At 41.9% G+C, this 57,671-nt stretch carries 55 protein-coding genes, 3 tRNA genes and 1 pseudogene (2 of these 59 only partly in view); 6 read left to right on the forward strand and 53 right to left on the reverse strand.

The features are described from left to right. The 43 genes and pseudogenes from IGI73_RS11845 to rpoN form a co-directional block, all read right to left on the reverse strand. Nucleotides 1–611, reverse strand: partial view of a DUF5696 domain-containing protein gene (locus IGI73_RS11845; RefSeq protein ID WP_428206586.1) — the 5' portion only. Its footprint begins 1,645 nt before the window's first position; the window shows 611 of its 2,256 coding nt (coding positions 1–611); its start codon is at nt 609–611; the stop codon falls past the left edge of the window. Further along, nucleotides 608–2,623: a hypothetical protein gene (locus tag IGI73_RS11850; RefSeq protein WP_438759229.1), complete on the reverse strand. Its 2,016-nt coding sequence runs from the start codon at nt 2,621–2,623 to the stop codon at nt 608–610. The genes IGI73_RS11845 and IGI73_RS11850 overlap by 4 nt, the downstream gene beginning before the upstream one ends. Nucleotide 2,624: 1 nt before the next feature. Further along, nucleotides 2,625–3,494: a carbohydrate ABC transporter permease gene (locus IGI73_RS11855; RefSeq protein ID WP_270289869.1), complete on the reverse strand. Its 870-nt coding sequence runs from the start codon at nt 3,492–3,494 to the stop codon at nt 2,625–2,627. Nucleotides 3,495–3,521: 27 nt separating this feature from the next. Continuing rightward, complete coding sequence (locus IGI73_RS11860) at nt 3,522–4,457, reverse strand: carbohydrate ABC transporter permease (protein WP_087627829.1); 936 nt, start codon at nt 4,455–4,457, stop codon at nt 3,522–3,524. Next, the gene (locus tag IGI73_RS11865) at nt 4,441–7,455 is read right to left on the reverse strand and encodes an extracellular solute-binding protein (protein WP_428206588.1); all 3,015 of its coding nucleotides are present in this window, start codon (nt 7,453–7,455) and stop codon (nt 4,441–4,443) included. Before IGI73_RS11865 ends, IGI73_RS11860 begins: the two co-directional genes overlap by 17 nt. A gap of 89 nt (nt 7,456–7,544) precedes the next feature. Next, nucleotides 7,545–9,071, reverse strand: a complete 1,527-nt coding sequence (locus IGI73_RS11870) for a carbohydrate ABC transporter substrate-binding protein (protein WP_428206589.1) — start codon at nt 9,069–9,071, stop codon at nt 7,545–7,547. Between the two features lie 719 nt (nt 9,072–9,790). Further along, entirely contained in the window at nt 9,791–9,958 is a 168-nt protein-coding gene (locus IGI73_RS11875) for a hypothetical protein (protein WP_005228760.1), read from the reverse strand. Between the two features lie 153 nt (nt 9,959–10,111). Beyond that, nucleotides 10,112–10,183: transfer RNA gene (locus IGI73_RS11880), tRNA-Gln, on the reverse strand. A 4-nt stretch (nt 10,184–10,187) separates the two neighbouring features. Continuing rightward, nucleotides 10,188–10,271, reverse strand: a tRNA-Tyr gene (locus IGI73_RS11885). 85 nt (nt 10,272–10,356) lie between these two features. Continuing rightward, on the reverse strand, nt 10,357–10,590 hold the full coding sequence (locus tag IGI73_RS11890; protein ID WP_005228752.1) for a DUF2969 domain-containing protein: 234 nt from the start codon (nt 10,588–10,590) through the stop codon (nt 10,357–10,359). A gap of 126 nt (nt 10,591–10,716) precedes the next feature. Then, complete coding sequence (locus IGI73_RS11895; RefSeq protein ID WP_010749788.1) at nt 10,717–11,364, reverse strand: CBS and ACT domain-containing protein; 648 nt, start codon at nt 11,362–11,364, stop codon at nt 10,717–10,719. Between the two features lie 3 nt (nt 11,365–11,367). Next, the gene (locus IGI73_RS11900; protein WP_015510178.1) at nt 11,368–12,069 is read right to left on the reverse strand and encodes an ABC transporter ATP-binding protein; all 702 of its coding nucleotides are present in this window, start codon (nt 12,067–12,069) and stop codon (nt 11,368–11,370) included. Beyond that, nucleotides 12,069–12,845, reverse strand: coding sequence for an ABC transporter ATP-binding protein (locus IGI73_RS11905; protein WP_015510179.1), 777 nt, complete (start codon nt 12,843–12,845; stop codon nt 12,069–12,071). The genes IGI73_RS11900 and IGI73_RS11905 overlap by 1 nt, the downstream gene beginning before the upstream one ends. After that, nucleotides 12,826–13,803: a branched-chain amino acid ABC transporter permease gene (locus tag IGI73_RS11910; RefSeq protein WP_005228744.1), complete on the reverse strand. Its 978-nt coding sequence runs from the start codon at nt 13,801–13,803 to the stop codon at nt 12,826–12,828. The genes IGI73_RS11905 and IGI73_RS11910 overlap by 20 nt, the downstream gene beginning before the upstream one ends. A gap of 9 nt (nt 13,804–13,812) precedes the next feature. Continuing rightward, nucleotides 13,813–14,691, reverse strand: coding sequence for a branched-chain amino acid ABC transporter permease (locus IGI73_RS11915; RefSeq protein WP_005228742.1), 879 nt, complete (start codon nt 14,689–14,691; stop codon nt 13,813–13,815). A 108-nt stretch (nt 14,692–14,799) separates the two neighbouring features. Beyond that, nucleotides 14,800–15,987 (reverse strand): ABC transporter substrate-binding protein, encoded by a 1,188-nt coding sequence (locus tag IGI73_RS11920; protein WP_010749790.1) that lies wholly within the window; start codon nt 15,985–15,987, stop codon nt 14,800–14,802. Between the two features lie 284 nt (nt 15,988–16,271). Continuing rightward, nucleotides 16,272–17,153 carry an ROK family protein gene (locus IGI73_RS11925; RefSeq protein ID WP_005228730.1) on the reverse strand — a complete coding sequence of 294 codons (882 nt, stop codon included), beginning with the start codon at nt 17,151–17,153 and terminating at the stop codon, nt 16,272–16,274. 124 nt (nt 17,154–17,277) lie between these two features. After that, complete coding sequence (locus IGI73_RS11930; protein ID WP_428206591.1) at nt 17,278–17,736, reverse strand: GNAT family N-acetyltransferase; 459 nt, start codon at nt 17,734–17,736, stop codon at nt 17,278–17,280. Nucleotides 17,737–17,775: 39 nt separating this feature from the next. Further along, nucleotides 17,776–18,051: a membrane protein insertion efficiency factor YidD gene (yidD, locus tag IGI73_RS11935; RefSeq protein ID WP_016608771.1), complete on the reverse strand. Its 276-nt coding sequence runs from the start codon at nt 18,049–18,051 to the stop codon at nt 17,776–17,778. A 91-nt stretch (nt 18,052–18,142) separates the two neighbouring features. Further along, nucleotides 18,143–18,319 carry a DNA-directed RNA polymerase subunit beta gene (locus IGI73_RS11940; RefSeq protein WP_005228723.1) on the reverse strand — a complete coding sequence of 59 codons (177 nt, stop codon included), beginning with the start codon at nt 18,317–18,319 and terminating at the stop codon, nt 18,143–18,145. Nucleotides 18,320–18,340: 21 nt separating this feature from the next. Beyond that, the gene (gene murA, locus IGI73_RS11945) at nt 18,341–19,633 is read right to left on the reverse strand and encodes a UDP-N-acetylglucosamine 1-carboxyvinyltransferase (RefSeq protein WP_005228721.1); all 1,293 of its coding nucleotides are present in this window, start codon (nt 19,631–19,633) and stop codon (nt 18,341–18,343) included. A gap of 90 nt (nt 19,634–19,723) precedes the next feature. Then, the gene (locus tag IGI73_RS11950; RefSeq protein ID WP_008380880.1) at nt 19,724–19,957 is read right to left on the reverse strand and encodes a DUF1146 family protein; all 234 of its coding nucleotides are present in this window, start codon (nt 19,955–19,957) and stop codon (nt 19,724–19,726) included. A 160-nt stretch (nt 19,958–20,117) separates the two neighbouring features. Further along, entirely contained in the window at nt 20,118–20,540 is a 423-nt protein-coding gene (locus IGI73_RS11955) for a F0F1 ATP synthase subunit epsilon (protein ID WP_005228716.1), read from the reverse strand. Between the two features lie 31 nt (nt 20,541–20,571). Continuing rightward, nucleotides 20,572–21,978 carry a F0F1 ATP synthase subunit beta gene (atpD, locus tag IGI73_RS11960; protein WP_005231864.1) on the reverse strand — a complete coding sequence of 469 codons (1,407 nt, stop codon included), beginning with the start codon at nt 21,976–21,978 and terminating at the stop codon, nt 20,572–20,574. Nucleotides 21,979–22,004: 26 nt separating this feature from the next. Continuing rightward, nucleotides 22,005–22,907 (reverse strand): F0F1 ATP synthase subunit gamma, encoded by a 903-nt coding sequence (locus IGI73_RS11965; RefSeq protein ID WP_005228710.1) that lies wholly within the window; start codon nt 22,905–22,907, stop codon nt 22,005–22,007. Nucleotides 22,908–22,922: 15 nt separating this feature from the next. Further along, nucleotides 22,923–24,479 carry a F0F1 ATP synthase subunit alpha gene (gene atpA, locus IGI73_RS11970; protein WP_005228708.1) on the reverse strand — a complete coding sequence of 519 codons (1,557 nt, stop codon included), beginning with the start codon at nt 24,477–24,479 and terminating at the stop codon, nt 22,923–22,925. A gap of 23 nt (nt 24,480–24,502) precedes the next feature. Then, nucleotides 24,503–25,045, reverse strand: a complete 543-nt coding sequence (locus IGI73_RS11975; protein ID WP_428206592.1) for a F0F1 ATP synthase subunit delta — start codon at nt 25,043–25,045, stop codon at nt 24,503–24,505. Then, on the reverse strand, nt 25,032–25,556 hold the full coding sequence (gene atpF, locus IGI73_RS11980; RefSeq protein WP_005228706.1) for a F0F1 ATP synthase subunit B: 525 nt from the start codon (nt 25,554–25,556) through the stop codon (nt 25,032–25,034). The genes IGI73_RS11975 and atpF overlap by 14 nt, the downstream gene beginning before the upstream one ends. Nucleotides 25,557–25,644: 88 nt before the next feature. After that, nucleotides 25,645–25,857: an ATP synthase F0 subunit C gene (gene atpE / locus IGI73_RS11985; RefSeq protein ID WP_005228705.1), complete on the reverse strand. Its 213-nt coding sequence runs from the start codon at nt 25,855–25,857 to the stop codon at nt 25,645–25,647. Nucleotides 25,858–25,889: 32 nt separating this feature from the next. Further along, nucleotides 25,890–26,609 carry a F0F1 ATP synthase subunit A gene (atpB, locus tag IGI73_RS11990; RefSeq protein ID WP_008380872.1) on the reverse strand — a complete coding sequence of 240 codons (720 nt, stop codon included), beginning with the start codon at nt 26,607–26,609 and terminating at the stop codon, nt 25,890–25,892. Between the two features lie 293 nt (nt 26,610–26,902). Further along, a complete protein-coding gene (gene smpB / locus IGI73_RS11995; RefSeq protein ID WP_008380870.1) occupies nt 26,903–27,361 on the reverse strand; it encodes an SsrA-binding protein SmpB in 459 nt (152 codons plus the stop codon). A 15-nt stretch (nt 27,362–27,376) separates the two neighbouring features. Continuing rightward, complete coding sequence (gene rnr / locus IGI73_RS12000; protein ID WP_270287786.1) at nt 27,377–29,737, reverse strand: ribonuclease R; 2,361 nt, start codon at nt 29,735–29,737, stop codon at nt 27,377–27,379. Between the two features lie 3 nt (nt 29,738–29,740). After that, complete coding sequence (locus IGI73_RS12005) at nt 29,741–30,493, reverse strand: alpha/beta hydrolase (protein WP_074536100.1); 753 nt, start codon at nt 30,491–30,493, stop codon at nt 29,741–29,743. Nucleotides 30,494–30,616: 123 nt separating this feature from the next. Further along, nucleotides 30,617–30,853 (reverse strand): preprotein translocase subunit SecG, encoded by a 237-nt coding sequence (secG, locus tag IGI73_RS12010; protein ID WP_005228700.1) that lies wholly within the window; start codon nt 30,851–30,853, stop codon nt 30,617–30,619. Between the two features lie 155 nt (nt 30,854–31,008). Then, nucleotides 31,009–31,302 (reverse strand): GNAT family N-acetyltransferase, encoded by a 294-nt coding sequence (locus IGI73_RS12015; protein WP_428206813.1) that lies wholly within the window; start codon nt 31,300–31,302, stop codon nt 31,009–31,011. Then, nucleotides 31,299–32,255, reverse strand: coding sequence for an alpha/beta hydrolase (locus tag IGI73_RS12020; protein ID WP_438759231.1), 957 nt, complete (start codon nt 32,253–32,255; stop codon nt 31,299–31,301). The genes IGI73_RS12015 and IGI73_RS12020 overlap by 4 nt, the downstream gene beginning before the upstream one ends. Nucleotides 32,256–32,393: 138 nt before the next feature. Continuing rightward, nucleotides 32,394–35,951 (reverse strand): annotated as a pseudogene (locus IGI73_RS12025) (Cna B-type domain-containing protein). Nucleotides 35,952–36,479: 528 nt separating this feature from the next. After that, on the reverse strand, nt 36,480–37,781 hold the full coding sequence (gene eno / locus IGI73_RS12030; RefSeq protein ID WP_005228686.1) for a surface-displayed alpha-enolase: 1,302 nt from the start codon (nt 37,779–37,781) through the stop codon (nt 36,480–36,482). A gap of 112 nt (nt 37,782–37,893) precedes the next feature. After that, nucleotides 37,894–38,649: a triose-phosphate isomerase gene (gene tpiA / locus IGI73_RS12035; protein ID WP_010749804.1), complete on the reverse strand. Its 756-nt coding sequence runs from the start codon at nt 38,647–38,649 to the stop codon at nt 37,894–37,896. Between the two features lie 63 nt (nt 38,650–38,712). Continuing rightward, nucleotides 38,713–39,903 carry a phosphoglycerate kinase gene (locus IGI73_RS12040; protein WP_005234355.1) on the reverse strand — a complete coding sequence of 397 codons (1,191 nt, stop codon included), beginning with the start codon at nt 39,901–39,903 and terminating at the stop codon, nt 38,713–38,715. Between the two features lie 99 nt (nt 39,904–40,002). Then, entirely contained in the window at nt 40,003–41,004 is a 1,002-nt protein-coding gene (gene gap, locus IGI73_RS12045) for a type I glyceraldehyde-3-phosphate dehydrogenase (RefSeq protein WP_005228677.1), read from the reverse strand. Between the two features lie 40 nt (nt 41,005–41,044). Beyond that, nucleotides 41,045–42,082: a sugar-binding transcriptional regulator gene (locus IGI73_RS12050; RefSeq protein ID WP_005228675.1), complete on the reverse strand. Its 1,038-nt coding sequence runs from the start codon at nt 42,080–42,082 to the stop codon at nt 41,045–41,047. Nucleotides 42,083–42,325: 243 nt separating this feature from the next. Then, on the reverse strand, nt 42,326–43,645 hold the full coding sequence (rpoN, locus tag IGI73_RS12055; protein WP_176323943.1) for an RNA polymerase factor sigma-54: 1,320 nt from the start codon (nt 43,643–43,645) through the stop codon (nt 42,326–42,328). A gap of 51 nt (nt 43,646–43,696) precedes the next feature. On the opposite strand from rpoN, the gene IGI73_RS12060 reads away from it, so the two are divergent. Beyond that, a tRNA-Arg gene (locus IGI73_RS12060) sits at nt 43,697–43,768 on the forward strand. 164 nt (nt 43,769–43,932) lie between these two features. Here IGI73_RS12060 and rpoE read toward each other — a convergent pair. Together rpoE and IGI73_RS12070 are read right to left on the reverse strand one after the other, a co-directional pair. Continuing rightward, nucleotides 43,933–44,541, reverse strand: a complete 609-nt coding sequence (rpoE, locus tag IGI73_RS12065; RefSeq protein WP_005234347.1) for a DNA-directed RNA polymerase subunit delta — start codon at nt 44,539–44,541, stop codon at nt 43,933–43,935. Nucleotides 44,542–44,625: 84 nt separating this feature from the next. Beyond that, nucleotides 44,626–45,063, reverse strand: coding sequence for a DUF1934 domain-containing protein (locus tag IGI73_RS12070; RefSeq protein WP_005228669.1), 438 nt, complete (start codon nt 45,061–45,063; stop codon nt 44,626–44,628). 223 nt (nt 45,064–45,286) lie between these two features. Here IGI73_RS12070 and IGI73_RS12075 point away from each other — a divergent pair, with 223 nt between their 5' ends. The 3 genes from IGI73_RS12075 to yidA are packed head-to-tail and all read left to right on the forward strand — an operon-like array spanning nt 45,287 to nt 48,290. Beyond that, nucleotides 45,287–46,108: a lipoate--protein ligase family protein gene (locus IGI73_RS12075; protein ID WP_428206814.1), complete on the forward strand. Its 822-nt coding sequence runs from the start codon at nt 45,287–45,289 to the stop codon at nt 46,106–46,108. Further along, a complete protein-coding gene (locus IGI73_RS12080) occupies nt 46,092–47,462 on the forward strand; it encodes an HD domain-containing protein (protein WP_010749809.1) in 1,371 nt (456 codons plus the stop codon). The genes IGI73_RS12075 and IGI73_RS12080 overlap by 17 nt, the downstream gene beginning before the upstream one ends. Nucleotides 47,463–47,471: 9 nt before the next feature. Beyond that, nucleotides 47,472–48,290 (forward strand): sugar-phosphatase, encoded by an 819-nt coding sequence (yidA, locus tag IGI73_RS12085; protein WP_005228663.1) that lies wholly within the window; start codon nt 47,472–47,474, stop codon nt 48,288–48,290. A gap of 44 nt (nt 48,291–48,334) precedes the next feature. On the opposite strand, the gene IGI73_RS12090 is transcribed toward yidA, so the two are convergent. Then, nucleotides 48,335–48,778 carry an NUDIX hydrolase gene (locus IGI73_RS12090; RefSeq protein WP_005228661.1) on the reverse strand — a complete coding sequence of 148 codons (444 nt, stop codon included), beginning with the start codon at nt 48,776–48,778 and terminating at the stop codon, nt 48,335–48,337. Between the two features lie 147 nt (nt 48,779–48,925). Here IGI73_RS12090 and gloA point away from each other — a divergent pair, with 147 nt between their 5' ends. After that, complete coding sequence (gene gloA / locus IGI73_RS12095; RefSeq protein WP_005228659.1) at nt 48,926–49,300, forward strand: lactoylglutathione lyase; 375 nt, start codon at nt 48,926–48,928, stop codon at nt 49,298–49,300. Nucleotides 49,301–49,377: 77 nt separating this feature from the next. Continuing rightward, nucleotides 49,378–50,091: a gamma-glutamyl-gamma-aminobutyrate hydrolase family protein gene (locus IGI73_RS12100; protein ID WP_015510190.1), complete on the forward strand. Its 714-nt coding sequence runs from the start codon at nt 49,378–49,380 to the stop codon at nt 50,089–50,091. 72 nt (nt 50,092–50,163) lie between these two features. On the opposite strand, the gene IGI73_RS12105 is transcribed toward IGI73_RS12100, so the two are convergent. From IGI73_RS12105 to IGI73_RS12135, 7 genes are all read right to left on the reverse strand, one after another. After that, nucleotides 50,164–51,417: an ABC transporter permease gene (locus IGI73_RS12105; RefSeq protein ID WP_005228656.1), complete on the reverse strand. Its 1,254-nt coding sequence runs from the start codon at nt 51,415–51,417 to the stop codon at nt 50,164–50,166. Beyond that, nucleotides 51,410–52,309 carry an ABC transporter ATP-binding protein gene (locus IGI73_RS12110; protein WP_428206598.1) on the reverse strand — a complete coding sequence of 300 codons (900 nt, stop codon included), beginning with the start codon at nt 52,307–52,309 and terminating at the stop codon, nt 51,410–51,412. Before IGI73_RS12110 ends, IGI73_RS12105 begins: the two co-directional genes overlap by 8 nt. A 17-nt stretch (nt 52,310–52,326) precedes the next feature. Further along, nucleotides 52,327–53,007: a DUF2812 domain-containing protein gene (locus IGI73_RS12115; protein ID WP_010749814.1), complete on the reverse strand. Its 681-nt coding sequence runs from the start codon at nt 53,005–53,007 to the stop codon at nt 52,327–52,329. Next, complete coding sequence (locus tag IGI73_RS12120) at nt 52,994–53,320, reverse strand: PadR family transcriptional regulator (RefSeq protein ID WP_015510192.1); 327 nt, start codon at nt 53,318–53,320, stop codon at nt 52,994–52,996. The genes IGI73_RS12115 and IGI73_RS12120 overlap by 14 nt, the downstream gene beginning before the upstream one ends. A 121-nt stretch (nt 53,321–53,441) precedes the next feature. Beyond that, the gene (locus IGI73_RS12125) at nt 53,442–55,676 is read right to left on the reverse strand and encodes a L,D-transpeptidase family protein (protein WP_428206600.1); all 2,235 of its coding nucleotides are present in this window, start codon (nt 55,674–55,676) and stop codon (nt 53,442–53,444) included. Between the two features lie 179 nt (nt 55,677–55,855). Further along, a complete protein-coding gene (gene trxA / locus IGI73_RS12130; protein ID WP_005228645.1) occupies nt 55,856–56,170 on the reverse strand; it encodes a thioredoxin in 315 nt (104 codons plus the stop codon). A 96-nt stretch (nt 56,171–56,266) separates the two neighbouring features. Further along, nucleotides 56,267–57,671, reverse strand: partial view of an endonuclease MutS2 gene (locus IGI73_RS12135; protein WP_074933413.1) — the 3' portion only. 959 nt of this gene lie beyond the right edge of the window; 1,405 of the gene's 2,364 nt are visible here — the last part of the coding sequence; its start codon lies beyond the right edge, outside the window; it ends in the stop codon at nt 56,267–56,269.

The raw sequence follows: 57,671 nt of genomic DNA on the forward strand, positions 1-57,671 counted from the left end.
TTCAGTGAAATATTATTGTTTCCTGGCTGCCAGAGATGCTCATTGTACTCCTCAACACTTTCCTTGGGAATATGAACAAGAAGATCACCACCTTGAATACTGACCCTCAATTCAAAACGAATCTTTTGTGAAGTAAAATCAATACTGGCAACAAAACCACTCTCGTGAAACTGGTATTCTTTCGTGACACCCGAATCCATGAGTGTCCGTCGTCCTGGTGTTGCGCGATCATACGTAACGATTGAAACACCAGACTTGATATAATTGACGATTTCTTGACTATATTGCATCTCAACATAATCTGCTTGATAGTCATAGGAAGTCCATTGCTCGCCGTTCACCTTGTCAAAGACGATGATAGCCGCCGTCTCTTCTTCGACATACAACATCAGTTGCTCATTTTCAGCTACTAACCGAAAAGAAGCTGGAATTTCAGACGGTACATCATAGCTTTCCTCAGAAGCTTTTGCTGCTGTGTTAACTGTCACTGCCTGAAAATCGTTCATTATCGGCTCGATTCTGGGCTTTTCTTCTTTCGGACTGATCAGCCAAACAACCAGGAAAGCAATTACTGGTAAAATTAGTATATAAGTCAGCCATTTTTTATTCATCGGGCACTCACCTCAGTTATCACATCTAGAATAAAGTTGACAAGCTGGCTACCTAATGTGTACAGGACAAAGACACATAGCCCAATAATCAACATGGTAAAAATACTTTTAAAGATGATCGAAAACGTCTCGCCTACGTCATAGTTGTGAAGATCTTTGATCACAAAAAATTGTAGAAATAAGATCCAAAGTCCTGTAACTGCTTGTGGAAGGTAGAAAAAGACACTTTGTTCTAAGGTAAGACCATTACTCAAAAGAATAACGACTGGAAAAACAAATAATAGTGGTGTCATCGCATAAGCAGTTCCATTTACACTTTGGATAAATGTACCTTCCCCATCATTGATCGAGCAAATCAAATAATTTGATACTACCCATAATAAGACTATAAAAATGAGGAGTGCTAGTTCATATAATAGATATTGATTGTTTGCTACAAAAATTACATTTGTCCATTGATGATAGCTCAGAAACAAAACAATATAGAGAAAAAAGAGAATCATAGAGAAAAACACTGATACCCGATTGCGACGTTTGATCGTATAGATTCCATCAAAAATCGCTTGATGAAACTCAAAAATAAACAAGAAATTATCGACAAGTTTGTACTTTTTCACCCATTGAAGTTTATGGCTTAACGAAAGAGAACGGCGACTAAATTTCTTTAACAATCGCCATATGCTCCATAAGAGAAAGCCAATCATCATCAGGACAAACAAGGTATTTAAATTGGCACTCAGCCAATCTTGCCGAATTTCCCAAAAAGCCGCCGATATTCCAGGGGTAAACTCAGCACTCATAAATTCCTGGTAAGCTGACTGAGCGTCACCTTCTCGTAAATAGGCATTGCCTAATCCAATCCGTGCGTTATCGAAAACGGAATTATAATTCAAGGTATACGCCCAAAGCTCTTGGCTCACTCGGTATTCCCCTTGCTGATAACTACTCATGGCTTGATGAACCGCTTCTGTAAAACGAGTACGTTCATACTTTACCAAGGAAGATGCTCCTTGATCGACGATGATCAGTTCATTGTCTGAGGTGGCTGCGATACTCGTAGGACGACTTAAAATCCCGAAACGACTAGAGATCACATCATTGCCTCCAAACACGAAGAGCAACTGTCCTTGCGCATCATATTCATAGATCCAACCATCTGAGGAAACGGCATAGACGCTGTCTTGTTGACCGACCCAAATACTTTCCATATTAAATTCCCCCAACAGATCATCCGGAAAATAATTGGGTCCTGCGACATTAAACTTTTTTATCGCTCCCGCTGCCAATGAAGAAGTCACCGTATAAACAAATCCTTTTTGATCGATACTCACATCAGCGATAATATTTGGAAAAACAGTTTCCATTGCTTGTTGCTGCGTTTCTGTTAAAAAGAAAGAACGAATCTGATCTAACAGTGGAACATTTAAAGGGTTGGCACCAAAGAAGGTAACGAACTCTCCAGCGCGATTCAGCATGATCAAGCCGTTGCTTGATTCAGAGCCTCGAATATAGAGGTTTCCTCGCATGTCGACCGCTAGATGCGTCGGTAAGAAAGGGTAACCTTCATTGAATACGGGTGCGTCTGGCGTACCGATTTCTTGTAAGAATTCATGCGTCTCTTTGTCATATAAAAAGATTTTATTTTGGCTCGTATCTACTGCGTAAATAATCTCATCTGTGACGAAGGTACTTTGCACTTCAACCAATTCTTCGCTAGCTAAAGTTCCTTGATAAGACAGTTCTTTATCAAGAATGATGACTTGATTCAGCCCTGTATCAGAAATGTACACATTGTCTTCGCGATCAACGAAAACATGATTAGGTTCGACAAAGGATCGCCCATCAAAGGTGGTGATTTCTTTTGCAGGTGTATAGGCCGTTTGCGTCCGTAGAAAGTAATTTTCACTATCTGTAGTGAAGGTGAAATAGGGTACTTCTTGGGCAAGAACTGATTCCGGTACTAAAGTTGCCAAGAGCAGCGCCAATAAAATAAGCATCGTCTTCTTTTTCATATCACTTGATCCCCGTATGCGCCATCGAATTCATGACTTTATTTTGCAAAATGATAAACAATAACAAATTCGGTACAAACATGATGAGTCCCCCGACCGCTTCCACTCCTGCACTAGCGACAACATTTCCAGTTTGTGAAGAAAGAGTCGACATGTAAAAAGGAAGCGTTCGGATGGCCTCACTATCCATAAAAATAGCGGAAGCTTCTACATTGCCCCACACCGACTGAAACGTCAGTAATGAAACCGTGATCAGCGCGGGCTTGATCATCGGCATGATGATACTCCAATAAATTCGAGCAAAGCTTGCCCCATCCATTTTGGCCGCTTCAATCAAGGAATCTGGGATTTGGTCAATAAACTGCTTCAATAAAAACAAACCGACAGGCATTGCTAACATTGGAATAATGTGTGCCCAAATCGAATTGTAAAGTCCTAATTGAACAATGATCAAAAACCGCGGGATCGCCACCGCAACAGGCACAAACATAAGCGCCAAAGTATTGATTTTGTTAAAGGTCTTCTTGCCTTTAAAATGCAGCTTAGATAGTGCAAAGGCAGCGGAGGAGCTGATCAACAACGTCAAGACAATCAACGTGAACGCTACGAATAAACTATTGAACAAATAACGGCTCATTGGGATACCGGATTGATTGGAAAAATTGGTCAAGAGCTGAAAATTTTCTAATGTAGGCTGCCGAACAAAAAAAGTCGGCGGATAAGCAAATAACTCGGTAAATGGTTTAAATGCATGATTAATTATAAAGATCACTGGTAACCCCATGATCAGTGAAACGAAGATCAAAAGTACGTGGATCTTCGTTTGGTCTTTATGAAATCGTTGTGGATTCACTTTAACGGGACTCGACATCTTTTCACCACTCTCTAGATAATAATTTTAGTTTTCACTAAACAGCTTATAGCTGACACGATTAAATAGGACCACAATAAGTAGTAGCACAACTGTGACGGCTGACGCATAGCCTAACTCATACCGTGTAAAGCCAAAGTCTTGCGCATGATCAACGATCAACCAACCGGAATATTGCGGAGGTGGATTTCCACCACTCAAAGCCGCCGCCAATCCGGCTGTGTTAAACGTGCCAACGATGGCCATGACTGCCCCAAACAACATTTGAGGTTTCATAGAAGGAATTGTAATAAAGAAAACTTCTTGCCATCTATTTTTCACACCATCAATACTTCCTGCTTCATAAAGTGAACGATCGATGTTCAATAGACCACCTAACATGGCTAAAAAGCCGACTCCCATGCTACTCCAAATCCCGATAAAAATCATAATGACAAATAAAATCGTAGGCTGCTGTAAAAACTGAATCGGTTCTCGAACGATCCCCCATTCTAAAAGCCAATGATTCAAGTAGCCAGTCTCATCGCCACTGAATAAAACGCGCCAAACCGTCCCCATCATAATAGAGCCCGTAATTGAAGGCGAGTAAATGATCACCGTATATATGGTTCGCATCCGATGCGTGACTTGCGAGATATTCCACGCGAGGAAAAAAGCCAACATATAGCCTACTGGACCGACGATCACCCCATACAAGATCGTATTCATCAGTGCATTTTGCAAGAAGATCGTATCCCCCATGATCAAATCAATATAGTTTTGAAAACCAATAAATTCTGGAAATTGAACGGTATTGAAATAGGTGAAGGATAAAATAAAAGCGACTAAAACAGGCAATAAAATCAGTAAACCGAATAATAGTGCATAAGGCGAAAGAAAGAGAAACGATGAATTCAACAGACGATCTAGCCAGCGATGCTCTTTTTTCGTTGTCTTTTGACTTGATTTAGTTATCCCCATCATGACTTGGTATCCACCTTTCAATTGTTTCTAATACGGGGACATTAAAAGGTCGGACCAAGACATCTTCTTGGATATACCCAAATTCCCTCAATTTTCTTTCCAACTCTTTATCGATAATCCCGACGGCATGATCAATGGCGATTCGTGGATTTTCCCCATCTAAAACTACTTTGTTCCAAGCATTGCTTAGCTCTCTTTCAACAATATAATCTCCAGGAACTCTGCCTGTGGTTTGAATCCATTGCCATTGGTCTAAAATCACTTGCTTTGATTCTTGCGGCCAAGCGCTTGCTTTGAACCCTTCTAGATTAGCGGGCAGATAAAGGAATTGGTGCCCCAAGGTCGCCTGCAGATCATAGGAGAACGTCGCCTGTGTTTCGCTACTGTTCCACCATTGTAAGAATGACCAGCTTTCTGCTTTTTTCTCACTATCGCTAAAAATGATCGATGCAGAACCATAGGTAGGGTCCCAGCGCTCGATTTCTCCCTCTGCATTTTCTATACCAGGAATTGGGATCATCCCCCATTGTCCAGCGATTTCAGGTGCTGCGTGTTTTAATTGCACATACAGGTTCGCATCACCGATCCCAATCGGCGTTTTCCCATCACGAAAGCTCTGATAAAATTGTGCAGTAGTCAAGGGCATATTGTAGACCGTAAATAGACTAGTCATAAAATCAAACGCTTCATAGGCACCGCCTAAATGAATCTCCGTTTGACTCCCTGTGTCATCAAACAGTCTGCCGCCGTACTGATAAATAAAAGGTGTCGTCGTGTCGAAACCTTTATGTGAGCTATCTGATCCTAAAGGAATATAGATATTCATATCGTATCTTTGCAACAAAGGAATGATACTGATCATTTCTTCCCAAGTTTGTGGCGGCTCTTCTCCGATCATCTCCAATAGGTCCTTGCGATAATATAGCAGTTTGACTGTTTGCGTTTCTGGAATCGCATAGACGCCTTCATCATAGATGTATTGCGTAAAGGAATTCGGATTGTAATCAGCAGTAAGCTGGTCAAATCCCTCCAATGCACTAAGATCCTCGATGATCCCTCGCAACCCCAGCTCAAACGGCATCCCATGACTGACACTGAGAGCAGCATCTGGTACACTTCCTGCAGCATTATTTAAAATGATTCGTTGTTCATCTGGTAACAAAGATAAGTTCACTTGGATTCCTGTTTTTGGTGTGAATTCTTCATCAACCAGTCGCTGGATGATCTCCAAGTTCAATCGTGATTGATTGACCCAGACCTCAATTGCTTCTCCCTCAGTTTCATTGACTTGCCTATATCTTGGATTGATGAAGGTATAAATAAATGCCTTAACTCCTTCGAAGGCTGTAGTAAAGATCCCAGCTCGTTCCCTTGGTAATTCCGCATTGGCATCGTGGATGAAAATGCGATCCATTGATAACGGACTAGTGATCAATGTTGGCAGAACAGATTGAATCCTTCCGTATGCGGAAGAATACCCTTGATTAAAACGGGTCAAATAATGTGGCAATGTATCAGGCTGTTCATAGAAACTCTCTACCATTGAGATAGCCACGGCTAATTCAGTTAAAATGGGCAATTTTTCGTTGCCAAATAAATCGATAAGCACTTCTTTTTGTGTTTCTAATCCCTCTAGGATCTCTGCTAATGAAGCTTTGAGTTCTGGAAAATAAGTTTCGATCCGCCAGTCTCTTTGACGATCGACCAAACCACCCGTCAAGCGCACGACTTCTGCACCAATGGCATCCATTTTTCCAAGTAATGCAAGCAATTCATGATAGGGTGCTGCTACTAACGTGCTATCAATCGTAAGAGACATCGTGTGCTGTCCCTCTTCTAAATAAAAAACATACGCGTTCCCCTCAGTATCACTTAGGGTTTCATGCGTCCACTTATTTGCGTAATCAAAAGTGTAGGTACTCATTTCCTCAAATGGAACTTCGCCATTCAACTCGATTCGTCTTCTAGCAGGCATACCGTTATTCATATTTTGTAAATACTTGAAGGTGATCTGATAAAAACCACTCTCTTCTACATCAAAAAGATACGTCACCTGGTCTCCGGGTTCTGAAAAAGAAGCACCATCTAATACATTTAATAATCGAGTTTGATAGTCATAAGGGCTCAATGCTGGGTTTCGGAGATATTGCCCACGAATACTTCTGCGACTTTTTGTCAAAGGCGCTTCCGTCTCGATCGTCAACAATTGTTGTTCATTTTGACTTGATGTTCCTTCATGCAACGCAAGATATTCTTCGTACGAGGGAATCGATTGTTGCGTATTTTTGATAATGATATCTCCTAGCAAAAGAACCCCTTCATTTACCTCAAAAGAAAAGGTATTCGCGCCTTGCTCAAGTTCAAACTTCAATGGTTCTGCAAAAAAATGATTTGGGTCTTTCAATGGTTGTTGCGCCCACTCCCCAGCTAGTTCTGATCGTGCTTGAAGCTGATCGCCATAACGGTCAAATTGAATAGCGGCTTCATCATTTGTTTGCTGCCATTGTAGCGGCAACGTCAATGCATTCATCTCATTAAATTGACTGGTGTCGTTGATTCTCAATGACAATTCTGGATTTAAAAATGTTTGCTCATCTACACGATAATCCATCCACACTTCATACAAACCACTGACTGGCACATTGATGTCAAACACTATTTTGTCCCCAGCTTGAATACTGGTGACATGCCCCTCATAGTTTTTACTCTGAGAAAGAGGAATTAATTCGCCACCTGTGCGTTCTGGCGCTTGATTGGTCACTTCCTCAAGGGGAATCTCAAGCCCTTCTTTCGCTCGCCTCATCGCAATCGCATAATAGTGGTCCGCTTCATAGGAGAAAGCCATTACTTCTTCAGTAGCCCTTACTTCATTCCCCTGTGCTTCTTGCTCCCCTCCACTATCGTTTTGGGAAGAAAGAGCTGCTGCGAATACAATCGCAATCGTTACTACGATCGACCAGGCGATTTTGACCGTCCTTCTATTTTTCTTCTTCGTCATAGCATCCCAACCTATCACTCATTTTTTGATGCAAGGAAACCTTGTTATGGTTCCAATGACCATAACAAGGTAGGTATTGACTATAGTGATCATCGATTGTATTGTCGTAAGTATTCTTCGATCTGTTCATTGATTCTGCGATCCCATTCGCTTGCAATGTCACTGTAGCGAACACCTTCATCTTTGATTTGGTGCATGATTTCCCAAGGATCGACATCCCCTTGAACATTAGAGAATCCAGGCATCTGTCTTGGGTAAGCCACTGGATTTGAAAGCTGTTGTTGGAATGCTTCTTCTTTAAAGGCAGAAAAATTGTAGTTTGCTAATCCGCTCTCTTCATCGAAGCCTTTTACCAGTGGATGATTTGCTAGTACCGTTGGATTGGTCGTGATTGGCCATCCTTGAATAAAGTCCATCAAGCGATCTTCTGCTCGTAGTGGTGCATCTTCTGGAAGACCTGTATATTCATCGATCAATGCCCATCTGGACAGCAATCCTTCCTCACCATAAGTCAACCACTTCAATAGCTCAAATGCCGCCTGCGCCTTGACAGGATCATCTTCTAACTGACTAGAGATACTGAAGGTATCATAGTAACCTGGAATATAGGTTTCACCACGAGGAGCAGTAGGCATTGGGTAAATATCGATCTCCATATCCCGCGTTTCGATCAATTCAGAAACATCGCCACTTAACGCCCATAACCAGCCACTATCTAACACTTGCAAGCCATCACCAAACGCCCAACTCAAGTTGCCAACTTTTGCTACTCTTTCCTCTTCGCTCAGATCATAAAAATGCAACCCTTCGATTGCCTCGCGGGCAAATCGCTCATAATATTCACCAAAATTAGTTGCACTAGCTAAGTCCCAGCGTTCTGTTTCAATATTGAATCCTTTCCAGCCATTGGGAATATCATCAAAGTAATTTGGACCTATTTCACCAAATCCGACAACACCTGGAAAGATTGGGCTATTTGGTGTTAGAACTGCAATTTCACTTCGAAGATTTTCGTACTCCTCATAACTCCAGTTGTAGTCTGGAATCGCAATGTTGTTTTCTCTTAGGAGCCGTGTATTGACTAACACATATTGAGAAACAGACTGCCACGCCAAGCCATAGATTTCTTCTCCGTCATGGGTACGTAAAAACTCCATTGCGTTCTCAGAGATCCATTGCGCTTCATCATCTGCTTCTAAATAAGGGGTTAAATCAAGCGTAAATTCACGATCGTAAACTTCAGCAGACATCGGCGAAAAATAAATGTCAGGTAAGTCATTGTCTTGTGCACGGGCATTCAGCATTTCCAATTGTTCAAAGTTTCCATTTTCACCATTGGCAAATTGCGCATCACGAATAACATTGACGTTCGGATACTTCTCCATAAATTTCTCGATATTTAACCACATTGGATTTTCGCTATTTTCTTCCCCATAATAGCGGCTGGCAAAAACCAGATCGATCTCTTCTTCTTGCCAGGCAGGAGTCCCTTCTTCCCCTTGTGTTGCATGATTTCCAGAACCAATGGTTTCTTGATCATCCGAGTTACTACACGCTCCCAAAATAAATACGCTGGAGAACAAACAGACCGACTTTACTATTTTGCTATTTTTCATACAAAACACTCCTCAATTTTATTTTGTCTTTTATTTCTTAATGGAAATGGGACAACTTTCCTTAAGCGCTAGGCAATCTTTTTTAGTTAAACGTTTACGTACGTATTACGTAAACGTTTAACCGGAGTCTTTTCCTTCACCCTCTAATCGTAACGCTGAGAAACGATACATGTTAACGAGCCGCCGTTTTTAAATTGTTATCGGAAAATTCTCATAATTCTTTTACTCACTGTGGTACATTGTTTAAACTCTCTCTTTGATTCTTAGGTTGTTAATTTTCGCTGCAATACCAGAAAAGATACACTCTGCTATTATTCATTTTGATCTAATTATTGGGTTCCGAATATACTAAACCTATCTGTAAGCGCTTCAGTTATAAAGTAATAGTACCATATGATAACAGATACTCAATATAAAACTTATAATTTGTGCAAATAACCTCCCTATTTTATCTCGAAAATCAATAAATTATCGCCTTAAATAAGGTAATTTACATCAAAATATTTTATTTTTTGATTATTTAAATTCAATTAGAAAAAACAGCCCATAATAATATAACAAAGCATACAAAACGATCGGTGATGACAAGCTGACGAATTAGTAAGCTATCGCTAATTATTTCTTCATTGTTATTTTTCAGGAAAACAAAAAAAGCACCGTGCTGTGCACAAGTGCTTCTCAAGGTGGATCCTTTAAAAAAAATGTTTCTGTGATTCGTATCAATGATTTTTTGCGCGCCATTTGATCGTGTCTTTTGTCTTACGCTGTTTAGTTACTTTGATTCCTTTTGGAGCCACACGAATCGCATAGTCTTCCTTTTTGACAACGTCATAGACATGCTCGGCAACTTCCGTTACTTTTTCTTTTAGATTCAGTTTAAATTTCATGTGTTTTCATCTCCCGAATGCTTTACTACTAGCGTATCGCAAATAAAAAAAATCTTCAACTTATAGCCCTTCCTCAAACCAAAAAAAATAATGGTTAAATAACGAAAAAAAACAGCAAAACTACTTGCTGTTTTTTTCTGCGTATTCATCTGACTGGGGTAGCTGGATTCGAACCAACGCATGACGGAGTCAAAGTCCGTTGCCTTACCGCTTGGCTATACCCCAATAATGGTGGAGGAGAGTGGATTCGAACCACTGAACCCTAAGGAACGGATTTACAGTCCGTCGCGTTTAGCCACTTCGCTACTCCTCCAAAAGGTTTTTCTCAAACCTGACAATAGTTATAATACCGAAAAAGATAACAAATTGCAAGAGCAAAAAGTAAATTTTTCTAGAAATTATTCATGTAAATTCCATTGGCGAATAATCATCTCGATTGCAGCTTCTAAACTTCTGCTTGAACCTAGATCTTCATCCCCTAAAAAGCTTTGAAATTCTTTCGGTCCAGTCGTTAAAATCTCACCGATACGTTTTTTACCAATAAATAATTCATTGACGGTATAGTCTTTGCCATGAATGGCTTTCGTTGTTTCTTCAATACGGACTTCGATATCTTTATTTTTCTTAGACATGATTGCACCTCTTTCTTTACAGCACCTTCCTATTTTAACAGAAAACCAGCAAAAGAAAAAGAAAATCTCATCTGGAACGAAAAAAAGTAGTCAATCGTTGTGATCGACTACTTTTGCTGCTTTGTCTCATTTCTGGTTCGTCAAGACAGCACTGGTTACGGTATACCCCGCATCGCTTAAGATTTTCTCAATCGCTGCGACTTGGCGCGACTCTACTTGGATCTCAACAATCGTTTTTAGCGCCATCCGATTGACTACGATGGTCAAAATACTCATCTGATGATCGGCAAGCAGCTTGGTCACGTCTGCTAACACGCCTACATGGTCATCCGTGATCTCGATGGACACTCGGGTTCCGCCATCATGGTAGCCAGTGATTTTCAAAAAGGCATCGAAAATATCATTGTTGGTAATGATTCCCACTAGGGTATCATCATCCATGACTGGTAAAACCCCCACGTTTTCACTACGCATGACGGAAATGGCGTCCTCTAATAGTGCATCTGGTTCAATCGTGGTCACTTTTTTCAACATGATATCAGCGACCGTCGTTTTATTTAAGAGATAGTTCATTTCATAAACGCTTAAGCTTGTCGCTTTTGAGGGAGTTGCTTCAGCGATCGTTCCTTCTGTGATCAACCCTACTAATTTACCATCGTCAACGACGGGCAGACGGTGGATATCGTGCTGCTTCATTAAATCTACTGCATCAAAGATCGGTGTCTGCGAATCGACGGTGACGACCGTCTTCGTCATAAAATCACTTACGCTCATTGTTTAGCCTCCTAGATACGCTTTTCTTACTTCATCACTTGCTAGTAATTCTTCTCCAGTACCTTCTAAAACGATTTTCCCCGTTTCTAATACATAGCCGCGATCGGCAATCGATAAAGCCATTTTTGCATTTTGTTCAATCAGCAGCACAGTCGTTCCTTGCTGCTTGATTTCTTGAATGATTGAAAAAATTTCTTTGATAAAAATCGGTGCCAAGCCCATCGAGGGCTCATCCAGCAAAAGCAAGCGCGGTTTTGACATCAATGCCCGCCCCATTGCCAACATCTGCTGCTCACCGCCAGATAATGTCGACGCATCTTGCGAGAGGCGTTCTTTCAATACAGGAAACTTGCGGTAAACTTGTTCATAGTCTTCTTTGACACCACTGTCTTTACGCAAGAAGGCGCCCATCTCTAAGTTTTCTTGAACCGTCAATCCTGAAAAGACGTGCCGCCCTTCTGGCACTTGCGACAAGCCGTTTGCGACGATTTTTTGCGGTGCTTCTTTCTCAATTCGTTTTCCTTCAAAAGTGACTGAGCCATTTGAGGGGCGGATCAATCCAGAAATCGTCCTTAAAATCGTGGTTTTCCCTGCACCATTGGCACCAATCAGTGAAACGATCTCCCCTTGATTGACGTGGAAGGAAACATCATGGACCGCTTGGATCATGCCGTAGTGTACACTTAAATTTTGAATTTCCAGCATCAGATTTCCCCTCCTAGATAAGCTTCGATCACCCGCGGATTGTTTTTGATCTCTTCTGGTTCACCGTGGGCGATGACTTGGCCGTATTCCAGCACATAAATCCGTTCGCACACTTCCATGACCAAACTCATATCATGCTCAATCAAGAGGATCGTCAATTGAAAATCTTTTTGGATCTTATAGATCAGCTTTGTCAGTTCTGTTGTTTCTTGAGGATTCATCCCCGCAGCCGGCTCGTCAAGAAACAGAATTTTTGGTTCTGTAGCCAATGCGCGTACGATCTCTAACCGACGCTGCTCGCCATAAGGCAAATTTTTCGCTAACGTTTGACTTTTGCCATCCATATCAAAGATCCGTAACAGCTCTAAGGCTTTTTTCTTCATGGACGCTTCGTTTTTGTAGTACTTTGGCAAACGCAGGATGCTAGTCAGCAGTCCTTCTTTATGCTTACTGTTCATAGCGATCAAGACGTTGTCCATCACAGTCAAATTTTTAAACAAGCGAATGTTTTGGAAGGTTCTTGAAAGACCTAAATCCGCAATTTTATAGGGCTTCACGCCATTTAAACGTTTTGGCTTACCTTGGGTCTCAAAAAGCACTTCCCCTTCACTAGGTTCATACACACCTGTCAGGAGATTAAAGAGCGTTGTCTTGCCAGCACCGTTTGGTCCAATCAATCCGACCAGCTCATTGGTATCTAAATGGAGGTCTACATGAGAAACAGCAGCTAAACCGCCAAAGTTTTTCGTTAAGCTTTTAACTTCTAATAGAGGCATCGTTGTCATCCCCCTTTTTTCTAAATTTATCCAGCAGTCCTTTTACGGAGAATTCCCATGTCCCTAAAAGTCCGCTTGGTTTAAAGATCATGATGATGATCAAAGCCAATGCATAAATGATCATGCGCAAATCAGAGAAGCCTTGCAAGTACATATTTAAGATTCCTAGCACTACTGCCGAAACAACTGCTCCTGTGGTACTCCCAAGCCCTCCAAAAACGACGATGATCAATACATCGATCGATTTCATAAAACCGTAATCTCGTGGGAAAACCGACTGCTGATAGCTGGCATAAAGGGTACCAGCAATGCTTGCCATCACTGCCCCCATTACAAACGCAATTACCTTGTATTTCGTTGTGTTGACCCCCATTGATTCTGCAGCGATCTCATCTTCCCGAATCGCTAAAGTCGCCCGACCTGGTCCGCTATGGATAAAGTTTGACACGACAAGAATCGATAAAACGGCAAAGAGAAAGACGATCTGCCAATTACTGAATTGGGGCAATCCGAAAATTCCAGCAGGACCATTGGTCAAGCCTCGTAGGTTCACCAACAAGATCCGAATGATCTCTGCCACACCTAAGGTAGCGATCGCTAGATAGTCGCCTTTTAAACGGAGGGTCGGAATCCCAACCACTAATGCGACTGCACCAGAAACCAGCATCCCCACCAGTAAACCAGTTAAAAAGCCGCCAAAGGTTGGATTGCTTGCCGACAGGATCGCGCCAGCATAAGCACCGATTGCCATAAATCCAGCATGTCCTAAGGAGAATTGCCCTGAAAAGCCGATGATCAGATTCAAACTGACTGCCAAGATGATATTGATTCCGATATTGACGATGATGGCATCAGAGAACAAATTGATCATTCCGCCATTGTAGGCTGCAAATAATCCAAAATAAAGAATAGCTGCCAGAGCGAGCCAGATTAAGTTGTAACGTAAATTCTTTTTCATTTCTGCCACCTACACTTTCTCTTTGATATTTTTGCCGAGGATCCCAGCTGGACGAACCAACAATATAATTATTAAAATGACATACACTAAAGCATCCTTATAATCAGAAAAACCAAGCGCTGTCGCTGCTGTTTCCACCAAACCGATCACAAAGCCACCTAAGGCTGCTCCAGGAATGATCCCGATCCCGCCGAGAACCGCTGCAACAAAAGATTTCAGACCAGGAACGACGCCCATTGATGGATCAATGGAATTATAATACAAACCGATCAGCATCCCGCCAGCTGCAGCCAAAGCCGAGCCTAAGGCAAAGGTAAAGGAAATCGTTCGATTGACATTGATCCCCATCAAACGCGCTGCATCTGCATCAACACTTACTGCCCGCATCGCTTTTCCCATACGGGTCTTTTTCACGATCAATTGCAAGAGAATCATTAAGGTAACCGAAACAGCCAAGATCAATAACTGGACATTACTTACTTGAACAAACCCGATGGAATAAGTTTGTCGTTCAATCGCTTGCGGAAAGGGGCGCACATTGGCTGAAAAGAAAAAGATCATGACATTTTGCAAAAAATAAGAAACCCCGATTGCCGTGATCAGTGCCGAAATTCGCGTGGAATTGCGTAAGGGACGATACGCTAAAAATTCGATCGTTACCCCAAGAGCTGCACTGGCGATCATTGAAATGAACAACGCGGGGAAAAACCCTAATTGCCATTGATTGATCAAAAAGTAACCGATAAAACTACCGATCATGTAAACTTCTCCGTGGGCGAAATTGATCAACTTGATGATGCCATACACCATCGTATAACCCAACGCTAACAAGGCATAGATACTGCCTAGAAACAAGCCGTTGATCAATTGTTGGATCATCATTTCCATATACTCACTTCCAATATCATTTATTATGGTCATTCTTTTAGAGAAAAGAAACTGAGACAAACACATCAGGTCTGTCCCAGTTTTCACTGCCAAACAACTGCGGGTTTTTTAAGGTTCCACAGTGTCTGCTGAGGTTTCTTTCCCGTCAGTCAATCCTAAAACAACTGCTGATTTTTCAGGGTTATGATTTTCATCCATCGTGATTTCACCGGTCACACCGACAAAGTCTTTCAGTTCAGACAAACCAGCTGCGATCGCCAATGAATCTGCTGAGTTTTGATCTTCGATCGCTTGTTTGATCATATAAACGGCATCATAGGCTAATGCATTAAAAGCAGAAGGCTCTTTGCCATATTTTTCATTGAAAGCTGCCACAAACGGCTCAACTTTGTCGTTTGCTGGTGCTTTGGTAGAGAAGTGACCTGTATAGTAAACATTGCTGACATTTTCTGCACCAGCTGTTTGAACCATTTTTTCATCACCGAATCCATCCGCACCAATGATTGCTTGATCAATTCCTAATTCTCGCGCTTGCTTGATGATCAAACCAGCTTCTGTGTAGTAGCCTGGAATGAACAAGACATCGAAGTCAACATCTTTGATTCTTGTAAGAACTGCTTGGAAATCTTTGTCGCCTTCGGTAAAGTTATCCTCTAAGACGATTTCGCCTGGGTAGCTTTCTTTAAATGCTTCCGTCAAACCAATTGCGTAGTCACTTGAGTTATCACCCAAGATTACGGCTTTTGAAGCATCCAAATTTTCTGCTGCATATTTTGCCAAGATTGTTCCTTGGAAGCTATCTTGGAAACAAGAACGGAACGCAAATTCTTGGACTTTTCCACTGGTGTAAGTAATTGCATCATCGGTACCTGAAGGAGTGACCATCGGTACTTGGGCTCTCGTCACATTCGGTAAAGCCGCCTTTGTGGCACCTGAAGTTGCTGGTCCAATAATGGCAACGACTTTATCATTGGTTGCTAAGTTGGCTGCTACTGTCGCAGCTTCATTGTTATCTGATTTGTTATCTTTCGAAATGATTTCAATTTGTTTTCCAAGAACGCCGCCGGCAGCATTGATTTCTTCGACTGCCAAGTCGATCCCCTCTTTTTCAGCCGTCCCATAAGCAGCAACTGCTCCAGACAACTCTAAGTTGGCACCAATCTTAATGGTATCTCCCTCTTGTTTATTGCCACCTTCAGCAGCACCACTGCTATCCGTTGGTCCACCTGTTGGTCCTGCACTACAAGCTGTCAATAAAAACAAACTCGCAAACAAAAATGCAAATTTCTTTTTCATAATTTTCCTCTCCTTTACTTCCCCTGAATATGTTATCCAATATACTGAAAAATCTAGGAAATGTCAACGAATTATCAGAATATTTCACCTATTCAGAATTTATTTTTTTCGCCGATAAAAAATGGTGCTTTTAAAACATTGATCCAGCAACAATGGAATCGCTTTTCTAATTTTCGGATAAAAAGAAAAGCAAGCAAAGGTTTTTCCTCTTTGCTTGCTGCCGATACGCTTTGATTTGATATTTTTTTCTTCAAACGGACGTTTGAAAACATTACATCCTCATGTTAGCGGCTATTTCGTGGATACAATGCTTGAAAATTTGCCGCCGCCCCAACTAAATTGGCATCATTGCGATAGTCACATAGCTTGATCAGTGGGACGAAATCATTTAATGCTTGATCCGCCAACATTTTTTTCAAGCGCTGGTCCACTTCTTCTAACAAGCCTTTTTTGGCACTGACACCACCGCCGATAATGATCACTTCAGGATCAAAAGCAAACTGAATACTGAACAGTCCTTGTGCTAAATAGTTGTAAAATTTATTGACTTCCTCGATCGCAATGGCATCGCCATCTTCTGCACGTTGAAAGACCTCTTCACCGGTAATCGTCGTTCGATCCACTCCGATCCGATCACAATACCGCCAGGCCATCTGAACTGCTGTCCCTAGTTGCGAAAATGTTTTGCCTTGATCTAGGATCATCAACCCAAATTCGCCACCGTATAAATGTGCCCCACGGACTAGCTCACCATTTTGAAACAGGGTACCGCCAACGCCTGTTCCGATCACAACGAAGGCTGCTTGCTGATACTCTTTGCCCGCTCCTTGATAAAATTCAGCCATCCCAGCGCAATTGGCATCATTTTCGATGGTTACGGGTACCCCAAACGCTGCTTCGAGTTCTGAGTAAATATCAAACCCATGGATATAAGGGATCGCACTAATGCCGTCGATCCGCCGTTCTTGGGCATTGACCGCACCTGGCGCACTGATTCCAACGCCTTCAATCTCTTCATCTACGCTTGCCCTCACTTGCTGCAGCTGTGCTTTCATTTCCTCCCAAGTATTTGGAGTAGTGAATTTCCCTTTACTCACCAAAGAATCTTGTGCCCAGACGCCATATTTTACTGCTGAACCACCCATATCAAAGACTAAAATCGCCATTTTTTTCCCTCAATCCTTTATTATTCTGATACTGTCTATTTTACCGCAAGTCGGCGCTTGAAGAAAGCGATTTCCGAGGACAAGAAAAAAACAGTCTCATTCACTTAGACTGTCTCTTCATCCATTAGAGTTGTTTTTCCAAAATCACTTGATCGAACAGCTGCTGCCCATTCTCAAAAATCGGTTCGACATAGTGGGTGGTGAAATAATTCTTCACCCGCTCTTTTTCAACATAGCCTTGCTTTTGGTACAAAGTCAAGGCTGCAGAGGGCAGACTACCAGTTTTGATCACTACGATCGGCCGTTTTGCCCCGAGGTGCTGACTGAGGATCGCTTCTTCGGCAGCTTGCAGCAATTGACGACCGATGCCCATTCCTTGCTTTTCTGGCGAAACGGCCACATTCATGATCTCCCAGTTCTTGCCTTGATTTTGAAAAACTAGCACACCAATCATTTCTCCAGCTTCTTCATAAACAAGTGTTTGGCTATTATATAGATAGCTTTCTACGACTGCTTTATCAGGATCTGCATCCAGCAGCAACGCCCAAGGATACGCTTCATTAGGGGCGATTGGACGAATCATGGCTTTTTGGCTCCTTTTTTATATTTCTGTTGATTCCTTTTAACTTTTCCGATAACGGTACGTTGGTTTGACTTTGTCTTTCGTATTTCGTTTTAAAGTAAACGTCTGGGGTACGTAATCTATTCCGCCTTTTACAAAGGGATGGCAGCGTAAGATACGAGCTACCCCCATCAAGCCTCCTTTGGCTGCTCCATGGACTTGGATGGCTTGGATCATGTATCCTGAGCAAGTCGGATAATAACGACAGCTAGGAGGAAATAATGGGGAAATAAAACGTTGATAGAAACGAACAAAGCCGATCAAAAGTTTACTCATTCCTTGCCAGCCTTTCTTTTTAGCGTACGATTCAGTAAAGATAGATAGAAAAAACTAGGACTCAGCACGTGGCGTAAGTCCTAGTTATGGTTTATTTCATAAACTCAAAGATATGATTCCAAAGACTTGGAGAGAATACTTTAAAAGGACTGCCGTCACCGATCACTCCATAACCAATCATCGTTCCTGCTAGGAACAATAAAATAGCTAATAAAATGACGATTAAAATTTTTATCAAGCTAGTTAAAATATAACGGTTCAACTTCACTTTTTTTCTCTCCTACTCCTATTAGGCGTTAACTGGTACGACTTCTTCTACTGCGTCAGAAACTCGTTCAACTGATGCCCCTAATTGTTGCAATTTTTCGTGGAATTTGTAGTAGCCGCGATCCAAATATTTTAGATTGCGAACACGCGTCCGTCCCGTTGAACGCAAACCTAATAAAATCAACGCTGCTGCGGCACGTAAATCTGTCGCATAGACCAGCGCACCTTGTAATTCATGACCGCCTTCGATCACTGCAACGTTGCCGTCAATTTTTACATGGGCATTCATGCGACGCATTTCTTCTAAATGTTGGAAACGATTCTCAAATACCGTTTCATTCACAACACTCGTTCCTTGCGCTAATAATTGAATAGCAGACATTTGCGCTTGCATGTCCGTAGGAAAACCTGGGTGAGGCATCGTTTTTACATCTGTTGCCTTCAATTGTTCAGGTCCGACCACACGAATCCCTTCAGCGACTTCAGTCACTTCTGCACCCATTTCGATCAATTTTGAAATCAATGGACGATTGTGCTCTGAGATCGCATCTTTAATAATAACGTCTCCTTGAGTCATCGCTGCTGCAACCATAAAGGTTCCTGCTTCGATACGGTCTTGCACGATCGAATGATCTACTGCATGCAGGTGTTCGACACCTTCAATACGCATCGTTTCGGTTCCTGCACCAAAGACCTTGGCACCCATTTTATTCAAAATGTTTGCTAAATCAACGATTTCTGGCTCACGAGCGACGTTTTCGATGATGGTGATGCCTTTAGCTTTTACGGCAGCCATCATGATATTTTGCGTTGCGCCGACACTTGGGAAATCCAAGTAAATGCTATTGCCTTTTAACTCATCGGCGATCGCTTCTATGTATCCATCTTTTTGGATGATTTGCGCGCCTAGTGCTTGAAATCCCTTCAAATGTAAATCAATTGGTCGTTTGCCGATTGCACAGCCGCCAGGCATTGCCACTTTGGCATGTCCATTACGGGCTAACAAAGGCCCCATGACTACGATTGAAGCGCGCATTTGGCTCACATACTCATACGGTGCTTCGATTGCTAATTCTTGTGACGCATCGATCGTCATTGTGTTGTTTTCTTCTTCAAAATCGATTGCGACATTTAAATGCCGAATCACTTCTTTCATTGTTAATACATCGGAAAGGATCGGTACATTTGTTAATGTCGTTGTTCCTTCTTCCGCTAATAAGCTTGCCGCTAAGATAGGTAGAACAGCATTTTTTGCCCCTTCGATCTTCACTGTTCCAGTTAATCGATTACCACCTTGAACGATCATCTCTTCCATTTATGTTCCCTCCAAATAATGCAGTGACTCACACAAATCTTGCCAATTATAGCATAATATTCGGTGTTTTTGCATATATTAATGAAATTCTTAAAAACCTGTTAAAAATAAATTACGACATAGCGCAATCAACTCAAGGAAAAAAGTACTGGCGGTGTAGCCTAATGCAATCGCAAGAAACACCATGACCATTCGTATCTGAGTCGTTCGTAAAGCTTTAAAAAAAGCATCGATCCGCACAGATTGCAATGCCCAAAATGCTAAATAGATGAACGCTAAATGACTCACGATTCGAATGATTGCATCAATTCCATACACTTGCATACTTCCTGCTCCTTTTTTCATAATTGAACATTCCTATCATACCACAAAGATGTCAAGATAAAAAATAATCTTTCTTGAAACCTTCATGAAAAGACTTTAAAAAGTTTTTAAAACGTTTTCTTGAAGAAACAAAAAAACAAAGGCAAGATGCCCTTGTTTTTTAGGAATGTTTTGACACGTTGATTCGATTGATGGCGCGGTGCAAAGCAACCGTTGCGCGCCGAAGCTGGTCGATATCCTCGACTTGTTTGGCTTCTTCGATTTGGCGTTCTGCACGCTGTTTTGCTCTTTCTGCACGTGAAACGTCGATGTCACGATCACGTTCCGCACTATCGGCTACGATCGAGACAACATTGTCTCGCACTTCTAATATACCGCCGTTGACAGCGACCCAGTCGACATGGGTATCTGAATCGATCCGTTTGACCCGGACTTCATCAATCGTCAATGGAACGATGATTGGGGCATGGTGCGGCAAAATACCGATCTCACCATCTGTCGTACGTGCAACCACGATTTTCGCGTGATGATCGTAAACCAAACCAGCAGGTGTCACCACATTGACTGTTAAAAATTGATCCATGAGGTTCCCCTCTTTCTTCAAGGCTGGTTAATTAATAGCCAATTTTTTTCGCTTTTTCAATGACATCTTCAATTCGTCCAACACTGCGGAAGGCTTCTTCTGGAAGATCATCATATTTTCCTTCAAGAATCTCTGCAAATCCTTTGATGGTTTCTTCAACTGGCACATAAGAACCAGGTTGTCCCGTAAACTGTTCCGCTACGTGGAAGTTTTGTGACAAGAAGAATTGAATGCGGCGTGCGCGGGCAACTAAGGTTTTTTCATCATCAGACAGTTCATCCATCCCTAAGATGGCGATGATGTCTTGTAATTCCCGATAACGTTGCAACGCATGCTGTACTTCAGTCGCTACTTCATAATGTTTTTCACCAACGATTTCAGGTGCTAACGCACTAGAAGAAGACGCCAGTGGATCAACGGCAGGATAGATCCCTTGTTCGGTCAATTTACGTTCCAAGTTGGTTGTTGCATCCAAATGGGCAAAAGCAGTCGCAGGTGCTGGGTCTGTATAGTCATCGGCAGGGACATAGATGGCTTGAATAGACGTAACGGAACCTTTTTTCGTCGATGTGATCCGTTCTTGTAATTGCCCCATCTCAGTTGCTAATGTTGGCTGATACCCAACGGCCGACGGCATCCGACCTAATAAGGCAGATACTTCAGAACCTGCTTGAGTGAAGCGGAAGATATTATCGATAAACAAGAGCACGTCTTGTCCTTCCACATCACGGAAGTACTCGGCTAATGTCAAACCAGTCAAGGCTACCCGCATCCGGGCACCTGGTGGTTCATTCATTTGTCCAAACACCATGGCTGTTTTTTCGATAACGCCAGATTCTTTCATTTCATTATAAAGGTCATTTCCTTCACGTGTCCGTTCACCAACACCTGTGAAGACAGAGATCCCACCATGCTCTTGGGCGATGTTGTGGATCAATTCTTGGATCAAGACGGTTTTACCAACACCGGCACCACCGAAAAGTCCAACTTTCCCCCCTTTTAAATAAGGAGCTAACAAATCAATGACTTTGATCCCAGTTTCAAGGATCTCCGTACTTGTTGACAATTCATCAAAGTCAGGTGCTTTTTTGTGAATCCCACTGCGGGGTGCCTCTTCAGGAAATGGTGCTTCTAAATCGATGGTATCGCCTAGGACATTAAATACCCGTCCTAATGTTTCTGTCCCAACTGGAACAGAGATGGAGGCGCCTGTATCGATTACTTCCATTCCTCGTTGTAAGCCATCTGTTGATTCCATGGCAATCGTACGGATAACGCCGTCGCCAAGTTCTAGGGCAGCTTCTAACACAACTTTTGTTTTCTGCTCATCTTTTTTGTAAACAATCAACGCATTGTTGATATCTGGTAATGATTGGTCTAGAGAGAATTCCACGTCAACAACGGGACCAATGACTTGAACAATCTTGCCTGAACTCATTCGTATTCCTCCATTCGTTCTTGAAACTATTCTAACGCGGATGCCCCCGCCACAATTTCAGTAATTTCTTGGGTGATCGCTCCTTGGCGCGCTCGGTTGTATGAGATCGTCAAGTCCCCAATAATATTTTTGGCATTATCTGTTGCTGTTTTCATCGCTGTCATTCCGGCAGCATGTTCGGCTGTTTTTGCGTCAACAATCGCACCATAAATCAAGCTTTCAGCGTATTGAGGCAGTAATTGATTCAAAATCGCTTCTCTGGAAGGTTCAAACAAGTATTCTTGTTCATAACTTTCGGCTTCTTCAGGATCTAAATCGGATATCGGCAACATTTTCTCCACACGAAATTGGCTAGTCAATGAATTGATGTGATGGTTATAACACACATATAATTCATCGAAGACCTCGTTTTGGTACATCGTGGTTGCCAATGTTACGATTTTACGTACCTCATCAAAGCTTGGTTGATCCGAAAGGTTTCTTAACTCGTACGCCAAATTGATGCCCCGTGCTTTGAAAAAGTCAGCGCCAGTTGCACCAATGGCAATCATGACATACTCTTCTTCTTTTGCATGGTCTTCATCCAGCATGGTCATCATTTGTTTTAAGATGGAACTATTATAGCCGCCCACTAGACCGCCATCAGAAGTGATGACGATATAGCCTGTGCGTTTGACCGGACGACTAACCAACATACTGTTATAGTTCACACCATCTTTAGGACCAGAACCTGCAAGATCGGAAAGCTGCTGCGCAGTCAAATGCGTAACGATTTCACGTACTTTGTTGGCATACACTTGAAACTGTTTCGAATGAGCTTCAGATTTTGTTAATTTTGCAGCTGAAACCATTTGCATGGCCTTTGTGATTTGGCTGGTTTTCTTTGTTGAGGCAATTCGTTGCTTGATTTCATTTAATGAAGCAGCCATTTTCTCTCACCTCTTTTATGCGTTTTGCATTGTCGATATTTTATCTTGCGGTGTCACCCGAGAACTGTTGGATGCCATGAAAATATCTTTGAATGCTTTAATGGTGTCATCTAACAAGCTTTCTTCTGGCAAGTCTTTCGTTGTCCGAATGGTTTCAAAAATCGTTGCTGCGTTTGCTTCGATATACTCAAATAATTCTGCTTCAAAGTCCAATAGTTTATTGACAGGTACACTATCAATGAATCCATGCGTCAACGCATAAAGAATCACGACTTGTTTTTCGACTGCCAATGGTTCATGTAGTTTTTGCTTTAAGATTTCAACGGTGCGACGACCGCGGTTTAATTTGGCTTGTGTCGCAGCATCTAGATCAGACCCAAATTGTGTGAAGGCTTCTAGCTCGCGGTAACTTGCCAAGTCCAAACGCAAGGTTCCAGCAACTTTCTTCATCGCTTTGATCTGTGCAGAACCACCAACCCGTGAAACGGACAATCCAGCCGCTACGGCAGGACGCACACCTGAATAGAACAGGTCATTTTCTAAGAAAATTTGTCCATCTGTGATAGAAATCACGTTGGTTGGGATATAGGCTGAGATATCCCCCGCTTGTGTTTCAACGAATGGCAGTGCCGTCATTGATCCGCCACCTAGTTCATCACTTAATTTCGCTGCACGTTCCAATAAACGAGAGTGCAAGTAGAAGACATCCCCTGGGTATGCTTCACGACCTGGCGGACGGCGTAGAAGTAGAGAAAGTTCACGGTAAGCGACTGCTTGTTTTGATAAGTCATCAAAGACGATCAAAACATGTTTGCCGTTATACATGAATTCTTCTCCCATTGCTGCCCCGGCATAAGGTGCGATGTAAAGCAATGGTGCTGGTTGTGAAGCACCTGCTGAAACAACGATCGTGTAATCAAGTGCACCGTAACGGCGTAATGTTTCTACTTGTGCACGAACCGTTGAGTCTTTTTGGCCAATAGCGACATAGATACAGATCATGTCTTGCCCTTTTTGGTTGATGATCGCATCGATCGCAATCGTTGTTTTCCCGGTTTTCCGGTCACCGATGACTAATTCCCGTTGGCCACGTCCGATTGGCACTAAAGCATCAATAGCTTTCAACCCTGTTTGCATTGGTTCCGATACGGATTTCCGTTGCATTACACCTGGTGCGGCTGCTTCAACTGGGCGTGATTTGTCTGTTTCGATCGGACCTAAGCCATCGATCGGTTGCCCTAATGGATTCACTACCCGGCCAATTAATGCATCGCCGACAGGAACTTCCATGATTTTACCGGTTCGTTTTACTTTGTCTCCTTCACGAATGGTTTCAAAATCACCTAGGATGATGATCCCGACGTCGTTTGATTCTAAGTTTTGTGCCATCCCATAAGAACCGTTTGAAAACTCAAGCAGTTCTCCACTCATGGCATTTTCTAAACCGTGGGCGCGGGCGATCCCGTCCCCAACATATGTGACAGTACCGATTTCTTCTACAGAAAGTTCGTTCTGATAATTTTTAATTTGCTCTTTGATCAAGGCACTAATTTCTTCTGCTTTGATGGCCATCCGATTCACCTCTTATCTCTTGTTTATCTGCCGATTTTTTGTCGCAGATAATCCAGTTGGCTCTTAATACTACCGTCGATCACTTGATGATTTGCTTCAACGATGACTCCGCCTAAAATCGTTGGATCGACCGTTTCTTTCAATTGTGCCTGCTTGTACCCAAGCTTATCGGCGATTTGCTTTTCGATTTTGCTTTTTTGTTCTGCTGACAAAGCAACAGCCGTTGTGATCGTTCCGAGAACAAGACCTTGATATTCATCGTAACGACGTTCGTATTCATCAATGATCAGCAATAGATCATCCATGCGATCATATTCATAAACGATCTCTAAGAAATTTCTGACCAAGCCTTCAAAGCCCTTCAGCAATTGATCGACTAATTGTCTTTTTTCCTGGAGATCCAAGCGGTTATCCGTCACGATCTGACCGAATGTTGGAATCTCCTGATAAATCTGACGCAAGGTCATTAATTCTTGGTAAACTTCTGTCAAGCGCTGTTCTTCCATCGCCAATTCGAACAAGGCTTTTCCATAGCGTTTTCCCACTGTGAATTTATCGAGTTTCATTAACTGAACCCAATCCTTCGATATATTGATTGATTAGGGATTCATGATTTTCGGGAGTCAATTCGCGACCTAAGATTTTTTCTGCGATTTGAAGCGAAAGTTCTGCAACATCATCTTTCACTTCTTTTAACGCAGTTTCTTTTTCAAGGGTGATATCTGAGTTTGCTTTTTCTTTCAAACGAGCCACTTCTTCTTTGGTCTCGCTCAAAATATTTTGTCGACTCAATTCCCCGCTATCTTTGGCGCTCTTGATGATCTCCGCAGCTTCAGAATGAGAACGTGCCAATTTTTCTTGGCGTTCTTTTTCTAATTTTGCTGCATTCAAGCGTGATTGTTCCGCTGAATCCAAATCATTGGCGATTTTATCTTCCCGTTTTTGCATCATGCTGCTGATGGCATCCCATGCAAAATGTTTCAATAAGAATAGCAAAAGAAGAATTGATCCGCTGACAACGATAATATTGCCAAGCATTGGATTTTGAACTTCCGCTATAACCAACTGATTTAGCATAACGATTCTTCCTTTCTGAAAGTCATTGTTTCATTAGAAAAAAGCAAAAACGAGTGCAATTGTTCGTTTCTGCCTTTTCGTGCTTGTCTTATCGGAAGACTAATAACAGCGCGATAACTACCCCTAGAATCGGTACAGCTTCGACTAACGCGACCCCGATAAACATTGTTGAACGTAGTTGACCTGACATTTCAGGTTGGCGTGCCATTGATTCGATCGTTTTTGCGATTACTTGTCCGTTACCATATCCTGCACCAATTGCTGCTCCGATAATTGCTAATCCTGCTCCAATAAAGTTCATTCTTTTTTCCTCCTAATTGTATGTCGATTCGATTAATGTTCTGCCACGATTTTGTGGCTCATAAATACCATGGTCAATGTAACAAATACATAAGCTTGGATCGCTCCAATAAAGAGTGAGAAGCCAATCCAGATCATTTCTAGCGGCATCACGATCGGTAATGACCACCAACCAAGACTAATAAACATGTTGGCAATCAATCCTAATAACACTTCCCCCGCGAATATATTTCCATATAAACGCAAGCCTAACGTGATGACATTCGTAAATTCTTCGATGATTTTTAGCGGTAATAAGAACCCCACCGGTTTCAAGTACGAATTGATCAAGTAATTTTTGAAGCCCAACGACTTGATCCCAAAGAAATGTGTCAAGGAAATAACCATAAGTGCGAGTGTCAGTGTAACAAACGGGTCTGCTGTCGGACTTTTCCATAAGGTAATGTCATCTGTCGTCACAATTTTTGTGACTAACCCGATCTCATTTGCCACAAACACAAAAAGAAACATTGTTACACCGAGCAAATGAAAGTTGTTCACTTGAGATCCTGGTAGATTGTCCGCTACGATACCGCGAACAAAGTCAATGACCCATTCAATGAAGTTCTGCTTCCCTTTCGGTTTCATTTGCAGATTACGTGTACAAATAAAGACCACCAAAAAAACAATAATACAAGAAATGATTGTCATCATAGCTACAGTTCCATCAAACCATATAGGACCGATATGAAACATAAGCGATTTATCTTCCAATCTTTCTCACCTCTTTTCCTGTCATCTCCAGAAAAAAATCTGGTGTTACAATGCGTTTCCTCTCATAACAATCGGTATCATACCACCACGAATGGAAAATTTCAAAGCATTTTCAAGAAAATTAGACAAAAAACTCACAATGCCAAAAATCCTAAATTAAATGAAAAATTCCCGTGTCGCTATGTGGAAGAAAAAGCCTATTATATCAACAGCTTTCCCTTAAATGCTACCAAATTTAGCGCGATTTTCAAAGCAATAACCTCTATCGGATTCTAAAAGAAGTTCTTAGAAAATTAGAAATTTCTAAGAACTCGGTCAATTTGTCTTTCTTGATCTTTGCGTTTCAAGGATTCCCGCTTGTCATATTCGCGTTTTCCTTTCGCTAAACCAATCAAAACTTTGGCATAACCATCCTTGATATACACCTTTAACGGAACGATCGTCATGCCTGTATTTTTTGTTTCGCCAATCAGACGAGCAATCTGCTTTTTATGCAGTAACAGTTTTCTTGTCCGTAGTGGATCATGATTAAAAATGTTTCCTTGCTCGTATGGGCTGATATGCACATTGACTAAGAATGCCTCACCATTGCGAATGCGTACAAAGCCGTCTTTCAAATTGATCCGACTGTTACGGATCGCTTTGATCTCTGTTCCCTGTAAGACGATCCCCGCTTCGATCGTATCGAGGATCGTGTAATCATGGCGGGCCTTTTTGTTTTGGGCGATTAATTTCCCTTCTCCTTTAGGCACGGGCCATCCCTCCAATTATTTTTTCTTGATTCCTTTGTAAAAAGGTTTTTTCTTTTTCACTTTGCCAGCTTTCTTTGACTTGCCTTTACCGGTTTGTTCAAAGCGTTTCCCTTGTTTTTTCTCAGGGTTGTGTTGTTTTTTCCCGCGACGGTTCGCTTCATTTTTTTGATGGTTGTTTCGTTTGTTGGCTTTTGGTGCTTGCAGTTTTTCGACTTCTTCTGCTGCTACCAATTCGAAATCGATCTCTCTTGTTTCAGGATCAGCTTTCACGACTTTGATACGAACTTTTTGACCAATTTTAAAGGTCAAGCCTGTCCGTTCACCTACAAGTGCCAGATGGTTTTCCAAATAATGGAAGTAATCTTGCTTCAGATTATTGATATGGATCAGCCCTTCAATCGTGTTAGGCAATTCAATAAACAAGCCAAACTTAACGACGGAACTGATGATACCGTCAAACTCTTCTCCTACTTTATCGGCCATATACTCAGCTTTTTTAAGCGCATCGACTTCTCTTTCTGCATCGACTGCTCGTCGTTCCATTTGGGAGCTGTGCATTGCGATGTCAGGCAAGATTTCAGCCCATTTGTTTTGGTTGGCTTCAGAGACATCTTCACTGTAAGAACGAATCAAGCGATGCACGATCAAGTCGGGGTACCGACGGATCGGTGACGTGAAGTGAGTATAATCTTCCGCTGCCAAACCATAGTGGCCGACGTTTTCTTCTGAATACTTCGCTTGCTGCATACTTCTGAGCAGCATCGTATTGACAACCATTGCCTCTGGCTTATCTGCGACATCTTCAACCACTTTTTGCAGTTGTTTTGGTGAGATCGAGCCGTTGGTTTGTTTGACTACAATCCCTAAAGCAGAAGCAAAATCAAAGAAGCGACGCATTTTCTCTTCTTTTGGTTCCTCATGGATCCGATAAATAAATGGTAAATGCTTCCGATTGAAATGGCGCGCCACGGTTTCATTGGCTGCCAACATGAAGGACTCGATCAATCGTTCGCCGACGCCACGTTCTCGCAGAACGATTTCTTGCGGGTGTCCTTCTCCATCGACCAAGACTTTCGCTTCGCGGTCTTCAAAAGAAACCGCCCCACGCTTGATCCGCATCGTTTCTAACACGTGGTGCAAGGCGGCCATATCATGGAACATCGGTACTAGTTTCGCATATTCTTTGCTGGTTTCTGGATCATTGTCTTCAATAATTTGATTGACTGCCTGATAAGTCATGCGGGCACTTGTTTGAATAATACTTTGGAAAATATTGTAATCCGTGACGATCCCCTCTTGGTTGATCCACATTTCACAGCTCATGGCCAACCTTGGGACATTCGGATTCAACGAACAGATCCCGTTTGATAAACGTTGTGGGATCATCGGGATCACTCGATCCGTTAGATAGACACTCGTTCCCCGCTCAAAAGCTTCTTTGTCCAACGCACTGTTTTCTGTCACATAATAAGAAACATCTGCGATATGCACGCCCAAATAGAAGCTGCCGTCAGGCAATGCTTTTACCGTCACCGCATCATCCAAATCTTTGGCATCCGCTCCATCGATCGTTACGATCTGTTGATCTCGCAAATCCCGTCGTTCTGGAAAGTCAGCAGGATCGATCGTATCGGGTACTGCATCTGCCGCTGCCAAGGTTTCTTCCTCAAATTTTGTGGGAATCCCATTCGCCACGACGATCGATAAAATATCCATTCCAGGATCGTTTTTATGCCCCACAACTTTTGTGATCAACCCCTCTAAGCTTTTCGAATAGCCTTTTTCTGGGTAATGGCTGATCTCAACGATCACGATGCTGCCGTCTACTGGACGAATTCCTTGGGCGCCGATAAACACCTTTAAATCGCTTAGTTTTTTATCTTTAGGTTGAACAACGCCATATAGATCCGATTCTTCGATCTCTTTTTCGTCAAATAATGTAAACTCGCCGACCAACTGACTGATGGCGCGTTGTTTGATTTCTACGACCTTTCCCTCTGCGCCGCGATCTGAAAAAGGATCGGCAACATGCACGATGTCTACAGCAACGGTATCGCCGTCCATGGCATAGCCTGTTGCTTCTTTAGGGATATAAATATCGTCTTCTTCTTCATCCAACGTGACAAAGCCGAAGCCCCGCTCGTTGGCACGAAAGGTTCCTTCCACAAACACTCGTTTCATTGGTAATTTCACTTTGCCTTTTTTGTTAAAAATCACACTGCCTTCTCGTTCCATCGCCGCTACTGTCTGGACAAGATTCTTAAAGTCTGTACTTTTTTGAAGTCCTAGACCTTCAGCAATTTCTTCCATTGAAAAACTTTTTTTACGGCTTTCTTCGAGAAACTGAACAATTTTTGTTTTAATCGTTTCTGTCATAACTCACTCTTTCCAAGCAAGTGTTTCTAAGAAAGCAAACACATCCTGCTCTAATTTTTTCCGTTCTGGTCCAACTGTCACCACATGACCACTTTGAGGATACCATTGAAGCGTATAGGGAACATGGGACAATGCCGCTGCGGTTTTGAAAACCGTCTGTGGATCGATCATTTGGTCCCTTCCTGCTTGCGCCAGGAAGATTGGGCGCTCGATTTTTCCTAAATGCTCGGCTGTGGTTTGTCCGACTGTTTCGATTCCTTGCAGTTGTTCTCTGACCTTACGAGGGACTTCTGCCAATATTTCTTTTTGGGTCGCCTCATCTAAATCAGCGTAGGGTATGACCATTTCAGCATACTTTTCAAAATTGACTGGTACTTCGTTCTTGGTTTCAAATAACGGTGAGCAAAAAAGACCGCCGCCCATCAATGTTGGGTCTTGCGTCAAACGATCCATCGCTAAAATCCCACCCATCGAAAGTCCAAGAACGGCAACTTCCTCATAGCCTTTTTCTTTCACATAAGCAACTGCATCCGCAGCATCCTGCTGCCAAACAGTCATTCCTTGATTTAAGATATCATCTGGATTCGGTGTACCATGTCCAGTAAACATCGGTGTATAAACCGTGTAGTCTTTTTGTTCTAACGAACGACAAAGCATGCGCACATCGTTAGGACTGCCTGAATAGGCATGGAACAAAATGACCGCTCGTTTGCCGTGTTCAGCAAAAACCGGTTTTGGTTGATTAAATGTTTTCATGTTTCCTTTCACCTCACGTCCAATTCTACCATAGTTAGCAAGAATACTTCGACAAATGCGATCAAAATCTTCCCGTTAAAAAGAAAAAAACCTCTCTTTACGAGAGGTTCGCTAACAAAGTGATTAGTTTGATGAAAGAAAAGCCAAAATAAAGAGCAAGACCATCCAAACAAAACCTAAAATGGCCGTTGAACGCTGCATCACCGCTTCAAATCCACGGGCTTTTTGCTTACCAAACAATTGATCTGCACCGCCAGTAAAGGCACTAGCTGCACTATTTTGCTTGCTAGGCTGCATCATGATCGTAATGACCATTAAAATCGAAATAACGATCACAGCAGTTAATAAGATGTTATACACGTTAGCTCCTCCTTGCTTGCTAAAGTCGTCCTTTCCATTTTAGCATTTTCCGCTGGAAATTACTACTCTCTTTTTGTCATTGACCGTTGCAGGACGGTTAAAAAAAAGACTGTCCTTTCTGACAGCCTTTTTCTCATAGATCACTTTCGTTCAAATCAGCGAACGAGTACGTCATCGTATTCTGGTTTTTCTTTGAACTCTTTGACCGCAAAGGAGCAGACAGGCATAATTTTTTTCTCTTCCCGTCTTGCTTTTTCAACAACCGCTTTGAGTAATTTTTGCGCCAATTGCTGGCCGCGATAATCAGGGTTGACGAAGGTGTGGTCTACTTCTAGAACATCATCTGGCGTTTCTTGCCATGTGATTTCTCCCACCTCTTTTTCTCCATCATACAAAGCAAAACGTTTACTTTCTTCTTTGATTTCCATTGCTTTCTTCCTTTCTATCAGACGATGTCTGTATTTTGTTTGATATTCTCAATGAATTGCAAAACGGTTGGCCAATATTCTGGAGCATCTTTCACTGCCTGTATATGTCCCATATTCGCAAAGAGGACTTTTTGTTTCGGTCCAGCCGTTGCTTCCATTAAGGTATTGATCTCTTTTTCCGAAAGAAACGAATCTTTTTCTCCTTGTAAAAACAGCACAGGTAAATGGTTGCTGCCGACTTGTCGGGTCACCGAGATCTGCAAGAAGGGATAACCGACTAATTGTTTGCTATAGCGATTCGCTAAGCGCAAAAAGCGTTTGATCGGTAACCGAGAAAATTGCGGCAAGCTTGATCGGATCGCACTGTAAACGGACGTATAGCTGCTGTCTGAGATCAACCCAGCCACTTGCACCGGCATGACTTCTCCACTAGCCAGCAGCAAGGTCGCAGCCCCCATTCCTAAACCATAGAGGAAGATTTGTGTTTGTGGGTCTTTTTCCAAAATCTTATCGATCCACAAAAGTAGATCCATCCGATCTAGCCACCCTAAACCGATCTCTTTGCCTTCACTGCGTCCATGTCCACGTAAATCAGGAACTAAAACATTGTAACCAGCAGACCAGAATTTCTCGGCTGCCTCTTGACAGTCTGCTTGCCCATCACTGCGATACCCATGCAAGCAGATCACCCACGTTTTTGCACACTGATCAAAGACTTCCGCTGTTAGGATCAGATCATCGGCGGTCGTTACCGTACATTCCGAACCTTGTGCCCAAAAAGCCGAACTCTTTGTTGCGATCCGCTCTTTGTATGGAATCCCCAGTTTCTTTCTGCCTTCTTTTTCATACCATTCATTGTTTCGCATAATGATCGCCGAAACAAAATAGCGTACGCCCTTTTTCAAAACAGACGTGCGATATACATAGTACACCAAAAAACCAAAAATAAGCAGTAGTAGCAATAGCCAAACCATAGGATCCCCCCTTAATTTTAGTTTACCATTTACAATGGATTTCAGCCAAAGTTTTGTCGCACGTCTTAAATAAGTCCTATACTTTAAAAAAACTTTGCCCTGACTTCTAGCAGAGAAGCAGGACAAAGTTTTAATTGGTTAACTATGTTTTCGTCGATAAAGTATGCCAACGCTTGTAACGAGTAAAATACTTCCAAGGATACCCCACTCATAAGAAGAGCGCTCGTTTGTCTTAGGCAATCGTTTTTCAGTAGTCGCATGGTTTGCGTCATTCTTGTTGTCATCTTCCGATTGTTTAGAAGTATCTGGCTTTTTAGGTGACAACGGGACCTGCGGCTTTTTAGGATCACTCGGTGTTTTTGGTGTCTCTGGCCCTGTATAAGTGTTGACTAAGTTATAGCCATTTATTTTGGTGGTGTAATCTGGAACTTTTCCTTCTTGGATCGTGTAGGTATAGGCTTTTCCTTCGGCATCGTATTTTGGCAGCTTATCAAAGCGATAGGTCCAGTTGCCTTTTTTATCTGCTTTTACGATTTGATCGTCGATTTCCTTATCATTTTGCATCAGCTTGACAGTGATGCTTTCAGGACGGGTGTTGAACTTGTTGTCGTTGTCATTCCAAGTTTTTCTGCCTGAAACTGAGGTTGTTTCCGTATTGACTAGGTCATAGCCGTTTACTTCACTGATATATCCAGAAACGGTTGCTTCTTGAATCGTTTAGACATAGGCTTTTCCCTTGGAATCATACTTAGGCAGATTCTCGAAGTGATAAGTCCAGTTCCCTTCTTTATCGGCTTTTACGATTTGATTGTCGATCTTTTTACCATTTTGAATCAATTCGACAGTGATACTTTCTGGTCGGATGTTGAGCTGATTGTTGTTATCATTCCATGTTTTCGTACCTGAAACTGTTGTTGTTTCCGTATTGCGGTACGTGTTGACTAGGTCATAACCATTGATTTCACTGGTGTATCCTGGAACATTTTCTTCTTGGATCGTGTAAGTATATGCTTTTCCTTCGGCGTCGTATTTTGGCAGCTTATCAAAGCGATAAGACCAGTTGCCGTGGTTATCTGATTTTACGAATTGCTTGTCGATTTCCTTATCATTTTGAATCAGTTTGACAGTGATGCTTTCAGGGCGGGTATTGAACTTGTTGTCGTTGTCATTCCATGTCTTTGTTCCTGATACTTCTGTCGTTTCAGTATTGCGGTAGGTGTTGACTAGGTCATAGCCGTTTACTTTGGTGGTGTATCCTGGAACATTTTCTTCTTGGATCGTGTAAGTATATGCTTTTCCTTCGGTATCATATTTAGGCAAATCATCAAAGCGATAGGTCCAGTTGCCTTCTTTATCTGCTTTTACGACTTGCTTGTCGATTTCCTTATCATTTTGAATCAGTTTGACAGTGATGCTTTCAGGGCGGGTATTGAACTTGTTGTCGTTGTCATTCCATGTCTTCGTTCCCGATACTTCTGTCGTTTCAGTGTTACGGTAGGTGTTGACTAGGTCATAGCCGTTTACTTTGGTGGTATACCCATCAACGGGTGTTTCTTGTATTGCGTAGTCATAGGTCTGACCAGATTCGTCGGTTGTTGGTAGATCGGTAAATTCATAATGCCATTCCCCCTCTTTATTCGGGGTAACCGTTTTTGTTTGGAACACTTCACCGTTTTGCAGTAATTGAACCGTAATGCTTGTCGGACGAATATTAAATTTGTTGTCATAATCGTCCCACGTTTTGGTTCCGCTGACTGTCGTTGTATCAAGAGACAGCAGGTGATTCATTGCAGCAAGTTTGATTATCGGTACAACCGTTTCATTGGCTTGAAGATCCCAGCGGTGGGTTTCCGCATTAACCAATACCGTATCAGCAATGATACTGCCGTCAACATTTTGGTGGACATCAACTGTATCACCAACAGCCAAAATCGTTCCTTGGAAGGGACTATTAATCGAAAGCTTTTGATTTTCTGGCTGATTAATAAAATTCCACAGGATAACGGCATCATCAAAATCTTCTGTTTCATGACTATTGCGCGTCGTGCCATCTGTATATTCTAGTTTGATTTGCGACTTGATATTAACGGTACTTGCTCCTTCGGTATCCACATTGATGAGCACAGGAGACGTGCCTTTTGTTAGCCCTTTGATGGTAATAGGTGTATCTTTTTCTAATTCTGTTTTTGAAAGAGTAACGACTACCTTTTGATCTTCTTCATCAATAGTATCTGCCGAAAAGGAAATTGGTTTCTTGTCGATTAGATAACCGTCTGGCGCTTCTGTTTCAACAAAGGAATAATCCCCTTCTGGAAGATCCGTTTCGATTACTTGTCCATCATCATTTGTGACCTCTTCATCAACCTCTTTATGTGTCTTTTTATTTTGAAGTTCGTAGACACCGTCATCAAGCGGGTTACCTTGTTCATCCGTTAAGGTCAACACCACCTCTTGCGTATCATTTTCAGCACGGGCGGTATTGATGACCCGCTGATTATTATCAGTAAAATCTTTGGTTACACCGGGTGTTTGCGGATAGGTTCCTAGCCTTTCTGACGTCGCCTGTAACGTTGAGAATACCTTTTTAAAATCTATATACGGTTCACTTGCGGATTGATCTTGGAAAACTTCGGAAGTTTTCAAGTGATCCATTCTCTGTCCATTTACAAAAACGGCAGGTTGTTGATTTTGATCTGCCAAATCTACTGTGACTGATGGGCCAAAGACAACTTTGTTTTTTCTGCTATCAGTTCCTGACACAAAGGAAGAATTTGCGATCGTATTGACCTTTTGAATATAATTGATTTCTGTCGCCAACGAACCATCCTGAATACTGGTTCCAAAATTGACATTGCCATTTAGTTCTCCCACTGCTAAGTTTCCGTTTGTGTGGGTATTTAGCGTCGCATGGTTAGCAAAAATATGAAAATACTGAGCTTCTCCTAGAAGTACGTTATCAACTTCTGGCACATCATTTTTAAAGATGCCGCCACTTGATAGTTGTGAAGCTGCTGGCGCACTTGCTTGTGCATCAAGTGGTGATTCGATTGCTGTTGATGCGGTATTTGATTCTGCTTGTGGTTGTGACTCGCTGCTTTTTGTGGCAGGCTGTTTTTCGGAAGCCTCTGTTTGTTCCTGACTGTCAGCAAGCACTGCTTCGGCACTCGTTGCTTCTGTGGATTGATTGTCAGGTAGAACAACTGCTACATCTGTTGTGTTGATAATGTCTTCTTTCACTTGTCCATTTTCTTCCTCTGTTTGAAGAAATGCGGATTTGATTGTCAAAGTTTTAAGAGCTTTTGTTTGAAACGTTAGCGTCATTTGGCTAAAGGAGCTGCTAGTAGTTTCTTCCATCAGCTGCTGTCTTTGCGGATCATATGTAAATGGCGTGCCGTTGCTTTGGATTGATTCTGGCAGAACCGTTTGTTCTCCTTCACTCAAGCTGAATGCCAGTTGATTAGCAGCAGACTGCTGATTCTTTTCTACCTCGATCGTCCAAGTGATTTTTCCTGTCGTAGGATCTGGTAGTGAGGTCACTTGCGCTGTTCCTTTTTCATTTTGAAATAGAATTATTTTGGTGTTTCCCTCGGTGTCCGCATGAGCTGTAACGACTGGTAACAATGGTGTCACATAGGACATTACAAACAAAGACAACATAACAATCGGGTAAGATATTTTTTTCACATAAGTACGCATTTCTCTTCCTCCAAACAACAAATTTTACTCAGGTGATTATCCTAATCGGAAAGAAGAAAAAAAGCAAAGCTAGTAAAATTTCAATTCTGTGAAAAAAGTGAGAGAAACCATTGTTACCTGTCTTTTGATTTCAAGCGAATTTGTGAAAATGAAATAGGATTTCTTTAAAATCAAAATATAAAAGAATAATACTTTCATAAAAAATAGTCAAAATCGATAAAGATTGTTTTGATCGTGACCAAAGTCTTTTTGTTTCAACTCAACTACCCAAAGCCTTTGTCACGCCTTCAACAAAATTTCACTTGTTAGAAACTATCACTTTGTAAATAACGATGAAAAATTTCATGAAATATCCATTTATTTTCATTTTATATTAAAAAAATTTTAGCAGATTCTTTAAAACCTTCTGGTTATTTTTGTGTCTATTTATAAGATCTCTTAACTTTTATTAAACAAAAAACTCTGATGCCGTGGCAACTGATAAGAATCAGCAGCCCACAGAACATCAGAGCAAATCAATGAAATTGATTATTTATTTTTCAAGTTGTAGAATGCTTGCAAGCCTTTGTATTCGGCAACTTCACCAAGTTGGTCTTCGATACGTAGTAATTGGTTGTATTTTGCAATACGGTCAGTACGTGAAAGAGAACCAGTTTTGATTTGGCCAGCGTTTGTTGCAACTGCGATATCAGAGATTGTTGAATCTTCTGTTTCACCTGAACGGTGAGAAACGACTGCAGTGTAACCAGCTTCTTTCGCCATTTCGATAGCATTGAATGTTTCAGTCAATGTACCGATTTGGTTAACTTTGATCAGGATTGAGTTACCGATACCGTTTTTGATTCCTTTTTCAAGGATTTCAGTATTTGTAACGAACAAGTCATCCCCTACTAATTGAACTTTGTCGCCTAAGCGTTCAGTTAATAGTTTCCAACCATCCCAGTCGTTTTCATCCATACCGTCTTCGATAGTGATGATTGGGTATTTGTTAACTAATTCTTCTAAGTAGTCAACTTGTTCAGCAGCAGTACGTTTTACGCCGTTTTCGCCTTCAAATTTAGAGTAGTCGTAAACACCGTTTTCGTAGAATTCTGATGATGCACAGTCAAATCCTAGGTATACGTCTTTACCTGGTTCTAAACCAGCAGCTTTGATTGCTTCTAAGATTGTTTCAACACCGTCTTCAGTTCCTTCAAAACGAGGAGCGAAACCACCTTCGTCACCTACTGAAGTTTCTAAACCACGTTTAGACAAGATTGATTTCAAAGCGTGGAATACTTCAGTACCCCAACGTAAGCCTTCTTTGAATGTAGGTGCGCCTACAGGCAAGATCATGAATTCTTGGAAAGCGATTGGTGCGTCAGAGTGAGAACCACCGTTGACGATGTTCATCATAGGAGTTGGCAATACTTTTGTATTGAATCCGCCTAAGTAGTGGTATAAAGGTACTTCTAGGTAATCAGCAGCTGCACGAGCAACAGCGATAGAAACACCAAGAATCGCGTTTGCGCCTAATTTACCTTTGTTAGGAGTTCCGTCTAAAGCGATCATTGCTTTATCGATAGCCATTTGGTCACGTACATCGTAGCCGATGATAGCTTCTGCAATGATGTTATTTACATTGTCAACTGCTTTCGTTACACCTTTACCGCCATAACGAGCTTTGTCGCCATCACGTAATTCAACTGCTTCGTGTTCACCTGTTGAAGCTCCTGAAGGAACCATTCCGCGGCCGAAAGCACCTGATTCTGTGTAGACTTCTACTTCGATAGTTGGGTTACCACGTGAGTCTAAGACTTCGCGTGCGTAAACATCAGTAATAATTGACATGTTTTGTCTCTCCTTTGAGTTTGTTTTATCTTAAGGGGAAAGCCCCTTGCGAACAACTTAATTGTAGTGAAAAAATCACGATTCTGCAAATGTTATTTTCATGAAAATGAAATTATTTTACAGCATCTAATAATGCTAGGAATGAATCAGCTTGCAAGCTTGCGCCGCCAACTAATGCTCCGTCAACATTTTCTTTTGCCATGTATTCAGCAATGTTTTCAGGTTTTACAGAACCGCCGTATTGGATACGCACGCTATCTGAAACTTCTTTGCCGTATAATTTTTCAACGGTTTTGCGGACAACGCCACAAATTTCGTCTGCGATGTTTGCATCCGCTGATTTACCAGTGCCGATCGCCCAGATTGGTTCGTACGCAATCACAAGATTACTTACTTGACCGTCTGTTAAACCGTCTAAGCCAGCAGTGATTTGTCCTTCGATCCACTCCGCTGTTTTGCCAGCTTCATAGGTTTCTAAAGATTCACCACAGCATAGGATTGGGATCATGCCGTTTGAAAAGATTGCTTTGGCTTTTTTGTTGATGTCTTCATCTGTCTCATGGAAGTATTCACGACGTTCTGAATGACCAATGATGACATAGTCAACACCTAGATCTGCTAAAGCTGCTGGTGAAGTTTCACCAGTAAAGGCACCTTCATTTTCCCAGTAGCTGTTTTGAGCAGCAATTTTTAATTCTGTTCCTTCAGCAGCATTCACTAATGTTTCTAAGAATAGAGCTGGCGAACCGATCACAGAGTCAACTGTATCGTTGCTAGGAATTTTTGTTTTGACTGCTTCAGCAAATTCTTTTGCTTCTTTCGCAGTTTTGTTCATTTTCCAGTTTCCGGCAATAATTGGTTTGCGCATGTTCTGGCACTCCTTTTCGTTATCAAGCGTGCAAAGGAGATCCTTTGCACGGCTTGTCATTGATTATTTATCGTTGATCGCAGCTAGGCCAGGAAGTGTTTTTCCTTCTAGCAATTCAAGGCTGGCACCGCCACCTGTTGAGATGTGGGTAAATTTGTCAGCAAAACCTAATTGTTCTGCTGCAGCTGCAGAGTCACCGCCACCGATGATCGTTGTTGCATCTTCAAGGTTGGCAATTGCTTCACAAACACCGATCGTACCATTTGCGAAGTTAGACATTTCAAACACACCCATAGGTCCGTTCCAAACGACTGTTTTTGCGCCTTTTAATGTTTCAGCAAACAAAGCGATAGTTTCAGGTCCGATATCTAAGCCCATTTGTCCTTCAGGAACATCACCAGTATGTTCTTCTGTTGGGACATCATTTGAAAATTCAGCAGCAGTGATTGAATCAACTGGTAATACTAATTTATCGCCAGCTTTTTCGATCAATTCTTTTGCTAATTCTACTTTGTCTGCTTCCACAAGAGAATTACCGATTTCCATACCTTTGGCTTTGTAGAACGTATACGTCATTCCGCCGCCGATCAAGATTTTGTCTGCTTTAGGAATCAAGTTTTCGATTACGCCGATTTTGTCAGATACTTTTGCTCCACCAAGAATCGCGATCATTGGACGTTTTGGTTCTTCGACTGCTTCACCGATGAATTTGATTTCTTTTTCCATTAAGAAACCAGCAACTGTTGGGATACCTGTTGAAGCGATCCCTACGTTTGACGCGTGTGCGCGGTGTGCGGTACCAAAGGCATCATTTACAAAAACATCGCCTAAAGAAGCCCAGTATTTACCTAGTTCAGGATCGTTTTTGCTTTCTTTTTTGCCATCGATGTCTTCGAAACGAGTGTTTTCAAAAACAACGACATCGCCATCTTGCATGTTGTTGATCGCTGCTTCTAATTTTTCGCCGCGGGTTTCATCCACGAAAGTTACTTCTTTGCCTAACAATTCGCCTAGACGTTTCGCAACTGGCGCTAAAGATTTTCCAGCTTTATCTGCTTCTTCTTTCACACGACCTAAGTGTGAGAAAAGAATTGCTTTTCCGCCGTTTTCGATCACGTAATTGATTGTTGGTAATGCTGCTTTGATCCGTGTATCATCTCCGATCACTCCATCTTTCAATGGAACGTTGAAGTCCACACGTACAAGAACTTTTTTATCTTTTAAATCGATATCTTGAACTGTCATTTTCGCCATGAACAGATTCCTCCTAGCATAATTGTTAAAAAAAGCGGAGAAGCGCGATGCTTCCCCGCTTTCTCTTGCGATGGTTTAAATTAAAGTCGTTCGCAACTCTTATAGGTTAGCGAAGTATTCTAAAGTACGTACTAATTGTGCAGTGTATGACATTTCATTGTCGTACCAAGCAACAGTTTTAACTAATTGTTTGTCGCCAACAGTCATAACTTTTGTTTGAGTTGCATCAAATAATGAACCGTAAGTCATACCAACGATATCAGAAGAAACGATTTCGTCTGTGTTGTAACCGTAAGATTCGTTTGAAGCTTCTTTCATTGCTGCATTGATTTCATCAACAGTTACTTCTTTGTCAAGAACAGTAACTAATTCAGTTAATGAACCAGTTGCAACAGGAACACGTTGAGCAGCACCATCTAATTTGCCGTTCAATTCTGGGATTACTAAGCCGATCGCTTTAGCAGCACCAGTTGAGTTAGGCACGATGTTTGCAGCAGCAGCACGGGCACGGCGGAAGTCACCTTTAGGGTGTGGTCCGTCTAGAGTCATTTGGTCACCTGTGTAAGCGTGGATTGTAGTCATTAATCCTTCAACTACACCAAATTTGTCGTTCAATGTTTTCGCCATAGGAGCTAAACAGTTTGTTGTACATGAAGCACCAGAGATAACTGTTTCTTCACCTGTTAAAGTTTCATGGTTTGTGTTGTAAACGATTGTTGGAACATCGTTTCCACCAGGAGCTGAGATAACTACACGTTTTGCACCAGCTGTTAAATGTTTTTCAGCAGCTGCTTTAGAAGTGAAGAATCCAGTACATTCTAACACGATTTCAACACCTAGTTCGCCCCAAGGCAATTCTTCAGGGTTGCGGTTAGCTAAAACTTTGATTTCGTTTCCGTTCACATTGAATGAACCTTCGTGAACTTCAACTGTACCGTTGAAACGTCCTTGTGTTGTATCATATTTTAACAAGTGAGCTAACATTTTAGCATCTGTTAAGTCATTGATAGCCACAACTTCGATTCCTTCTACTTCTTGGATACGACGAAATGCTAAGCGTCCGATACGTCCAAATCCATTAATACCTACTTTAACTGTCATTTAAGATTTCCTCCTTATGAAAATCATAAAAATATTTATTTTAAAGGGTTGCCCCTTTTAAAATCTCATTTGCGCAAGCTTCATCGGTGATGAGCCAGGTTTGTTTTGGTGCATTTTTCATGTATGCATTGACCGCTTTGGCTTTTGATTGTCCGCCAGCGACCGCAAAAATGATTGGGACTTTTTGCAAATCTTTTAATTGAAGTCCGATGCGAGGAACTTTGTAGACGACCTCGCCAGCTTCGTTAAAGAAATACCCAAAGGATTCTGCAACTGCATTTTTTTGTTTTAACATCAGAATTTCTTGTTCTGACATTTTTCGTCGAGCCGCCATATGCAACGCCCGTCCAATACTATGAATAACACAATTCGCTTGACTTATCAAGTTTAAGACATCAACGATGGCGGGTTCTTTCAAGAGAAACTCGTAGGTGTTCATGCTTAATTGTTCTGGTACAAACAAGGAGCGATAATCGCCGTTTGTCTGCATCGCCATTACTGAGCTGACTGAGTTTGCTTGCACGTTGACTGATTCTCCGATACCGCCACGGGCTGGAACAAACAAGTTATGACGTTTGGCGGTTTCCAAATTGCCCAATTCCTCGGCAACTTTCGCCATTGTCGTCCCTCCCATCACTGCGATGGTGTTTTTGCCTTCTGGCAATAAGAGATCCAACGATTCATTCAGCAACTGGCCAAATTCAGCAATCACTTTCGGTTGTCGATCACCATCGCCGCTCGCAATCAAACAACGTTCGATGCCAAAGGTCTCTGATAATCGTTTTTCGATTTGGTGCATTCCGAACAGCTGATCCATCAGTGCACCGATCTTCGTGTACACTTCTTCTCCATAGGCGGTCAATTGCATGCCGCTTTTTGAAGAGTCGATCAGTTTTAGCTTTTTAAGGATATCTGTTTCCGTCCTCAACACGCGTTCCGTCATTGATAAACTTTCCGAAAGTGTCCGGCGGCCAACGGGCTGCATCCAATAAATATTTCTTAAGATACGGTAACGTTCCTGGAGTACAGCGAGAATATCCGGGGTGATTGCCTCAATCAATTTTAATTCATCGAGCATTTTATATCCTCCCGTTGGACAATTTTCGTCCTACAATGACTTAAAATGACCCATCGATTGCAAAAAAAATTTGAATCTGTTTCCTACAGCAATAATAGTAGCACTTATCGCCTTGATACGCAACTATTTCAGTCACAAAATCTTGCTTTTCATAAAATCGTCATAATTTGAAAAAGAGGAAAGGATCGATAAAAAAAGGAAAGGCTTTGCTGCCTTTCCTACTCGTTAATAGCACGTTTTGCTTTACTCGAATCGTTTCCGCTTGGAAGAACCTGGGATATTCATAGCTTCACGATACTTTGCCACCGTTCGTCTGGAAATATCGATGCCCTGGGCTTTGAGGGCATCTGTCAACTTCTGATCTGACAATGGTTTATTTTTGTTTTCTTCATCGATCAGTGCCTTTAGCTGCTGTTTGATCGATGCCGTCGTCAGGTCATCACCGCTTTCTTGTGTCGAAACTTTCTGTCCAAAAAATAGTTTTAATTCAAACACCCCAAAGGAGGTTTCCAAGTATTTCCCGTTGACCGCTCGGCTGACCGTTGATTCATGAATCCCTAATTCTTCGGCAACTTCTCTTAAAACCAATGGCTTTAATGGGCGATCTGGTTGAGTGAAAAACTCCTTTTGCCGTGCAACGATCTGCACCCCGACACGATAGATGGTATCCCCTCGTTGCAGCAAGGTCTTTTTCAGCCACTCGAACTCTTGGGCTTTATTGTCTAAATAACTTAAGACCTCTGGATCACCGCTTTGCTTCAATTGATCAAAATATTGCTGCTGAAAGCGAACCTCTGGTAAGGCGCGTTTGTTTGATTTCACGATCGGCTGTCCTTTTTCAACCGTCACCCGCAGGTCAGGAACGATGTAAAGCCCATCGGTTGACCCAAACGCAGCCCCTGGTGTGGGGGTCAATGTTTGAACATAATCAAAGACCTTTTGGATCTCAGTTAATGGAATCTGCAGCGCTTTGCTGATTTTGTCCCACTTGCGCTCTGCCATTTCCGTAAAAAATTCTTCTAAAATGAGATAGGCCATTGGCGGCGCATAGTCATCTCTTTCCGTTTGCAGCATCAAACACTCTCTTAGATCACGAGCACCGACGCCTGCTGGATCTAGCTGCTGGATCAAGGTCAAGGCATCGAGCATTTGGATTGGGGTCCCACCAACAAGTTTTCCAGCTTCTTCCAGATCAATCGTCAAAAAGCCGTTTAAATCAATGTACTCGACTAAAAATAAAACGATCGTCCGCAAGAAGGTATCTCGGTAGTTTAAATGCACTTGATCAATGAGGTATTCGAATAAAGACGTATGCTGGTCAGGGATCTGGCTTAAATAATCCATCAATTGTTCTGATGAGCCATTGCTTTTGCTTGGTGTGATGGGCGAATCATATTCCCCCAGATCAATCAATGGATTTTCTAATGCTTGGTTATCTATGAAGGACAATAATTCGTCTGCAGAAAATTGCAACACTTGGATCGATTGCTGTAATTTCTGCGTCATAGCAAGCTTTTGCGTCTGTTTTTGTTGTTGTGAAAATTGCTGTTGAAATTTCATCATTCTACCTCTTGTTTTTTTCACTGAAATTGGTTAAACTAATATTTGTGCTTCGCGCCTTTAGTGTAGTGGATATCACGTAAGATTCCGGTTCTTGAGACGGGGGTTCGATTCCCTCAAGGCGCGTTTTTTCTTTTCGTTACAAGTATACTCGATTCAAATCAATAATTCAAAAGCACTTAGGGACCGCTGATGCGGTTCCTTTTTTATTTGTATCTATGTAAGAAGGCGAACTCGTCCTTCAACGATTAAAAGCTGCTTGCAGCCATAAGGCGAAAAAAAGAAGAGGATTACTCCTCTTCTTCCTCTTCATCCGCAAAATCATCTTCATCATCGTCATCGATAATGGTTAGATCTTCCTCAATGCTGTCAGGTAATTCTTCTTCATCATCGGTGCTATTGTCGGCGCCGATTTCTTGCAAGTCTGAATTGTATGCCGAGATTTCTTCATCCTCGTCATCATCATCATCAAAGAGATCATCTTCTTCGTCATCTGACAAATCAGTATCCTCAGGATCATCATCGTTATAATCGATTGCGTCTTCATCATCGTTGATAAAGGCATTGACTTTTTTACGTTTGCGACGACGTGGTGTATCTTCATCCTCGTCTTCGATGCCATGGTTGACTTCTTCATCGATCGAATCAATGGCGTACCATGAACGTAAGCCCCAACGATTGTCGCCTAAAGAAATAAAACTACCGTCGATATTCAAGTCTGTATAAAACTGCGCCAATGAATCACGAATCTCGCTGTCTGAAGTTTCAAGATAGTTTTGAATTTGGTTGACCAAATCAGAAAAATCCATCACGTCACCGCGCTGCTCTAAAATCGCATGGGCAACTTCAATCATCGACAATTCGTTTTTATTTACACCTTCAAATACATTAATTTCCAAACGGGACACGTCCTTTCACAGTCTACTCCTAATCATACAAAATTACGCCTCAAATTGCAATTTTTTCTTTCAATTTCCCTTTGATCAAGCGGTAAATTCTAAAGATAGTTTGTATTCGCCGACTTTGTCAGCAGCCATGAACAAGTCATAATCGATATCGATCTTTCCCGAGTATGGACGGTCTTTCAAGCTAACGTGCAGGTGATTGGTGAAGGTGTGGAACATCATCAAACCATACGGGGTTTGGTAGCTCGTCTCTAACCGTTCCTTATAAGAAAATTTCAAACGCATGCGCATTTCCCCTGAGCGAATCAATTGAATCAATCCGTCTGGCATGATTTTCATCGTGACGGGAACGTCGGTACCGTCTGGCTGGATCTCTTTGTAACGGATATATAAGGTATCACCGATCTTGACTGCTTGTCCTTGCAGATCAAACAGAAAGTTCTCTGTTTCCCCTGCTTGACGTACATTGGTTGTTAAATGAATCGAGATTGGGATTCCTTTTGATAATTCTTGCATGTACGTGTGCCTCCTTTGAAGATTTCAGTTTCATTCTTGCTTTTTTTCATTCGTTTGTCAATCATTTCAGTTGATTCTCCTTGGTCTATTTCTTCATTGAAAATAAAAAAGCGAAAACAAAAGTAAGTTTTCATTCTTTTCTCCAAGTAATTTTCCAAGAATCGTATATAATAAGGATAACAGGTATTTTTAAAGGAGTTTAACCGATTTGACTATCTATATAATGGATCAAACCTTACCACGTATCCACAATCCTTATGAGCCGTTTGCTTTCACCGATGTTGCCACCGAAGCTGCTGGCAAACTTGAACAAGTTTATTGTCATTTTTGGCAGTTGTCCGATACGATGATTTTAGGAATGAAAGATACCCGGCTGCCTTTTTTGATAGATGGTCTGCAGGTTTTGAAAGAAGCTGGCTATGACTCGATCATCCGCAACTCAGGCGGGCTTGGGGTCATCAATGATGCCGATATTTTGAATGTCTCCCTCATTTTCCCTAAACATTTGGCTGCCACTACGGATGCAGCCTATGAAATGATGGCGACATTGTTGCAAACAGCCTTTCCTGAGCGGACAATTTTGGCTTATGAAATTGCTGACTCGTACTGCCCAGGCACCTATGACCTGAGTATTGACGGAAAAAAAATTGCTGGCACCGCACAACGACGGATCAAAGACGGCGTGGCTGTCATGATGTATCTGAGCATCAATGGCGACCAACCAGCCCGCGGCTCTCTCGTTCGTCGTTTTTACCAAGCAGGTTTAAAAGAGCGCTTTGGTACGGATGGCTATCCAGCCGTCAATCCTGCGAGCATGACCACTTTAGAAGCGGCTCTCGGCCGTAAGTTTACCACACAAGAGGTGATTGACCGCTTGCAAAAAGCCCTGCTTTTCTTGATCACAGACCAATCCCTATATCCGCTTGAGTCACTGGATCAATGGCTTTCAGAAAATGACCTTAGCGAACAAATGCAGCAACGCTTAGCTGGCACGGAAAAGCGAAATCACCCAATAAAGGAGTTTAGCGATGAGCCTACCATATAAATATCAAACCTTAGCGATAGAAAAAGTGTTTCGTGACCCTGTTCATAACTATGTCCATGTGCAGCACCAAGTGATTTTAGACTTGATCAATTCCAAAGAAGTGCAGCGTTTGCGACGAATCAAACAACTAGGGACTGCTTCTTTCACCTTTCACGGAGCAGAACACAGCCGCTTTTCTCACTCCTTGGGGGTTTATGAAATCAGCCGCCGCATTTGCGATATTTTCCAACGCAATTATTCGATTGAAAAAGTTGGACCGAACGGCTGGGATGATAAGGAGCGTTTAGTGACCTTGTGTGCAGCATTGCTTCATGATGTGGGCCATGGTCCATACTCCCACACCTTTGAGCATATTTTCCATACAGACCATGAAGCCATCACAGTGGCGATCATCACTTCTCCTGAAACGGAAGTTCATCAGATATTGAACCGAGTGGAGGCTGGATTTCCTGAGAAAGTGGCAAGTGTCATCACTAAAACCTATCCAAATCCCCAAGTCGTTCAAATGATTTCCAGTCAAATCGATGCTGATCGGATGGACTACTTGCTGCGCGATGCTTATTTTACCGGCACTGAATACGGCACGTTTGATCTGACCAGAATTTTACGAGTGATTCGTCCGTACGAAGGCGGTATTGCTTTTTCTATGAATGGCATGCACGCTGTGGAGGACTACATCGTCAGTCGTTACCAAATGTATGTGCAAGTTTATTTCCATGCGAGTTCTCGAGGGATGGAAGTGATCTTAGCCCACTTGCTGGATCGTGCTGCAGAACTTTATCAAGTGGATCAGGAAATGTTTCAAAGCCATTCGCAACTGCTTCTCCCATTTTTAAAACAAGAATTCACTTTAGATGAATACTTGAAACTCGACGATGGCGTGTTGAATACCTACTTTACCCAATGGACGGAAGAGAATGATCCGATCCTCAGCGATTTAGCCAAGCGGTTCTTAAATCGTAAACCGTTGAAATCCGCTCGCTTTGACGATGAGACGCAGTTGCCGATGATTGAAGAAATGCAGGGATTGGTGGAAAAAGTCGGCTTCAATCCCCGCTACTATACTGCCATCAATTCAAGCTTCGATCTGCCTTATGATTTTTATCGACCAACTTCTGGTAAGCATCGGACACAGATCGAATTACAGGAAAAAGATGGTTCCCTTGTAGAATTATCCCAAGCCAGTCAACTTGTTGCAGCCTTAGCGGGACAAACCCAAGGTGACCAACGCTTTTATTTTCCAAAAGAAATGATTGACCCCAACATCCAAAATCACTATGATTTATTTGGAGAGACGTATCAAGAGTTTGCCAAGCACATTCGCAATGGTGCTTTGATCAAACCAAGCCACTAGGAGGAACTTATGAGTATCAAACTGATCGCCATCGATATCGATGGTACCCTGCTGAACAACGACCGCAAGATCACTCCAGCAGTTTACAAAGCATTAAAAGACGCAGAAGCACAAGGCGTGCGCATCGTTTTGTGTACGGGACGCCCCTTAACTGGTGTCCAAGATTTATTGAAGGAACTAGACTTATTTACGGACAATGATTTCGTGATTACCTACAATGGCTCTTTGGTTCAAAAAACCAAAAATCAAGAGATCATCTCTGAATTCGGCTTGTCCCAAGATGACTATCTCTTTGTTGAGATGACTGCGAGAAAATTAGGGGTTCACCTTCATGTAGAAACTGAGGATACCATGTATACCGCTAACCGCGATATCAGTCCTTACACGATTTATGAAGCCTTCTTAGTCAACATGCCATTGAAATATCGGACACCAGAAGAAATGACTGCTGACTTGAATATCATCAAAATGATGATGATCGATGATCCCGCAATACTGGATCAGATCATCCCACAATTGCCGAGTAGTTTGACCGACAACTACAATGTGGTTAAAAGTGCTCCATACTTCTTGGAAGTCCTAAATAAACAAGCCCATAAAGGAGCTGCTGTCAAAAAATTGGCGGAGCACTTAGGCATCAAACAAGAAGAAGTCATGGCGATCGGCGATAATGAAAATGATTTAACCATGGTGGAATATGCTGGTATCGGTGTGGCGATGGCCAATGCTACTGAAAACGTGAAAAATGCCGCAGATGTCCTAACCGCTTCAAATGAAGAAGACGGTGTAGCAGAAGTGATCAACAAGTATGTTTTAACAAATAACTAAGTGCAAAAAAGTCAGGTTTCCTTTTTATCGGAAACCTGACTTTTTTATTTTGCCAACCACTGTTCAACTGCCCATTTATGGCTGCCGCGTTTCAATCGTTGGATCGCTTCTTCTGGCGTGTGCCAAGACAATTGATTGGTTTCTTCTGTCGGTTCACAAACTTTTTTCCACTGTGTCATTAAATAGAAATAGCCCGGGTGATGGTAAAATGTATCGCGATGGCGCGAATAGAAGTATTCAACTGCCTCCCCTAGATACTCAGCAATCTCCCCTTCAAATCCAAGTTCTTCAATCAATTCTCGTTGGATCGCTTCTTCTTTGCTCTCATTTGGCTCAATTTCACCACCAGGCAAAAAGTATGCGCCGTTGGGTGCTTGCACCAAGATCACTTCATTTTTTTCGTTTGGAAGAACGACATACGCCCCATATCTTGATTTGTATGGTTTCCCCGCTTCTTTTTCCCCGAACACAATTTCCTTTTCTGGCATGATTCCCTCCACCAACACTTTCTTTCCATTTTACCCTATGCCAATAGTCTGGACAAGCTGGAAATAACGCTCGGTTGTCTTTTATTCGTTACAAAAAGAGAAAATATGTTATCATACAACTATCAAGATCGAAAGGATGATTTACCCATGAAAATGGCTCACACATGTGTCCGCGTCAAAGACTTAACGGCTTCTCTAGATTTTTATCAAACTGCCTTTGGTTTTGAAGAATCTCGCCGTCGTGATTTTCCTGAACATAAATTTACTTTGGTTTACTTAACTTTGCCTGGTGATGATTACGAGCTAGAGTTGACCTATAACTATGACCATCCTGGCTATGAGTTAGGCGACGGCTATGGCCATATCGCCATCAGTACCGATGATCTAGAAGCGCTTCATGAGAAGCACCAAGCGGCTGGATTTGATGTCACTGATCTGAAAGGACTCCCAGGAACTTCTCCTTCTTACTATTTTGTGAAAGATCCTGATGGCTACAAAATCGAAGTTATTCGCGAAAAATAAAGCGAAGGTGATCGAAAAAAGGACCTCGTGTCCTTTTTTCTTTTTCGATCCATTTACTAGTAGAAAGGTTTGATCAAATGAAACCCATTATCGGCATCGCTGCTAATGAACGACCAATGATTGAAGAAGCAGAACATTGGTTGTCCTATACACCCAAAAATTTTGTGACCCATATCCAACAAGCCCAAGGCATTCCCCTATTATTACCAATGGGTGTCGTGGAAGATGCTGCGACTTACATCAGCAAAATCGATAAACTCTTGTTAGCCGGTGGTCACGATGTCTCCCCTGTTCACTATGGCGAAGATCCTCATCCATTGATTCAAGGCATTCATCCTGATCGTGATGTCTTTGAATTGGCATTGATCAAAGAAGCAGTGGCTCAAAACAAACCGATCTTTGGAATCTGCCGCGGCATGCAGTTACTCAATGTCGCATTTGGTGGGAGTTTGTACCAAGATCTCTCTTTGATCGATCACCCAACGATCAAACACGTGCAATTGCCGACGTTCTTTCAATTCCCTACACATCGGGTAAAAATCAAGGCAGACAGTCGTTTGGCTGCTCTTTTAGGCACAACCTATCACGTCAATTCTTTTCATCACCAAGCGGTCAAAACCGTTGCGGATGATTTCAACGTGATTGCCACCGCTCCTGATGGTGTCGTTGAAGCCATTGAATCCACTGCCTATGGCGCACCGATCTTAGGCATTCAGTGGCATCCTGAGCTAGCCGCTCACAAGCTGCCTTCTGAGCAATCGATCTTCAACTTTTTTGTGCAGGAATTCTAAAGGCTTGCCCCTTGTTTTCTAGATTTTAGCGAATAAAAAACGCCCGATCACGAAAAGGATCGGGCGTTTTGCTTATTTTTCGTTTTTCATTAACACTAATGATTGTTTCAACGTTGCCAAGATACCATTGTCGTTATAGATCAAGACATTTGATTTGTACATTTTTGCAGAAACCAGCATCAGGACGATCGTGGTAACAGCAAGGATCCCTACTGAAATCAATGCACCGCCGATACCCACTGTATCATTAGCAAGCCGTACTGGCATAATGAAGGAAGATAAAAATGGTACATAGGAAGTTACTCGTAAGACCACGTTATGAGGATCCATACCGCCTAGCACGATTCCAAGCATATACCCGCCCAATGAAAGATACGTCACTGGAATGATGGCTTTCGCCGTATCTTCTGCTTTGTTCACTAACGACCCGCAAAGGGCTGACAAGACCGAGTAGATCAAAATTCCTAAGAAGACGAAAACGATCGCAAACACCAGGAAGGGACCAAAAATGCCATCTGTCGAAAAGTTTGCCAACAAGTCTTTTACCATTGGGTTATCCTTGATCCAGAAATAGCTCCCGCCAAAAATCGCAACATAAGCAACTAGCTGGGTCGCTGCAACCATGATTACACCCGTCAATTTGGCATAGTAATGGATTTGCGCCCGTGTACTAGACAAAATGACTTCCATGATGCGTGTGCCTTTTTCAGAAGCGATCTCTTGTGCAATGATCTGTGCGTAAGTAATGATAAAGAAAAAGAGGATGATTGTTGCGATCATACTTACTAGTGATTGCATCGCGGTATTGTCTTCCCCATAAGTCATTTCGCCATCTTCACCGAAGGAAACTTTTTGACGATCAAGCGGTGCGACTTCACTAAGGACTGCCACTTGCTCAGCAGTCAAGCCAAGCTCACTAGCTCTATAGGAAGACTGCAACCCCGTCAATAACTGTTGGATCGTCAGCTCTAAAGCTTGCCCCATCGAGGACTCGCTTAATAATTCCCCTTGCAGCGTATCCCCAGAAGCAGTAATAAGTAACAAAGCATCAGCATCTTTATCTGCCATCTGTTGCTGCCCTTGTTCTTCGCTGTCAACAATTTCAAATTCAAAATCATCGCCGCTTTGGTCCACAAAGGTCTGCGCAATGGCTGGTTCATTCGCATAAACGGCAATTTTGTCGACACTGTTCATACCATCAGCAAAATAACCAATGAGATAAAATGCCCCCGTTGCAATAAATGGCACGAGAATCATAATCAAAAACGAAATTGATTTGATATTTTTTTTATAAACATCTAATGCGATTACCCAAAACTTACTCATTCATTTTTCCCGCCTTCCGCTTAAAGATTTCTTCTAACGTTGGCGGTTGTTGATTGAACATAGGGATATAACCATCCGCCGTTGCTAAATCAAATAAGGTTTTTCCTACTGCAGGATCAGCGATCGTAATATCATAGCTGCCATCTTCTCTGGCAAGAACTTCCTCGACACCTGCCACTGCCAAGAGCTGTTCTTTCGTCAAGTTGGATTCTAAATAGACTTTCGTCCGCCCAAAGGATTCACGAATTTCATGAACTTTTCCGTTTAAGACGGTTTGACCATCCCGCAGCATAATCAAGTGATCGCAGATTTTTTCCACATTATCCATATTATGACTGGAGAAAATGACACATGAGCCATTTTTTTTCAGTTCAATGATCCCATTTTTCAACAGTTCTGCATTGACGGGGTCTAACCCACTAAATGGCTCATCTAAAATCACCAATTTTGGTTCATGGATCAACGTTGAGATCAGCTGAACTTTTTGCTGATTTCCTTTTGATAGCGATTTGACTTTATCGGTTTTCTTGCCTTTGACTTTAAATTTGTCCATCCAATAGTCGATTTTTGGTACGATGTCTTCTTTCTTCTTGCCTCGTAACCGCGCGAAATAGATCAATTGATCTTCAATCGCTACTTTTGGAAACAAGCCGCGTTCTTCTGGCAGATAGCCGATAATATTGTATTCTTTTTCACTAATTTTATGGCCATCCCATAATACTTCCCCTTGATCGGCTTTCAAGAAATCCAAGATCAATCGGAATGTCGTCGTTTTACCAGCACCATTTTGACCAATCAAGCCCATGATCTGTCCATCATTGATGGTAAAGGACAATTGATCGACTGCTGTATAATCGCCAAATGTTTTTACTAATTGTTTTGCTTCTAACACATGCTCACCTTCCCTATCTAATAAAATATATCACTAAAGAAAAAGCCGATAACGGCGCCAATGATCGCTCCGACAAACATCAAGATGACGGTATCGCGGATCACTCGTTGACGCTTCGCCAGTTTCTCTGGTTCATTGTAATAACTTGCTCGATTTTTATATAAGAATTTCATCAGGATCGTGGTCAATCCTACCCCAATCGGGATAAACACCAGCCCCGTAATCAATCCTAGTCCAAAGGACCAAAATGGATTTGTGCGAATATTGAAATAACGGATCAAAAAGTAAATTGCTGCCAATATCACTAAACTGATCACCGAAAGTAGAATCGATTTTTTCATTAAATACCGTGTTTCATTATCGATCCGTTCTTGATAGCTTTCTTGGTCACTGAAAATCGCTGGTGTGTCAGGAGACGCTTTAAAATAAAAATAGCGATCTTTATAATTGCTGATATAAGTCCAGCCTCCTGCTTGATACATCGCTAAGTAATCAACGATCTCAGAGGGCTCTCCTTCGAAAAAGTCTACTGCATATTTGGTCGTTTCTGGGTCTCCTTTGATAAACTTCAAAAACCCTAACCGATTCATCTTCACAAAGTGCCACCCTAACGACGCTTGTTTTTGCAGACGAACCATTTCCTTTTCTGGGTAATAGGCTACACCAAGTGAAAGAAGGTATTTCTTATTGATGCCCATCTTGCTCTCCCCCTAACGCTTCGAAAACCTGTTCTCCGATTTGATAAAATAATTTGCGCCGTTGAATATCTTTCTCCAGAACTTGTCTTCCTTCTGGTGTAATCTGATAGATTTTTTTTCGGTCAACGCTCTCCTCTAAATCGATCCACCCCTTTTTCGTCAGCTTCTTTAAAATCGTATACATCGTTGCGGGACCAATCTCAAACGTCCCTTGGCTCAGCTCATGGATCTGTTTCATGATGAGATACCCATGTTTCGGCTTTAAAAGCGCTAATAAAATCAAATAGGTTGAATCTGTCAATGCCTCATCCATTTGATTCCTCCGTCCCACTAGCTATATCACTTAATGATATATTATCGAATGATATAACCAGCGTCAATCTTTTTTTGAAAAATAAAAGCCGTCTCCACTAGGGGAAACGACTTTTTGAACATTAGTTAGCAATTTTGACAGGCGTATTATAAGGGATGTTATAGTAAAACCATTTGGCATCTGGGACTGCTAAACGAATGCAGCCATGAGAAGCCCGAGTGCCTAATTTTCGTCCTTCAACAGAACTAAAAGCATTAGTGGACCAAGCAATGCTCGTTGGAATCGTATGGAATAAATAGACGCCGTGATCTTTAAAGGAACGGTAGTAAGCGGCTCCTGAAAAAGCTAAGCCTTTTTCTGCTTGGATACGGAAATTCCCTAAAGGTGTTGGCGTATTGAAGGCACCGGTCGAGCAAAGCATCGTATAAATCACTTTATTTCCTGATTTGATGTAGACCCGCTGTTTGCTGATAGATACTTCAATGTTTAAGTTTTTAACGTTTAATGAAGGATATTTCCCTCCTGTAGTATACATCCAAAAGTTGCTATTTACATTTGTGGTTTGATTTTCCTTGACCCAACCGATTCGACCAGCTGGCGAAACGAGATACAAGTAATTGCCATCACTCGTTTTTGCTAGTTTGGTCGCTTGTGCCATATAGCCTTTGTAGGCACTCTTTTTCCCAAGTTTGGCACTATTTGGATCGGCTTTTTCAAAGAAATTGCCATCCCCATTCTTGACGACCACGTAGCGGCTAATGTTGCTTTGAGAAGTGATCGTATGGGCATTGGTCACCCCACTTGCATTGATGTAGCCTAACCATTTGTTGTTGAGATAGAGGGAGTAGTAGGTGGAGCCATTGAAATGTAAAAATTTTCCTTTAACTTGTATATTTTTATTCACATATTGTTCAGCAGTACCCATTTTTTTTGTGAAATTCAAATTTTGCCAAAGAGTATCTTTCTTGTTTTTTATACGCATAGTTTTCTTTTCGCTTTGCCAAACACCACCTTTATTATTAGCAACTGTCACAGCTTTTTCATCAATATAACCGATCCATTTATTGGATGAATCATAAAGAGTAAGGTAAGTTGTTCCGTTAAAATGAACATATTTACCCTTAGCTAAATATGTTTTATAGTATAACGCATTAGTATTATTCTTTTGGCTTTTTAAGTTAAAACTTCCCCATATAACAGTGTTTTTCTTTGTCAGAGAAATATATCTATTGAAGGTTGAATATGCACCATTGGCACCAGCGGTGATTTTTACACCAGTTTCTTTAATATAACCTAGCCAATTATTCTTATTATCATATAATGAATAATATATAAAACCGTCAAAATGATGAAAACGTCCTTTAACTCTGTATGTTTTACCCTCTAACCCCGCTGTTGTACCTCTCTTTTTTAAAGTTAAAAAGTTATGCCATAATGTAGATTTACTATTAGTAATAGTCGCATATTTTGACTCCGCACTCCATATCCCACCAGGTGATGTCGTTAATTCAAGCCCGATGGCTTTTATCCAACCGATGAGAACATTTTTATTTGAATACAATGCGTAATAGGCCACGTTATTATTCGTCGTGAATACTTCTTTGATTTCAAAAGTTTGACCAGTAATACTTGAAGAAGTGCTCGTTTTTTTATCTAAAAACACATCTTGCCAAAGCGGTTCTTTCGCACTTGTAACGGTTGCATATTTTTTCTCGGTTTTGTAGGTTCCGCTGGCAACTTTCACTGCTGCTTCTGCTACGACACCGACAACCTTTTGATCGTCACGAATTTCAAGATAGGTCCGCTTATCGGCACCTTGATACCGTTTGACACTACGGTATACCTTGCCAGCTAATTCATTGATCGTTCCTTGCTCGATCAATTGATCCTTCTCAAAACGGTAAAGGATGTTTTGCGTTTCAGGATTGGCTGCTGCAACCGGATTGATTTTTATATATTGGTTATTAACTGCAACTGATTCAACATCAATGATCCCTAAGTCTGGTTCTTCAGAAGATTCTTCCGTCGATTGAGTAGATGAATCTTGTGTGGCCTCGGTCTGACTGGTCTCAGTCGCAGCCGTGCTAGTACTTGACGTTGTTTCTGATGAAGAGGTAGACGTTGATGAAGACTCAGTTGCCGTGCTTGACTCTGTACTCTCTGTACTTGCCTCTTGAGATGATGCTGCGCTCGCTTCTGAGAAACTTTCTGACGTCGCCTCTTGTGCAGTGACAGACGCTGCTGTCGGATCCCCTTCATTTGCTGCATAAACTTGTGTGATCGTTCCTGCAATGGGTGCGACCAGTACCCCAACAATCGCAACGCCTTGAAGCAACCCACGTTTCAACTTCTTCATTTTTATTCCCCCTTTAATCCTATTTTGGTATTACTTTCTTACTATATTAACAAGATATTTTTTAGTGCCACTCCCTACTTTAAGTATACCACTGCCTAATAGAAAATTTGAAAAAAACGTCCCCAAAATAAAAAAAGCAATAGCCACTTTCGGCTATTGCTTCAAAAACGTTTCTTCTATTACATATGTTCCGCAACTAAAGCTTTCAATTGATCTTTTGTATGCACCCCAATTGCTTTATCAACGACTTGGCCGTCTTTTTTCAACAACAAAGTTGGAATAGACATGATCCCGAATGAAGCTGGTGTTTCAGGATTTTCATCCACATCCATTTTCACGATCTTCAATTCGTCTTCCTCATATTCATTCGCTAATTGTTCCAAGATCGGCGCTTGCATCCGACATGGACCACACCAAGTTGCCCAAAAATCAATAAGGACTAAGCCTTTATCGGTTTCTTCTGAAAAAGTTTTATCAGTAATTTCTTTTGCCATCGTACTTCCCCTCCATTTTTAAAACTAAAAAAAGTATACCACGTATCGGAAGTTTTTTAAAATCGTCTGCTTACAAAAGGTAAGGGTTCTTAAAGGTTAGTTAAACTTCACAATGGTCGCCCCATTGCCCCCTTGATTTGCTGGCGCAAATTCAAAACTTTTCACCGAGCGATGATTTTTTAGGTAGTCAGTGATCCCTTGACGCAATGCGCCGGTTCCTTTTCCGTGGACGATCGTCACTTGCGGATAGCCTGCCAAAATCGCTGCATCTAAATACTGATCCACTTCATTGAGGGCTTCTTCGTACCGCTTACCGCGTAAATCCAACTGATTGACCACTGGACTGCTGTCAGCAGAACGAATCGTATTGACGATACGCTGTGTAGGCTCCTTCACTGGCGCTGCTGGTTGGAGATCTGTTTCTGGCAAATTCATTTTCAAAATACCGATTTGGACTTGCCATTGATTTTTGCCTGCTTTTTTCAATAAGACCCCGCGCTGCCCATAAGATGTTACAAGCACTTCGTCTCCTTCTTTCAGCGTCTTGGCTGCTTTGGCTTTTTGCAGAACCTTGTTTTTTTGCAGATGTTCTTCTTGTTGCAGTCCTGATAACTTGGTGCGCGCGTCGATCAGCTCGTGTTCTTTGACCTTCGTTTGACCGCCGGCTAACTGCATTTTACGAATATCGGCAATGATTTTTTCAGATTCTTCTTTGGCTTCTTCAACGATCTGATTGGCTTTTTGCCGAGCTTTCGCCAATTCTTTTTCACGTTCTTCAAAGAAATAACTATAGGCTGCTTCTAGCTCTTGGTGCAAGCGGGCCGCTTCTTTTACATGATGACGGACTTCAAGATACTCGGTTTCCGTCATTTTTCTTCGATTTTCTAAATCAGCGATCATTTCATTCAGGTCTTGGCTTTCTCCATCCATGATCTCTTTGGCTTGATCAATGATCGTATCTGGCAAGCCAAGTCTTTTCGAAATCTCAAACGCATTGCTTCGTCCTGGAACCCCGATCAACAAGCGATAGGTCGGACTTAAGGTATCAACATCAAATTCCATAGAGGCATTGATCGTATTGGATCGGTTATAGCCATAAACCTTCAATTCAGGATAATGGGTCGTCGCCATGACATAAGCCGACTTAGCCCCAAGTTCGTCCAAAATCGCAATCGCTAGTGCCGCCCCTTCTTGAGGATCGGTTCCTGCGCCTAATTCATCAAAGAGAACTAAGCTTGTCTCGTCGACTTTTTTCAACACTTCAACGATCGTTGTCATATGAGAAGAAAAGGTCGATAGACTTTGCTCAATGGATTGTTCATCCCCAATGTCCGCAAAAATCTCATTGAAGACACCCATTTGGCTTTCTTCTTCTGCCAGAATTGGTAAACCAGCTTGGCCCATGATCTGCAATAGCCCTAATGTTTTTAAGGTGATGGTTTTCCCACCGGTATTCGGCCCAGTAATGACAACGGCTTGATAGTCTTTTCCAATCGTAATA

The organism is Enterococcus sp. DIV0755f (assembly GCF_051713725.1).
Classification (GTDB): Bacteria; Bacillota; Bacilli; order Lactobacillales; family Enterococcaceae; genus Enterococcus_D; species Enterococcus_D casseliflavus.

Coding starts and splice junctions, on each gene's coding strand:
- IGI73_RS11925 (WP_005228730.1), bottom strand. CDS start 17,153: ATGGCGATTTTAGTCTTTGATATGGGTGGTTCAGCAGTAAAATATGGC.
- IGI73_RS12100 (WP_015510190.1), top strand. CDS start 49,378: ATGAAACCCATTATCGGCATCGCTGCTAATGAACGACCAATGATTGAA.
- atpE (WP_005228705.1), bottom strand. CDS start 25,857: ATGAACTTTATTGGAGCAGGATTAGCAATTATCGGAGCAGCAATTGGT.
- IGI73_RS12115 (WP_010749814.1), bottom strand. CDS start 53,007: ATGGGCATCAATAAGAAATACCTTCTTTCACTTGGTGTAGCCTATTAC.
- yidA (WP_005228663.1), top strand. CDS start 47,472: ATGAGTATCAAACTGATCGCCATCGATATCGATGGTACCCTGCTGAAC.
- IGI73_RS11860 (WP_087627829.1), bottom strand. CDS start 4,457: ATGATGGGGATAACTAAATCAAGTCAAAAGACAACGAAAAAAGAGCAT.
- IGI73_RS11915 (WP_005228742.1), bottom strand. CDS start 14,691: ATGGAAATGATGATCCAACAATTGATCAACGGCTTGTTTCTAGGCAGT.
- atpA (WP_005228708.1), bottom strand. CDS start 24,479: ATGGCCATCAAAGCAGAAGAAATTAGTGCCTTGATCAAAGAGCAAATT.
- IGI73_RS11920 (WP_010749790.1), bottom strand. CDS start 15,987: ATGAAAAAGAAATTTGCATTTTTGTTTGCGAGTTTGTTTTTATTGACA.
- atpD (WP_005231864.1), bottom strand. CDS start 21,978: ATGAGTTCAGGCAAGATTGTTCAAGTCATTGGTCCCGTTGTTGACGTG.
- IGI73_RS11875 (WP_005228760.1), bottom strand. CDS start 9,958: ATGAAATTTAAACTGAATCTAAAAGAAAAAGTAACGGAAGTTGCCGAG.
- IGI73_RS11930 (WP_428206591.1), bottom strand. CDS start 17,736: ATGATTCGTCCAATCGCCCCTAATGAAGCGTATCCTTGGGCGTTGCTG.
- atpF (WP_005228706.1), bottom strand. CDS start 25,556: ATGCTAAATCAGTTGGTTATAGCGGAAGTTCAAAATCCAATGCTTGGC.
- IGI73_RS12020 (WP_438759231.1), bottom strand. CDS start 32,255: ATGGTTTGGCTATTGCTACTACTGCTTATTTTTGGTTTTTTGGTGTAC.
- IGI73_RS11870 (WP_428206589.1), bottom strand. CDS start 9,071: ATGAAAAATAGCAAAATAGTAAAGTCGGTCTGTTTGTTCTCCAGCGTA.
- IGI73_RS12005 (WP_074536100.1), bottom strand. CDS start 30,493: ATGAAAACATTTAATCAACCAAAACCGGTTTTTGCTGAACACGGCAAA.
- IGI73_RS11900 (WP_015510178.1), bottom strand. CDS start 12,069: ATGCTGGAAATTCAAAATTTAAGTGTACACTACGGCATGATCCAAGCG.
- murA (WP_005228721.1), bottom strand. CDS start 19,633: ATGGAAGAGATGATCGTTCAAGGTGGTAATCGATTAACTGGAACAGTG.
- IGI73_RS12120 (WP_015510192.1), bottom strand. CDS start 53,320: ATGGATGAGGCATTGACAGATTCAACCTATTTGATTTTATTAGCGCTT.
- rpoN (WP_176323943.1), bottom strand. CDS start 43,645: ATGATGAAATTTCAACAGCAATTTTCACAACAACAAAAACAGACGCAA.
- IGI73_RS11890 (WP_005228752.1), bottom strand. CDS start 10,590: ATGTCTAAGAAAAATAAAGATATCGAAGTCCGTATTGAAGAAACAACG.
- IGI73_RS12105 (WP_005228656.1), bottom strand. CDS start 51,417: ATGAGTAAGTTTTGGGTAATCGCATTAGATGTTTATAAAAAAAATATC.
- IGI73_RS11895 (WP_010749788.1), bottom strand. CDS start 11,364: ATGAGCGTAAGTGATTTTATGACGAAGACGGTCGTCACCGTCGATTCG.
- IGI73_RS12075 (WP_428206814.1), top strand. CDS start 45,287: ATGGATCAAACCTTACCACGTATCCACAATCCTTATGAGCCGTTTGCT.
- yidD (WP_016608771.1), bottom strand. CDS start 18,051: ATGAGTAAACTTTTGATCGGCTTTGTTCGTTTCTATCAACGTTTTATT.
- IGI73_RS11865 (WP_428206588.1), bottom strand. CDS start 7,455: ATGACGAAGAAGAAAAATAGAAGGACGGTCAAAATCGCCTGGTCGATC.
- IGI73_RS12090 (WP_005228661.1), bottom strand. CDS start 48,778: ATGCCAGAAAAGGAAATTGTGTTCGGGGAAAAAGAAGCGGGGAAACCA.
- trxA (WP_005228645.1), bottom strand. CDS start 56,170: ATGGCAAAAGAAATTACTGATAAAACTTTTTCAGAAGAAACCGATAAA.
- IGI73_RS12070 (WP_005228669.1), bottom strand. CDS start 45,063: ATGCAAGAATTATCAAAAGGAATCCCAATCTCGATTCATTTAACAACC.
- rnr (WP_270287786.1), bottom strand. CDS start 29,737: ATGACAGAAACGATTAAAACAAAAATTGTTCAGTTTCTCGAAGAAAGC.
- tpiA (WP_010749804.1), bottom strand. CDS start 38,649: ATGCGCAAACCAATTATTGCCGGAAACTGGAAAATGAACAAAACTGCG.
- IGI73_RS12125 (WP_428206600.1), bottom strand. CDS start 55,676: ATGAAGAAGTTGAAACGTGGGTTGCTTCAAGGCGTTGCGATTGTTGGG.
- IGI73_RS11950 (WP_008380880.1), bottom strand. CDS start 19,957: ATGCAAGTGTATGGAATTGATGCAATCATTCGAATCGTGAGTCATTTA.
- IGI73_RS11905 (WP_015510179.1), bottom strand. CDS start 12,845: ATGCCTCTATTAGAAGTTAAAAGCTTAACGAAAAACTTTGGCGGTTTA.
- IGI73_RS11975 (WP_428206592.1), bottom strand. CDS start 25,045: ATGAAACTCGATAAATTCACAGTGGGAAAACGCTATGGAAAAGCCTTG.
- IGI73_RS11850 (WP_438759229.1), bottom strand. CDS start 2,623: ATGAAAAAGAAGACGATGCTTATTTTATTGGCGCTGCTCTTGGCAACT.
- IGI73_RS12040 (WP_005234355.1), bottom strand. CDS start 39,903: ATGGCGAAAATGACAGTTCAAGATATCGATTTAAAAGATAAAAAAGTT.
- IGI73_RS12080 (WP_010749809.1), top strand. CDS start 46,092: ATGAGCCTACCATATAAATATCAAACCTTAGCGATAGAAAAAGTGTTT.
- gap (WP_005228677.1), bottom strand. CDS start 41,004: ATGACAGTTAAAGTAGGTATTAATGGATTTGGACGTATCGGACGCTTA.
- eno (WP_005228686.1), bottom strand. CDS start 37,781: ATGTCAATTATTACTGATGTTTACGCACGCGAAGTCTTAGACTCACGT.
- gloA (WP_005228659.1), top strand. CDS start 48,926: ATGAAAATGGCTCACACATGTGTCCGCGTCAAAGACTTAACGGCTTCT.
- IGI73_RS11910 (WP_005228744.1), bottom strand. CDS start 13,803: ATGAAAAAGAATTTACGTTACAACTTAATCTGGCTCGCTCTGGCAGCT.
- IGI73_RS12050 (WP_005228675.1), bottom strand. CDS start 42,082: ATGCTCGATGAATTAAAATTGATTGAGGCAATCACCCCGGATATTCTC.
- IGI73_RS11855 (WP_270289869.1), bottom strand. CDS start 3,494: ATGTCGAGTCCCGTTAAAGTGAATCCACAACGATTTCATAAAGACCAA.
- IGI73_RS11965 (WP_005228710.1), bottom strand. CDS start 22,907: ATGGCTGCTTCATTAAATGAAATCAAGCAACGAATTGCCTCAACAAAG.
- IGI73_RS11955 (WP_005228716.1), bottom strand. CDS start 20,540: ATGGATCAATTTTTAACAGTCAATGTGGTGACACCTGCTGGTTTGGTT.